The organism is Mycolicibacterium sp. lyk4-40-TYG-92, assembly GCF_030209435.1.
Taxonomy (GTDB): Bacteria; Actinomycetota; Actinomycetes; order Mycobacteriales; family Mycobacteriaceae; genus Mycobacterium.
This window is the reverse complement of record NZ_JARVRX010000007.1, coordinates 113097-168621: the sequence shown is the minus strand read 5'-3', so window position 1 is coordinate 168621 and position 55525 is coordinate 113097. Positions and strand designations below refer to the sequence as shown.

The window sequence follows — 55525 nt, the reverse complement described above, 5'->3', positions numbered from 1 at the left end:
CTGGACGCGCTCACCGGCCTGCCCGAATATCGCAACGGCGGCCTGCTACTCGATACCGGGGCGCTGCGCTTGCACGATCCGTCGATCGCAGCCCGAACGTGGTCGGTGGCCGACGAATTGGTGGTCGAGTGGCGAGCCTTGACCGTCGCGCTCCTGGATGCGCTCGCGCCGCTGGTGCGCACCGGGCTCGGCCTCGACAACTCGGCACTGCCGCTGGCCTGTGTCCTCGAGGGCGGTACCTGGGCAGCCGGGCGCTCCCTGGCGCAGCAGCTGCGGGCCGGGAACCCGCCGCTGTCCATCAGCAGTGACGGCACGGTTTTCTAGGAGGGCGCCATGGGTAACCTGCATCTCGTCGACCATCCGCTGGTTCAGCACAAGCTGACGCTGATGCGGCAGAAAGACGTATCCACCAAGGGTTTTCGTGCACTGCTCAACGAGATTTCGATGCTGATGACCTATGAGGTGCTGCGCGATATCCCCGTGCACGAGATCGAGATCGACACGCCGCTGGAATCCACCACCGGCATGGTCATCGACGGCAAGAAGCTGGTCTTCGCCTCGATCCTGCGAGCGGGCAGCGGCATCCTGGACGGCATGCTCAGTGTCGTTCCCGGCGCGCGCATCGGCCACATCGGTCTGTACCGCGACCCGAAAACCCATGTCGCCGTGGAGTATTACTTCAAGATGCCGAGTGAGCTGCACGAGCGCGACATCGTGGTGTGCGATCCGATGCTCGCCACCGGGAACTCGGCCGTGGCCGCCATCGACCGGCTCAAGGAGTACCAGCCTCGCTCCATCAAGTTCGTCTGTCTGCTGACCTGCCCGGAGGGCGTCGCAGCCATGCAGGCCGCCCACCCCGAGGTCCCGATCTACGCCGCCGCGCTGGACCGCCAGCTCGACGAGCACGGCTACATCGTGCCGGGCCTCGGCGACGCCGGCGACCGCATCTTCGGCACCAAGTAGTCATGCCGAACCCGAACAGGCGGACCGTGCTGCGTGGCGCCGGGTTGGCCCTCGGCGCTTCGGTGGCGACCGTCGGCGTCGCGAGCCCGGCCCATGCCCAGCCCGATCCCAGTCCGCAAGACCTGGCCCACCTCCGGCACACATTCGTGCTGGCCGAGCAGGCGCGCCAGGCGGGCGGCGCCCCCTACGGCGCCCTCGTCGCCGATGTCGCCGGCACCGTGGTGGCCGAGCACGGCAACACATCTTCCGTCGACGGCGGTGATCCCACCGATCACGCGGAGATGGTCACCGTCCGCAGTGCCTGGCGCGCTCTCGGCGATGACGGCATGAGGTCGGCGACGCTGTACGCCAGTACCGAGCCGTGCACGATGTGTGCGGGCGGCGCCTACTGGAGTGGCATCGGCCGAGTGGTGTACGGCATGTCCAACACCCGGCTGCTCCAGTTCACCGGCGGCGATCCGAAGAACGCGGGCTACGCGCTGCCGTGCCGCGACGTCCTGCTGCACGGCTACCGCCCGATCACCGTCGTCGGGCCAATCCTGGAAGACGAAGCAGCACAAGCACATCAGGATTACTGGCATTGACCGCGCGGGAATAGGGAGAGCTCGTCGATTGTGCGCTTTGTAGATAAAAAGGCTTGTGATTGTGCACGATGCCCTGTAGTCGTGGTCTCGGACGGCCTAGTGTGAGATCGATGGATCTACTGTCCGAGGTGACGTGCACGTAACGCCTCCTGGCAACGCAGCCAGATACTGGGAGCCGCCGTCGGAGCGAGTGGCCGAGCTCATTCGCGCCGCGGTAGGCCGGTTGCTCGACAATCCCAAGGACGTCTACGCACGTGTGGACGAGGCAGTCCTGGCTACCGGAAGTCCCCGGTACGGGGCGACGGAGCCGGGATTCGCCGACGCCCTGCGCGCGAGCGTCAGAGCGAATATCAGTCATTGGGCCACAGCCAGTCTGAAGGCGCCGGGTATGCCGGTCACGCCGAACATCGGCTCCGAGAACGTCGATCTGGCGCGAGATGTAGTGCGGCACGGGTTCGATACCGCGATCCTCACGAATTTCCACGCGGGTCAGAACGCGGCCATCCAGACCTGGACGGCGATGGCTTTTGCACTGACCGACGACGTCAGTGAGCTTCGGGAATTCATCGACGTGGTGAGCCGGTCGTTGTTCGCCTATGTCGATGACACGCTCGCCGCGCTGTACGAAATGATCGAAACCGAGCGCGGCCAGATCGCCGATGTCGACCACGCCGCTCGCCTCGAAGCCGTTGGCTTGGTACTCAAAGGTGCCCCGATAACCGTTCGGCGCGCCAGTCAACGACTGCGTTATGAACTGGATAGGCACCACCTGGCGGCCATCGTGTGGGCAGACAGGGATCCCGCCGACGCCGGTGCTCTCGAGCGGGCGGTGACCGCCCTCGGACAGGCTGCTGGCGCAGTGCGGCCGCTGACGATCCTGACGAGCCCGGCCACCATGTGGGTATGGCTGTCGGGAACGGACGTTTTGGACATCGCTGATGTGGCAGCATCGCTGAAAGATCAAGTCGGAGCGCGGATCGCGATAGGTTCGCAGGGGTGGGGGCTCGCGGGTTTCCGCCGCGGTCATCTCGACGCGGTGGTCACGCAACGGCTCATGCGACGGATATCGCCCGACCATCGGGTGGCGATCTACGACGATGTGGAACTTGTCGCGCTGACGACCGGCAACGAAGAACGTGCGGCGGAGTTCGTCGGGCGTACCCTTGGTGATTTCGCGTACGCGGACAGCGAGTTACGCGAAACAGTACGTGTCTACCTTCGCGAAGGGTCCAGCACAACGGCCGCTGCGAAGGCCCTATATGCCCACCGAAACACGGTCGTCAATCGCCTTGACCGGGCCCGTGCGCTGCTGCCGCGTCCGCTCGAACAGCGGACGCTGCAGGTGGCGCTGGCGCTGGAAATCGTCCGGGTCATCGGGGCTCCCGCCCAGGACTGATGAGCAGTGTGCCGCACGCACGGTAGCGGCTAATCATGTTGCGGGATCAAGTATTTCCATCTGGCGGGCCCGGCCTGTCTATGCGATGCCGACTGCACAGCCGGCGGGCGCGGTGGTAGGCAATGTGCCCTTGTCGGGGTCATCGGCGGGCCGCGAGCATGAGGTGTACATCCCGACGCTGAAAGGCCGCATGTGAATCACTACAAGAGCAACGTTCGCGATATCGAGTTCAACCTGTTCGAGGTTCAGGGCCTCGGAGAACTCCTTCATATGGGTAGATACGGTGACCTGGACGTGTCGACCGCGCGCAACATGCTCGTCGAAGTGGCTCGACTTGCCGAAGGGCCGGTCGCCGAGTCGTACGCAGCGGCCGACCGGGAGCCGGTATCGCTCGATATCGAGTCCGCGGAGATCATCGTCCCTGAGCCCCTGCGCAAATCGGTGTTGGCGATCAAGGAGGCCGGGTGGTCGCGGTTGGGCTTACCCGAGGCCATGGGTGGGATCGCTGCTCCCGCGCCCATGCGGTGGGCCGTGACGGAGATGATCCACGTGGCGAACTCGGCTGCGAGCTTCTTCGAGATGGGGCCGCAGATGGCGAGCGTGCTGTATGAGATCGGCAACGAACAGCAGAAGCACTGGGCTATCGAGGGTTTGGAGCGCGGCTGGGCAGCGACCATGGTCCTGACCGAGCCCGACGCCGGTTCCGATGTCGGTGCCGGGCGCACCAAGGCCGTACCGCAGTCCGATGGCACCTGGCACATCGAGGGCGTCAAGCGATTCATCTCCGGCGGTGACGTCGGCGATACGGCGGAGAATTTGTTCCACCTGGTGCTGGCACGGCCGGAGGGCGCAGCGCCGGGTACCAAAGGTCTGAGCCTGTTCTACGTGCCCAAGTTTCTGTTTGATCCGGAGACGCTCGAATTGGGTCGGCGCAATGGAGCGTATGTCACCGGTCTGGAACACAAGATGGGATTGAAGTCCTCGCCGACGTGTGAGGTGTCGTTCGGGCTGACCGAAGTGCCCGCGGTGGGATGGCTGGTCGGCGACGTCCACGACGGCATCGCCCAGATGTTCCGGGTCATCGAAAATGCTCGAATGCTCGTCGGTACCAAGGCGACAGGCACCTTGTCGACGGGCTATCTGAACGCCCTGGGCTACGCGAAAGAGCGCGTGCAGGGCGCGGATTTGACCCGTTCAGCTGATAAGTCCGCACCGCGGGTGACCATCACGCATCACCCCGAAGTGCGGCGCATGTTGTTGCAGCAGAAGGCCTACGCCGAGGGCTTGCGCGCGCTGTACATGTTCGCCGCCGCACACCAGGACGAAAGAGGCGAACTCGCGCAACGGGTCTCGGGCGCTATCGGTGACATGGTTGCCCGGGTGAACGACTTCCTTTTGCCCGTGCTGAAGGGCGTGGGTTCCGAGCGGGCTTACGACACCCTCAAATTGAGTCTGCAAACCCTGGGTGGTTCCGGTTATCTGCAGGATTACCCGATCGAGCAATACGTGCGCGACACGATGATCGACACGCTGTATGAAGGCACTACCGCCATCCAGGCGCAGGATTTCTTCTTCCGCAAGGTGATCCGCGACCGAGGCGGCGCACTCGGCCATGTCATGGCCCTGATCAAGAGCTGTGCCGCTGCGGACGACTTCGATGTGGAGTTGGGCGCGAGTCGAGCCCGGTTGCTTGCGGCGCACAGCGACGTCGAGGCGATGGTCGGGGCGATGACGGTGTATGCCGTCGCATCGCAGGAAGATCCGCACGAGCTCTACAAGGTCGGACAGGGCGCGGTGCCGTTGTTGTACGCCATGGGCGATTTGCTGGTGGGTTGGCGGCTCTTGGAGTCGGCCCGCGTCGCCTTGGCGGCGCTGGCCAACGGCGCCGACGGCAAAGATTGCTCGTTCTATGAGGGCAAAGTTGCTGTCGCGCAGTATTTCGCCGCGCAGGTACTGCCCGGACTCGGAGCTGCTCGTGCGGTCATCAGCTCGCTCGACAACGCGGTCATGGAGATCGATGACTCCGCATTCTGATCGCATACCGACACCGTTGCGAAAAGTCAAGGAGCACAATGTGACCAGGTGGACCTCTGCCGACATTCCCGACCAATCCGGCCGCACCGTCATGGTGACCGGCGCCAACAGCGGCCTCGGCTTTGAGACGAGCCTCGCGCTCGTCCGCAAGGGCGCCCACGTCATCATGACCGCGCGGGACCGCGGCAAAGGCTCTGCCGCCGCAGATCGGATCGTCGCCGAATACCCGGCTGCCAAAGTGGAACTGCGACTGCTCGATCTCGCCGATCTGGACTCCGTGCGCACTTGCGCCGCGCAGATCCAGTCCGACGGGCTGGAAGTGGATGTGCTCGTCAACAATGCCGGGATCATGTGGCCGCCACACACGCTGACGAGGCAAGGATTCGAATTGCAGTTCGCGACAAATCATCTCGGGCCCTTTGCGCTGACCGGGTTGTTGCTTGCTCAGCTTCAGCGTTCGGCGGCGAGGGGCAGCGACTGCCGCGTGGTGACCGTCAGCTCCGTCGAACATCGGGGCGGCAGAGTTCATTTCGACGACCTCGCAGGCGCGAGAAGCTACTCGCCGCGGTCCTACTACTCGCAGTCCAAGCTCGCCAACGTGCTTTTCGGACTGGAACTCGACCGCCGGCTGCGGGCCGCGAATTCGCCCGTCCGGAGTGTGTTGTCGCATCCGGGTTATTCGAGTACCAACCTGCAGTCCGCGGGCCCTACCGGAGTTCTGAAGTTCTTGTTCGGCTTTGTGGGTAATCGGACCATGGCACAGCCGGCCGCGCACGGCGCCTGGAACCAGGAGTACGCCGCCACGGCATCGGCGGTACAAGGTGGTCAATTCATTGGGCCCAACGGCTTCGGTGAATACCGCGGATACCCGACGATCGTGCAACCGGACAAGCCTGGTCTTGATCTGGCTTCCGCACAACGACTTTGGGATGTGTCGGAAGAGCTGACCGGCGTCAGCTATCAGTTGCCTGGGTAGGGTCGAGGCGCCCACGGGATGCTGCCACCTGCCGCAGCATCCCGTCGGCGCCGAACCGTGCCACGGCGATTTCGGCAAGGCGAGGAGCGATCTGGCCCAAGGCCAGCCAGGGCCGCACTGGTGCACCGGTGACCACGACCTCCGGGACATCATGCCGGATCGCCCACACTGTCCGATCCACGATCTTCTCGACGGTTGTCTCTCCGACCAGCGGACTGGAACGGAACCCTTCATCAAGCATTCGCTGGTACATGCCGTCGCCGGCAACGAATCCCGGGCACACCACCGAAAACCCGATCGGCTCCTTTGCATACTCTGCGCGCAGAGACTGATTGAGGCCGACGAGTGCGGCCTTGCTGGCCGCGTAGGGGGCCTGACAGGCCGGACCCAATTTGCCTGCGGCAGAGGACACGAAGACGACGTGGCCGCGACGGCGGTCGAGCATCCCGGGCACCACGCGATGCGTGAGCAGCATGGCTGCGGTCAGGTTCACATCGATCGTCTCCGTGAGTTCAGCCCGGGAGAGGTGTGTGAACGTCGATGCGATCTCGATGCCGGCGTTGTTGACCAACACATCGATCGGCCCGAGCTGGTCTTCAGTGCGGTCGATGAGGCTGTCGATCTCGCCGAGGTCGGACAGGTCGACAGGCACCCCTTCGGCGCGTACTCCCAAACCCCTCAGCTGAGCAACGACTGTGGCGAGCGCGTTCTCGCGGCGGCCGGACACCGCCACATGCATGCCCTCGCGGGCGAGAGCGTGCGCGATGTGCGTCCCGAGCCCGCCCGAAGCGCCGGTGACCAGAGCCGTGCGGCCGTGGAGTTCCTTCATGAGTGTTATCCCTTCAGATAGAGACCGATGATGGTGATGGCGACGACCAGCACCCAGACGGTGAAGAGGCGCGACAAGCCGTCGCCGGCATGCCGCAGTTCCATGAATTGCATGCCGATGAGATGGGCCTTGACGAACGCGACGGCGAGAGCGATGACCGTCCCGGTGCGAACACCGACTGAGGAGGCACCTTCTTCGGCGCCAAGGGCTGCTGAAATCAAGGTCGCGATGACGAGGGCGCCCCACACCGTGAGCAGCCACCGGGTGCTGACCCGGGCGATCATGATGACGCCAGGTAGACGAGAGGAAAGATGACGACCCAGACCAAGTCAACCATGTGCCAATAGCAGCTACCGGCCTCGATGATGAAGCGGCTGTTCTTGTTTGGTAGCCGCATGGACCGGCCGACGAGAATCAGACCCACGCTGCCAACGATCAAATGCAGTAGGTGCAGGCCGGTCAGCCCGAAGTAGTAGACATAGAACGGGTTGCCGGCGGCGTTCGGCTGCTCAGACAGCACATCATGCCATTCGAAGGCCTTGAACGCGACGAACAGCAGGGCGCACAACTCGGCACCGGCGATCATCTGGACTGCGGCCGCGGCCCGCTTGGCGCGAAATGCCTGAGCAGACAACGCAATCAGCGCTGAACTGGTCAACAGCACCAAGGTATTGGCGGTCCCGAACGCGAGACTCAGATGTTCACGAGAGGCGACGAACAGCGATGGATCGTCGCCGCGGGCGACGAGGAATGCGCCGAACAGCAGCGCGAAGATCGTCATGTCTCCGAAGATGAAGACCCACAGGCCTTCCTCTCCGGGTATGCGTCGTGGCGGCGTAGCGGTTTCGACGACGGCCGATGGCGCAACGCTGTTGGTCATGCCGGTGAAGTGATGGTCTTGATGGCACGCAACGCGTGGAACGCGACGATTCCGATCCAGACCAGGAATGTGCCCAGGGCGACATACAGCGAAAGTAGGCCGTGCCACGCGAACGGGCCGGTGGTGAAGGACGGCATGAAGAATTCCGAGAGGAACGTCATGGCGAAGAACATCGACAGATAGCCGAGCCACCGCGGGAACAGCGGAACGGGTCGCTGGTCGTTGATGAGGCAGACGGCGCCGAACGCGACCAATTGCACGATGGTTGCCATCACCGTCACGTCGAAGAAGAACCAGCCAAGGTCGTTCAGCGTCTGGATGATCTCGCCGTCGCGGCCGGCGGACCGGAAACTGGCGGTCAGCCAGAAGGTCGAACACAGCATCGTGATGATCGCCGTGGTGACGCCGCCAAGCAGCTGGATGGGTGCCAGGAATCCGCCGCGACCTTCGATGTGAGTCATGAGTCGCGCCAGTGCGAGGCTGAACAGCGCATAAAACATGTAGACGATCAGCACCAGCTCCATGCCGACGCGCATGCCGATCTCATTGGCTCGGAAGAATTCCGCGATCTGCGGGGCGTTCCAGTTCTCACCTGGTGCGGGAAGGAACCGCGCCAACCCGGCACCGGCGACTCCTACTGCAACGGTGTAGACGACGCCGGCCCACACACATAGCCTCAACAACCGCCGGGTCCGCGTGGAGTCGGCTGCGCGAACCGATTCCTTTGTGGTCGTGGACATCCCGTCATCTCCTTTGATCCGGTAGATGTGGCCATCGTGGACCAGGCCGGGTAACGAGGATAGGTGCCGAGTGACCAGTGTTGAGCCGAGAACTAGGCAGGGTGCACAGGCGGTGCCCAGCGACGGCGCAACGCACAGAACAGAAGCCGATTCTTGGGCATTTTGCCGTTTTCGTGCCTTTGGCCGCGCTGTCATAGTCGCCGTCATGCAGACACCCGACACCGCTGTCGACCTGGCCGAGGTCATGCATCGCATTCCGGCGAAAGTAATGCCGTCGGTCGGTGCCGACGTGGTCAAAAACCTTGTGTACGCAGTCGGTTTCATCCGTGTGGTGGGTGGGCCCGAGGAGGCTGCTCCCGTGGATCGGGCCGGGAAGGGCAAGATTCACCGTAGGGGTACCCGGCGCGCCGTCGACACGGCAGAACCGTTTGCGCACTGGATGCGCGATGGCGCTTCGAGTGCGGCGACTCGGGAATCAGTTGCCCGAGTCGTACGGATGCACGACCACTATGGCAAGGCCTACGCCATGCCAAATGAAGCATTCCTGCACGGAATTGCCTTGTTCACGTTGGGCTTTGACGAGATCTTCCAGATCGTCGGGCTGGACGTCTTCACCGATAGCGAGAAGGCCGCCCAAGTGGCCCACTGGAGGGCGATCGGCGAGCAGATGCGTATTCGGGGCATACCCGATACGTGGACCGGTATGCAGCAGATGCTGCGCGACTACGAACATGACCCGCAGTGGTATGGCTTCTCGGTCGAGGGGCACCGCTGTGCGGAATCGCTCATCAACCAATTCAACGAGCGGTGGTTGCCTCGCGCGCTACATCCCGTCGGCCGTGCCGTCATCTTGTCGCTGGAACCCGATCACGTCCTTGCTGCGGTGGGGGAGCGGAAGCCGCCGACGGCCGTGGTGTGGATGGTCCGTCGACTGGTGCGCGCGGCGCTCCTCATCCAGCTCAAGGCCGTACCGCAACTCAAGACCTGGAAGGAGCGTTGACAATGGAGCATTCAATGACCGTGACTTCTGATTCGCCGGCGCTGGCAGATGGCCGCACACGCCGGCGCGAATACGGTTGGTCGGACCCGCAGATCCTCACCAGGCCAGGTTCTCGATCCGGCCTCGAGACGATTGCCTACTTTCACCAACAGGGCATCGAGTCGCCGATGAATTCGACCCTCGGCATCGAACTGGTCGAAATTGCCGAGGGGCGGATCGTTCTGCAATTCCAGCCGCAGGAGTGGCACTACAACGTCATCGGCATGGTTCACGGCGGCATGGTGTGCACCATCGCCGACACCGCTATGGCCATGGCCGTGCACAGCAGCCTCGAAACGGGCCTGGTGCCCACGACCACTGACAACCAGACCCGCTTCTACCGTGCGATAAAGCAAGACGCCGGCCCGGTCCGCTGCATCGGACAGGTAACCCATTTGGGCAGGCGTACGGCTGCCGCCAAAGCAGACCTCATCGACGACGCGGGCCGTCTCCTCGCGCAGGCATCGACGAGCTGTCTGATCATTTCTCGCTAGCGGCGCAGCATCCTGCCGCCACGGCTCAGGACGACAACGCGTCGAACAGCGCGGACATCTGTGCGGGGCTGACCGACATGCCACCGCACTGACCGCGCAGCGTCGTCAGGGGCCGTGCGATGTTCTTCAGGTCGAAGAATTCGCCGGGGTGAGCGGTGAAGTATGCCCGGACGGCGCCTTCGGCGTCTCCCGACGAGCTCGCGTTGGTCAGGGCGTCGTTGGCGCCCGGATGGGCGTCGAGGTAGGCCCCGGCCTGGGACAGGACTGTCCCCGCGGTGCTGGCGAGCCCGCTCGCGGAACACGGTGCCGCCGAGGCGTTGGGGATGGCGATCGTGATCGAGGCGAACCCGGCGAGCGCGAGCATGGCAGTTAGTTTCATACCGCTGATCCTGCTGGAAACCCCGCGATCCCGGGCGCATTGCGTGGAATTCGGCCCGCGTGTTGGGACCTGACTCAGCGCAGCGCGACCGTCGGCCCGTTCACGTCCAGCGGCGCGCAGCTGTCCTTGCCGACGGTCGTCGAGCACTGCGCTGCGGGGATCACGGGCCGGTATGCCGGCAGCGTCCCACCGTCGCGCGTGATCTGCGTGTACGTCGCCACACCGTCGGTCGGCACCCGCTTCAGTGACGGATCACCAAGGGCGTCAACCGAATACAGGCCGAAGCGGGGCCGGTAGCTGCCCCATTCGTAGTTGTCGACCAGAGACCAGTAGTTGTAGCCGATGATCGGGATGCCGTCGGCCTTGGCGCGCTGCAGCCAGAACACGGTGTCGCTGAGGTACTGCGATCGCGTCACGCCATCGGAACGCGGCTTGCCGTTGTCGGTGACCATGCCGTTCTCGACGACATAGATGGGCAGGCCGGGATACCGCTGGGCGTAATGCCGCGCGACGTAGTAGATGTCCTCGGGTTGCAGTTTGATGTTCCAGCGCTGCGCCATGCTCTGCGCCGACGCCGGATTGTCCTCGGCGGTACCCGTGTAGTAGTCGAACCCGAGGTAGTCGAGGCTGTCCCTGACGCGGTCGAAGAACGAGCCCTCGATGCCCTTGACACCGAATCCGGCGAACTGCGCCAACACTTCCGGCGGAATGTAGGCCTCATTGGTGGTGACCTTGGCCTTGGGATCGGCGTCGTGCGCGGCGCGGTACACGGCGCGGTGGGCGTCGGCGACCCGGTCGAGGAACATGCCGAACTGGTCGGGCTTGATGGCGCCGGTGCGCACTTCCATCGCGCCGAAGGCGAGCGGCTCGTTGATGCTCACCCACAGCGCGCCCTGTCCTGCGTAGCGTTTGGTGATCGCCTTGGCGAAGTCTTCGAACGCCGCGACGTTGTTGAGGAAGCCGCCGCGGTCGGAGATCCAGCCGGGGTAGACCCAGTGCATCAGCGTGATCATCGGCGTCATACCGTTGGCGAGCAGGGTCGCGACCACGTCGTCGTAGTAGGCCAGCTCCTTTTCGTCCCATACGCCGGGCTGCGGCATCACCCGCGACCACTCGACACCGAAGCGAAAAGTGTTGACGCCCATGGCGTGCGCGTTGGCGATGTCTTCCTTGTAGCGGTGCCGGAAGTCGTCGGCCTGCTTGTACGGGTCCACCGGGCCGGCGTTCAACGGGTCGGCGCCGGGTGCGACGGGCTTGCCGGCCGTCCGGTCGACGTATCGGCGCCAATTGCTGTCAGGCGCGTCGCCTTCCACCTGGTAGCCGGCGGTCGCGGTACCCCAGTAGAAGTTGCGGCTCCACGACGAACTGCTGTCCGTCCGTTCCTGCTTCACATCCTGCTTCGCGGCGCAGGCGGAGAGGCCCAGGGAGAAGACAACGGCTGATGCCACGGCGACCCGGTTCCACTTCATACAAAAACCATACACTGCACTGTTTTGAGTCAGGCGAGCAGCGCGCGCCACACCGCGCGCACGTGCGCGCCCATGTCGATCGAGCGATCCGACATCCACTGGATCTGAATCCCGTCGGCGGCGGCGATCAGTGCGGTCGCGGCGAACTCGGCGTCGATGTGGGCAGGGACGGCCCCGGCCGCCTGCTGCCGGCGCACGTACTCGGTGATGGTCGCGCGCATCCCTTCGTATCGCCGGCGCAGGTACTCCGCGGCCGGATGGGACGGATCGACCGCGGCGGCCGCGGCCAGGGACAGATAAACCGTGCCCGAGCCCGGCTTCGCGGCCTTGTCCGCCATTGCCTGTGCCATGACTTCGCCGGGGTCGATGCCGACGCCCGAATTGCGGTACCGCTCTTCGAATTTGGCGTCGCCGTCGCGCTGCAGCTCGGTCAACAGGGCGTCGCGTGTGGGGAAGTAGTGCATCAAGCCCGCCAGGCTGATGTTCGCCTCATTGGCGATCGCCCGCATCGACGCCCCGGCCTCACCGTCGCGTTCCAGCACCGCGAGCGCGACGTCCTTGATCTCCGCGCGCTTCGCCTCGCCCTTGGCGTACCGACCCACAGTTGGCATGACGTGAGGCTAACGACAACTCCGGTTGGAAGTTCGGAGTCGGGGCGTTCCGTGCGTGCGACCCCTTACTGTCGGCCGGCCCTGATCATGTCCGCGCGGGGCACCACTTTGACCCGCTCCCGGCCCTGCTGTGCGCCAAGGGCGATCTCGTGGGCGTCGAGGCGCTTCCATTCCGCCCACGTCGTGTAGTCGATGCCGTTGCCGGTCAGGTGCTCCAGGATGGCATCGGTTTCCCCGATCTCCGGCGCACGGAGCCCGGGCAGGTCCGCGAGCAGGCTGGTGATCGTCTCGGACGCATCGGATTTGGTGTGCCCGATGAGTCCGATGGGCCCGCGTTTGATCCAGCCGGTGACGTATGTCCCTTCGATCAGCTCGCCATCGAGGTCCAGTACCCGGCCGGCGTCGTGCGGCACGACACCGGCGTGGTGGTCGAATGGCAGGTCGGCCAAGTGCGACGCGAGGTAACCGACGGCGCGGTAGACGGCCTGCACCGGCCAATCGGTGAATTCTCCGGTGCCCCGCGCGGTTCCGTCACCGATCAGCTCTGTGCGTTCGGTCCGCAATCCTTCGACCCGGTCGGTGCCGAGCACCGCAACCGGCGACTGGCACAGATGAATATGGATGCGGTGCGGCGCACCGGTGGGCTCGACGTCGAGGTAGCGCATCATGGTGTTGACGACGAGCTTGGTGGACTTGCTGGTGTTGATGGCCTGCTGGCTGGCCTCGTCGATCTCGAAGCCCTCCGGGTGCACGATCACGTCGACGCTGGGGGAGTGCGACAACTCGCGGAATTCCATCGGCGAGAACTTGATCTGGGCCGGGCCGCGCCGCGCGAACACATGCACATCGGTGGCCTGATTCAGGGAAAGGCCTTGGTACACATTGCCGGCGATCTCGGTGCTCAGCTGCTCATCGGCAGGCTTGGCCAGCATCCGGGCGATGTCGAGCGCCACATTGCCCGCGCCAAGGACCGCAACACTCCGGGCCTCCAACGGCCAGGTTCGCGGCACGTCGGGGTGGCCGTCGTACCAGGACACGAAGTCGGCGGCGCCGTAGCTGCCGGGCAGCTCGATGCCGGGGATGTCCAGCGGGCGGTCGGCGCGTGCGCCGGTGGAGAAGACGACCGCGTCGTAGTAGCGGCGGAGATCGGACAGTTTCAGATCGGTGCCGTAATGCACGTTGCCGATGAAGCGGATCTCGTCGCGGGAGAGCACTCGGCGTAGCGCCTTGATGATCTCCTTGATCCGGGGATGGTCGGGTGCCACGCCGTACCGGACCAGCCCGTACGGAGCCGGCAGTCGATCGAACAGATCGACCCTGGCCTGCGGGTATTCATCGACCAGGATGTCGGACGCATAGATTCCGGCCGGACCTGCCCCGATCACTGCAACCCGGATGTCGCGCATCCAGCACCTCCCTCTGAATTAGGTAAGGCAAGCCTAAATTGGTACGTAGGTACCGCAAGGCCTACGTCGGGGCGGTGGCGGAGACGCTCGTCACAGCGCAGCGACTTGTCTCAGGTCCGAAAGTCGTGGCCGGCGGCGCGCCAAGAAATCACCAAGGCGTCGGCCGCAGCCTTGGGAGCGACCGACGTCGAACCGTCGACACCCACCATGAGCACTTTCCGAACAGAGGCAGGCCACGAAGATGATGAAACCGGCGCTGATCGCCACGCAGCTTTCTGCGGTCGTCGCGGCAACGATCGGCCTGGCGGCCACCGCGCACGCCGACGACACCTACGCCTTTCGGTCCCCGTCTGGGAACGTCGGCTGCAAGATGGGTGCGGGCGGTGCCATGTGCGAGATCAAGGACTACACGTGGTTCGTCCCGCGCCCGGCGGACTACACCGTGGGCGGGAAGGGCAACCGGTTCATTCTCGACTGGGGCCACGCGCCCATCGGGGGCGACTGGCACTCGGATCACGAATTTCCCGACGGCGCACCGACTCTCGACTACGGACAAACGAGAACCGTGGGCGCCATCACCTGCGACAGTGAAGTTTCGGGTATGACGTGCACCGATTCCAGCACCGGACACTTCTTCCGAGTGTCACGCGACACCTACCAGTTGGGCTGACTCCGATGAAAACGACGAAAATCGCGACACAACTCGCTGCGGCGATTGCTACCACCATTGCCGTGGCCGCCTGCTCGACGACCGGCGCACCGCCGGCGTCCGCCGACCCGCAGCCGACTCTCGGCGGCGTCTGGAACCCGAGCGTGCGGGGCTACGGAACGGTCCGGCCGGTGCGGGTCTTCAACGGCGGTGACCCGACGGGCGATATCTGGGACATCACCTGGTCGTCCTGGGGCGGCGAACAGGCCATCGGAAGAGGTCTGTCCTACGGGATACCGCCGGGCGCCACCAGTGTCGCGCAGTCGATCAAGCAACCGGCGACGATCGTGGCCTACAACCTCGGCACCTGCAATGGCCAGCTGATGTATCAGGCCGCGAAGTGGTACTTCCCGGGCAACGGCGAGACGTTCGACCCGGCCGGGCACTACAACATCTGCACCGGCGACTACGTCGACGGCATCTGACCAACAACCTTGATCGGCAACAGGTTCCGTCACTTCGCGGAACCATCCCAAGCGAGTCAGACTGATCGAATCGATTGACGGTGCCGGACGCGGACGATTGTGTCGGAGTCATGAAGAGTTTCCTTGCCGGCGACGCATTCGCGGATCGGACGGTCGTCCTCGTCGGCGGCGGGTCCGGAATCGGTTTCGCGGTCGCCAGATTGGTGGTGTCGGCTGGGGGTGCGGTGGTGCTGGGCGGGCGCCGCGCGGGTGCGCTCGAAAAGGCCGCCGCTGACCTGGGCCCGGCGGCGACCTGGCAGGTCGTCGACACCGCCGACGAGCGCACCATAGACGCTCTGTTCGCCCGGCTCGACGCGGTCGATGCCGTATTCACCACCGCGGCCACCTACGTCACCGGATCGATGCGCGAACTCTCATTGGCCGACGCCGCGTCGCCGTTCGACTCGAAGTTCTGGGGCCAGTACCGCGTCGTCAAGGCCGCGCTGCCGGTGCTGACCGCCGATGCGTCCGTCGTCCTGATGGCCGGGGCGGCCAGCGTGCGGCCGGCCGGGGCGGCACCCGCCTACGTCGCAGCCAACGCCGCCATCGAGGGACTGGCCCGCGGCTTGGCCGTTGAACTCGCGCCGGTACGGGTGAACGCCATCTCGCCCGGCACCGTGGACGGCAATTTGTGGAACCAACGGCCCCAGGCCGTCCGGGAAGCGGCGTTCGCCCATTTTGTCGAAGCCTCGACCACCGGGAAATTGGCGCGTGAGGACGAGATCGCGGCCGCCGTCGTTCATCTGTTCCTCAATGGCGCGACGACGGGTTCCACAATCTATCCCGACGGCGGGTACAGCTTGCGTTGAAGTGGTTCGCCACCTCGGCTGACATCGGTGAAAAATGTTCGTGCTGAGTGCAATCGGTGTCTGATACGCGAGATGTGGGCACGGTGGAGCAGTGACCCGACAAATTCGCTTCAACGCCTTCGACATGAACTGTGTCGCACATCAGTCACCCGGGCTGTGGCGGCATCCGGAGGATCAGTCCTGGCGCTACAAGGACCTGGAGTACTGGACCGAACTGGCGAAGCTGTTGGAGCGCGGCAGGTTTGACGGCCTCTTCATCGCCGATGTGCTCGGTACGTACGACGTCTACGGGGCCAGCGACGAGGCCGCCATCCGGCAGGCCGCGCAGATTCCGGTGGGCGACCCGCTGTTGTTGGTATCGGCGATGGCGCTGGTGACCGAGCATCTGGGATTCGGCATCACCACCGGCACGGGGTTCGAGCACCCGTATCCGTTCGCGCGCCGGATATCGACCCTGGATCACCTGACCAAGGGACGGATCGGCTGGAATGTGGTCACCGGTTATCTGCCCGCGGCGGCGCGCAACATGGGGCAGACCGACCAGCCGGCCCACGACGCCCGGTACGACCACGCTGACGAATATCTCGAGGTGCTCTACAAGTTGTGGGAGGGCTCCTGGGAGGACGACGCGGTGGTCCGCGACCGCGAGCGCGGCGTGTTCACCGAACCGGACAAAGTGCACCACATCGGACACTCCGGAACGCATTTCAGCGTGCCGGGAGTGCACCTCGCCGAGCCGTCGCCGCAACGTACCCCGGTGATCTACCAGGCTGGTTCCTCCCCGCGCGGGGTACGCTTCGCCGCCGAGAACGCCGAGGCGATCTTCACCGCGGCGCCAACCAAAGCCATTCTGGCCGAGACGGTTTCGACCATTCGCCGGGAGCTGGAGCTGGCCGGCCGGGATCCGTACTCCGCCAAGATCTTCAATCTGTCGACGGTGATCACCGCGGCCACCGATGCCGAGGCGCACGCCAAGCATCGCGAGTTGCTGTCCTACGGCGACCCGGAAGGCGCGCTGGTGTTCATGTCCGGGTGGATGGGTGTGGATCTGGCCCGGTACGGGTTGGACGAGCCGATCGGCAATGTCGACTCGAATGCGATTCTGTCCGCGGTCAAGGCGTTTCAGTCGGCCGACCCCGATGGCCGGGAGTGGACGGTCCGCGACATCGCCGAGTGGGGCGAGATCGGCGGTATGGGTCCACGGATCGTCGGATCGGGCGCTGCGGTATCCGACACCTTGCAGGAGTGGGTCGCGGAGACCGATGTCGACGGTTTCAACCTCGCTTATGCAATCACCCCCGGCTCCTTCGCCGACGTGATCGAGCACGTGGTTCCCGTGCTCACCGAGCGTGGTGCGTACCAGGCGGACTACCAGCCGGGGTCGTTGCGGCACAAGCTGCTCGGTAATGGCGACCGGCTACCGCAGGAGCACCGTGGTGCGCGATATCGGGTCGGCGGGCCGTCATCGACGATCATCGATCGTCCGTCCACGCTGCCGTCGTCGTCGGCATCGACCGCGGCGCAACCGGCGCGCGGCCGCTGAGCGGTCAGCCGAGGTGAGCTGGCTGAATAGTCACTGCGGCGGCAGCGGCAGTACCGGCGGGCGGGCGATGTTGTTAATCGGGCTTCACTAGCAGCCGGGGCACTTCTACGTGGGCCGGGCTGACACTGGTTGACCGCCGGATTCCGCCTGATGTCGCCGACGCCTACCGCTCCTGGACGGATCTCAACGGCAGCACCGACCATAACCAGCACCCCGACAGCTGGCGATGCCATGACTTTGGAGTGTTCATTATGCAGAGACCACTCGTGGCACGCGACGCTTCGCGACTTCCACATATGCAGCCCTGACGACGACTGCCGCGATGTCGCAGGAGTCTCGTTAGCACCTGAAGCCGGGACCTGGTCTGCACTCGCCTCCACGCGCTGTCCCGACGTCAGTCGGCCGCCGGGGTCAAGGCGTCGGGTTCGACGTAGCGCGCCAGCACACGTCCGACTTCGAGTTCGCCCCTGTAGACGAAGGAGACGTAATTGCCGGATACCTCGATCTTGGATCTCTGATCACCGATCTCGATATATCGCCCTCGATAGATGACTGCCTGCTTGCCGACGATGATTGCCTGGCCACCGAGCGATATCTCTAGGTCTTTGATAAGCAAGAAGTCGGATGTGCGGTGTAGCTGTGGAATGATCTCGGATTCTGGGGTGTGTGTGATGGTGCTCTGACCTGCCGCCGTTCCGGTCGTTGGTTGGCCGGAAAGCAGTTTTGCGGCGTCGAGAATCCCGAGAGCTTCGTCTCGTTCCATCTCCTCCGGCATTCGGAGTTGTACGGTCGTGTGATCTTGAATTAGCGCGAGTGCTTTGCATATCGGTGCCCACATACCACGCTCGTCTGTTAGTTCATTCGGAATTGGACCGAAGATGCTGAAATTTGGCGGCCCGTAGGCGCTACCGAATGCGACGCGATTCGGCGCGTGAAAGCTGGCCAATACATTCAATCCGTCGGCAACTTCGGAAGGTCGTCGCCCGCCTAGTTTGTAGCTGACCCCCAAGCTCAACGTGCATTCGACTGACCCAGAAACTGCGCCGTCCCTGAACAGCATCTCGACGGTGAAGAGGTTCGCCTCGTCAGCCAGTACCGTGCGGTTCCCCACCCGACCCGACGAGAACTCGTTGCGACGCATTCGTGTGCTGGCGAGCACCGCATCCGAGTCGGGCGCGATGATTCCGATGAGCAGTACGTCGTCGTCGGATTGGTCATCTCGCGGCACTGTGATGACCTCCATACTTGCTCGGGCGAAGTCGCCGCCTAAGCCGCCAGGCAGGTCGAGTGAGCCAGTAACGGTTCCGGCCGGCATGGTGATCGGCGCTCCGTAGTCGACGAACTTCTCGAACTGCTCGCGTAGCTCTTCGTCGGCCTCAGGGATCGCGAACTGAAGATTCCACGTGACAGGTCGTTCGGTGTGGGCAGCGAGCATGCGGGCAAATACCTTGACAGTTACCCACACTTCGTCCTGGCACAGCGCGTGTGCAGCTACCAGGTTCTCCTCGCCCATCATTTTCTCGGTCACTGGCGGCTCGTCCGAGACCTGATACCAGTACTTATAGAAGGGGTCACAGGCATTGAGACCCTTGTAGATTGAAGTCAGATCCGAATAGACATCTGCTGCCGCTAATGGCTCGCCGGACCCGCGATTCTTCCGCCCTGAAAGCACATTCGTCAGACTGTCCAAGTGCGCTTGGAGCCGTTCTCTGCCGTCGCGTAGGTAGTAGTCGATGATATTCGGGTATCTGGCGGCGAGCGTGTCGCACAGCAGCAGGCCGTGTGTTTCGCAGGGGAAATCGCGCTCGCCGATGTAGTCGTCCAGCCAGCCGAGGTTCTGTGTTGTCAGGTCAAGCGGCATGATCAGATGCCATTCGGTGACCTGCCAACCTTCTGCTTCGGCGGTATCGACGACGCGTCTGAACGAGCGTTTGATCGCGCGTTTTTCGGTGCTGGACAGGTTCGTGCAATACCGCTTCACCTGCCAAACCTCGCGTTCCTTGCCCCAGCCCGCATCTCCCGGAATGAAGATGTCGATGCCGCCGTCGCCTTGGCTTGGGCGGACGCGAACAGCATTTGGCGATTGAGAACACAACAACATGCCGACCACGGCCTCGACGTCATCCGGCGAGGTGCGAGTCCATTCAACACGCGCCATGCAAACCGCCTCCCTACGGCTACTGCGACCGCAAACGAACTGACTACTTAAGGTGCAGAATAATTGCCGACGCCGCGGCATGTCCGTAGCGAGGCGGCGAGAATTATTGCGTTAGTTGCGATTAAGCGATGGTCTGTGCTCAGTTTTTCGTCATAGCAGATCCTGCCGCGTTTACTCGGTCCCATAGCGTCAGATTCAGCCCAATTCGGTCATCGCGGGGTTCTGTATTCGCCGCCGATTCTGCCAGTGTTACAGGTCTAGTAGTTCGCTCAGCCAGGATCGTTCCCCACGGTGCCATGTACTTTTCCCATAGGTGATCGCGCAGCTTATCGATGTGTTCAAGAAACCGTCGAGTGAGGTCTCCATCGCCGTCGGGACCGATCGCAGTCGAGACCATTATATTTAGATGGTTGACGTCCTGATCATCGAAGAACACCTCCACCACCGAATCCTCGAACTGAGCACCAGTTCGATGAGCTACATGTTCATGGCGCCATAACATGAGCTCCTCATGGAGCTGTTCGGCCGCGCTGCCGCCAATTTCCCGGACGAAGGTGCGAAAGTCGACCTTGCGCTTGTCGCTTGCGCCCATCCGCCCGTAGCTGACGATCGCAGACTCCCACAATGCCCGCAGCATGAATACATTCTGTGGGCTTCTCGACAATTGAGCTCGCTCGTACAAGACTTGCCTTACGTGGGTCAGATCGCTCCATACTGATGCCCATTTACGGAGCCGGTTCGCGTCTGCCGAGGTCAACTCAAGCCGAACGAGATGTCTGTCCATGACTCCAGATGATCACAGGCAGTCGGCATTGCGCACGACAAATATCCGGCGGGGCCAAAACTCCCCAGGCCGTACAGGCAGAATGCCATAGGATCAGAACGCACCTCGTGGGGGACTCCCGCCTCCCCTGCTAGCAGGGGTCAGTGGCCGAGGGCCTGCTCGGTGAATCGGAACATCTGTCCAGGTTTGCGTGCGATGGTGAGGAGCGAGTAGCCGGGATGCTGGTCGCTGTCGGGGCGCCCACTCCGCTTTGAGTAGATGAGTCGTACATGATCATTGACCTCGAGGATCATGTACTGGGAGCCGCCCAGCGTTCGATTGTTGTCAGCGTCGAGCGTGGCCAACTGGCCAGCGATCACAGCGTGGACGTCTTCCTTATCACTCGGACTAAGTTCGCTCATGACTGTCGTCGCCGCAATCGTCCACGCGACCCCTGCCGGTTCCGAGACTTCAATTGCTGCGGCCGCCTGCTCGGCGCCGGCTAGATCCTTGATCTCATCGGAGAAGTCGTCCGATGATTCTGCGCCTGCTTCGCGTGTCATCACCTCGTCATCCTCGGGTATTCAGCCTTGGGGCGCTAGAGGTTCCACGATGCCGGCTGTTCACGTGGTGCGCGCTTTCGACTTGTGCCTTGCGGGCATCGGGAGGCGAGCAGATGGCCTGCGTGTAGTCGGATCGAGTGGTGCGCCGCCGGCCGCGACGTTGAAGATGTGGTCGACGTTCGTTGCGGCTTGGCGTACAGCCTGGGACGGTCGGTGCCCTGGTGCCGATGGTGGGAGGCGGGCCTGGAATGAGTGATCGTCGCGCTTGAGGACGAACCTGCGGAGCCGCTTCCATACGGACGTGTCGGCGATGTCGCCCGATGCTGTGCGCTGATTACGACTCGATCCGGCGATACGATTGGCGCAGCACTTGTTCCCGTCCATGATTATGTTCGGGTATTCGTAGGTGTCGTCGGGGCAACGTATAGGGGTGCGGGGCACCGACGTCTCCTCGATGTGATTCGTCGAGTGGACACTACCCGGCGGATGTGCCGGTTGGCCGAGGAGTCGGTCGCCACGCAGACCGCTGCTCGTCGACTCACCGGGCTGCGGTGCGGTGAGTCCATCGTGTTGACCGTCGCCGACGTCGAGTTTCCTGCGCACCGTATCTAGTTGCACCGCAACGTTGTTCACGTCGGGCAAGAATTCGAGGTCGGGACCACGAAGGGCAAGGAGAAGCGAATGGTGCCGCCCTCAGCTTCGGTGCCATCTCGGCTGGCCGCGAGGCGTGAAGGGAAACGGGCCGGCGACGTATTGTTCCCTGCTCGGGGCGGTGGGTACTTGAAGCGGTCGAACCATGACTCGACAGGTTGGTTCGACCAGGGCGTTGAGCGCGCAGACGGTCACCCGGCGCGAACCGCGCCATACGTGCGCATCGCTGGTGTCGGCACGGCCGCGAATGTACTTGCGGTGTCGCGGACGCTCGGCCAAAGGATCCGGGCATCACATTGAGGATTTACGCCGATCTGTTCGACAGTGACCTCGACGCGGTGGCGGCCAATCTCGACGACGCCAGGATCGCTGACAGTGTCCAAAGGCCCCGTGGACTGATGCCATAGTCGCCAGAAAAATGCGGTATAGCTGCGGCGATACCGCAAACCGTGATGTGTGTGTCCGAGGGGGGACTTGAACCCCCACGCCCGTTAATAGGGCACTAGCACCTCAAGCTAGCGCGTCTGCCATTCCGCCACTCGGACCTGCCCGCCGTCTGGCCGGGCAGCTTAGGCTAACGGATCGAGGTGCCCAGTCCAAAACCGAGGGTGGTACGAATGTGACTGTGACTGCGCCCGAAGACGAAGTCGTCGACCTCGTCAGCTCCCTCATCCGGTTCGATACGTCCAATACCGGCGAGCCGGAGACCACCAAAGGCGAGGAAGACTGCGCCCGCTGGGTGGCCGAGAAACTGCGCGAGGTGGGCTACACCACCGAGTACGTGGAGGCGGGGGCACCCGGGCGTGGCAACGTGTTCGCACGGCTCAAAGGCGCCGACCCCGATCGCGGCGCCCTGCTGATCCACGGCCACCTCGACGTCGTCCCCGCCGAGCCCGCCGACTGGAGCGTGCACCCGTTCTCCGGCGCGGTGAAGGACGGCTACGTGTGGGGCCGCGGCGCGGTCGACATGAAGGACATGTGCGGCATGATGATCGCCGTCGCGCGGCACCTGAAACGCAATGACATCGTCCCGCCCCGGGACCTCGTCTTCGCCTTCGTCTCCGACGAGGAGCACGGCGGCAAGTATGGCTGCCAGTGGCTCGTCGACAATCGGCCCGACCTGTTCGACGGCATCACCGAGGCCATCGGCGAGGTCGGCGGCTTCTCGTTGACCGTGCCGACCAAGGAGGGCGGCGAACGCCGGCTGTACCTCATCGAGACGGCCGAGAAGGGCCTGTCGTGGATGCGGCTGACAGCCCGGGGCCGGGCCGGGCACGGCTCGATGGTGCACGACGACAACGCCGTCACCGAGATCGCCGAAGCCGTCGCCAAACTGGGCCGGCACCAGTTCCCGCTGGTGCTCAGTGAGTCGGTCGAGCAGTTCCTGGCCGCGGTTTCCGAGGAGACCGGCTACGACCTCGACCCCACCTCTCCGGATCTGGAGGGCAGCATCGCCAAGCTGGGTGGCATCGCGCGCATCGTCGGCGCCACCCTGCGGGACACCGCGAACCCGACCATGCTCAAGGCCGGCTACAAGGCCAACGTCATCCCGGCCACGGCTGAGGCCATGGTCGACTGCCGCGTCCTGCCGGGCCGCAAGGAGGCCTTCGAACGCGAACTCGACGCGCTGCTGGGCCCCAACATCACCCGCACCTGGGAGCGGGACCTGCCCAGCGTGGAGACCACCTTCGACGGCGACCTCGTCGACGCGATGAACGCCGCGATCCTGGCCGTCGACCCCGACGCCCGCACAGTGCCCTACATGATGTCCGGCGGCACCGACGCGAAAGCGTTTGTCCGCCTGGGTATCCGGTGCTTCGGCTTCGCGCCGTTGCGGCTGCCGCCCGAGCTGGATTTCGCCGCGCTGTTCCACGGGGTCGACGAACGGGTACCCGTGGACGCACTACAGTTCGGCGCCAAGGTCCTCGAACACTTCCTGACGCACTGCTGATCGCTCTGCCCGCAATCGAAAGGACATCATGACCGCTTCGCCGTATGACAACCTGCCGCAGCTGCCCACCTTCACGCTGACCTCGACGTCGCTGACCGACGGCGGCCCGCTGGCCAACGCTCAGGTCAGTGGCATCTTCGGCGCCGGGGGAGAAGACGTCTCGCCGCAGCTGAGCTGGTCGGGCTTCCCGGCCGAGACCCGCAGCTTCGCCGTCACGGTCTACGACCCCGACGCCCCGACCGCATCGGGCTTCTGGCACTGGGCCGTCGCCAACCTGCCGGCCGACGTGACCGAGCTGGCCGCCGACGCGGGCAACGGCGACCCGCTGCCCGGTGGTGCCATCACCCTGACCAACGACGCCAGCCTGAAGCGCTTCCTGGGTGCCGCCCCGCCGGCCGGTCACGGCCCGCACCGGTACTACATCGCGGTGCACGCGCTGCCGGTCGAGAAGCTCGACATCCCCGAGGACGCCACCCCGGCGTTCCTGGGCTTCAACCTGTTCATGCAGGCCATCGCCCGGGCCGTCATCCACGGCACCTACGAGCAGAAGTAGGCCGCGCGCCGGGGTCGCGGCCACCCATCGCCCGACCTACTATCGGACCGAGGTCGGGGCAGCGACGCTTGCCGAACCTGAAGCGAGGGGGCCATCCGCTTTGTCCACATCCACTTCGGTGAGTAAGCGCTCGGCGCCGACGGATCAGGACCGCCTCGACTACATCGACCAGGCGACGTTCCTGTCCTACCGGGCCAGTGGCCGCGTCCAGGTCGGCATGGCGTTGTGGTTCTACGAGGGCCCGGTCGATCTCGACGGTTTGCGCCGGTTCAACGAGAATTTCGGCAAGGGGTTGGTGGCGCGGTACATCGAGCGATCTCCGGTGCCGTTCGGCCGGCACCGCTGGGTGGCCGCCACGGGCGCTCCCCGTCCGATCGACATCGCCGAAAATGCCTGTCCGCGTTCGGAATTGAGCGAATGGCTGGAGGCGCGGTCCCGCATCCCGATCGATCCGGAGCATGGGCCGGGGTGGCATGTGGGGGTCCAGCACTTCACCGACGGCTCGACGGCGGTCGCGATGGTGCTGTCGCACTGTCTGATCGACGGCACCGGATCGGTCGTCGCGTTCATGGACGCGGTCCTGGGCAACGAGCGCGACCTCGGTTACGGCCCGCCGCGCTCGCGCACCCGCTGGCAGGCGATCCGTTCCGACCTGCGCCAGACGCTGCGGGACCTGCCCGAGGTGCGCCGCACGGTCGCCGTCGCCGCCAAACTGGCCTACCAGCGCCGCGGTGAGATGAAGTCGACGCCGTCGTCGACCGTGGATGCGACGGGCGGCGACGAAATCGTGTACGTGCCGTTCGCCTCCGCCAACGTCGACATCGGCCATTTCGACGCGCGCGCCGCCGAGCTCGGCGGTAACGGTTATTCGCTGGTCACGGCGTTCGCCACGCGTCTGGGCGTCCGGATGGGCCGCCAGCGTGCGCGGGACGGCGCCATCTCGTTGATGGTCGCGATCAATGACCGCACGTCCTTCGAGGACACCAGGGCCAACGCGATGACGTTCACGACGTTCACCGTCGACCCCGCGTTGGCCACGACGGACCTGACTGAGCTGCGCGGCGAGATCCGCACCGCACTGCGCCGTGCCCGGGAGCAGCCGGACGAGTCCTTCCAGCTACTGCCGCTCACGCCGTTCATCCCGCGGCGGGCGGTCCGCCATACCGCGGCCATGGTGCTCGGTGAGCTACCGGTGACCTGCTCGAACGTCGGTGACGTGCCGGATCTGGTCGGCCGCATCGACGGGACGCACCAGGCCGATTTCGTGAACTGCTGGGGTGTCGAGCAGAACGTGAAGAAGGCGGACATCGAGCAGGTCGGTGGCCTGCTGGTGGTGACGGCCCTGCGCCACAACGCCAAGGTCACCCTGGGCATCGTGGGCTATCAGGTCGGCGCCGAGAACACCAAGGCCGTGCTGCGCGAACACGTGCAGCAGACCTTGGCCGAACTCGGTGTCACGCCGCTGGCGGTTTACTAGTCCGAGCTACGCGCCCGAACCCACCGCGTCGGCCAGTGATGTAAAGCCACCGGCCTTCAACTTCGCGGCCACGCCGTCGTGAATGTGCTTGGCCCACAAGCCGCCGCCGTAGATGAAGCCGGTGTAGCCCTGTACCAGTGAGGCACCGGCGAGGATGCGCTCCCAGGCGTCGTCGGCGGTCTCGATGCCGCCGACGCTGATCAGCACCAGCTGATCGCCGACGCGCTTGTGCAGCCGGCGCAGGATCTCGAGCGACCGCGCGGCCACCGGGGCGCCGGACACACCGCCCGCCCCGAGCTCGGCGACGCCGGGCGTCAGCAGGCCGTCGCGGGAAATGGTGGTGTTGGTTGCGACGATGCCCGCGAGCCCCAGTTCGACGGCCAGGTCGGCGATTTCGTCGACGTCGTCGTCGGACAGGTCGGGCGCGATCTTCACCAGCACCGGCTTGGTGGTCTCGGCGCGGACCGCGGCCAGGATCGGCCGGAGCGACGCCACGGCCTGCAGGTCACGCAGCCCGGGCGTGTTCGGCGAGCTGACGTTCACCACCACGAAGTCGGCCAGCGGGCCGCACAGCCGGGCGCTCTCGGCGTAGTCGTCGACGGCGCGCTCGGGCGGGGTGACCTTGGTCTTGCCGATGTTCACCCCGATCGGCACGGTGGACTGGCTGCGGGTCAGCCGGACGGCGAGCTCACCGGCCCCGTGGTTGTTGAAGCCCATGCGGTTCAGCAGCGCGCGATCCGCCGGCAGCCGGAACAGCCGCGGCGCCGGGTTACCCGGCTGCGCCTGCGCGGTGACGGTGCCCACCTCGGCGTAGCCGAAACCCAGTGGGCCCCAGGCATTGATGCCGCTGCCGTTCTTGTCGAAACCGGCCGCCAGCCCGACCGGGCCCGGGAACGTCACACCGAACACCGTCGTCTGCAGCACCGGATCCGACGGGGCGAGCCACTTGCCCAGCAGCCGGCGGCTCACGCTCAAACCGGTCGCGACGCGCAGCAGCGCAAACACCCAGGTATGAATCCGCTCCGGCGGGACCCGGAACATCACCCAGCGCAGGGCGCGATACATCAACGGCTCCTCACATCGACGGCTGCTCGGGCGCCAACCTATCGGGCGCAGCGCCCGTCGCTTCGGCCGCCCTGGGCCCATTTCCCGTCGCTTCGCTCGCCCCGGTCTTGCGGCGGCGCAGCAGCACCCGGCGCGAACCGTCGGTGTAGAGGCGTACCCGGGTCAGTTCCCAGCCGCGATATTCGGCCTCGATCGACAGCCGGATGGAGGCCGACAGCCGGGTCACCTCCGGGGGCAGTCGGAGCGGAATCCATTCGTAGTCGTCGGACAAGTCCTCCGTCCACGCTGCCGGCATCCGCCCCCGCTGCATCAGTGGCCGCCCGACCCCGGCCCGGCGGCGGCGTTCGCGATCACCTGGACCCCGGCGCCCGACCCCGACACCACGAACAAGGTGCCGGTGCGTTCGTCGAAGGAGAGGACGTCGGGCTGCTGCACGGTGCGATATCGGACTTTCTCGACGGGGATGCCAGTCGAAAGATCGTAACCAACCACGCTGTTTGTCGCGGTCTGTGAAACCCAGGCGAGCCTCGACGATCCGACGATGCCGTACGGCGCGCCCCGCACCGGCGCCTGCTGGCGCAGCATGAGCGGCGTCGTCCCGAAGACCAGCAGGCCGTCGCCGCGGGTGTCGGCCACCAGTACCCGGCCGGCCGGATCGGCGGCCAGCGTGGTGGCGCCCTCACCGGCGCGCAGCGCCTGGGCGACGTCGGTGCCGTCGGCGTTCACCTCGGTCACCGAGGTTTGCCCGCGGTCGAGGACCACGACGGTATTGCCTTGCGCGGCAAGACCGTCCACGCGGGCGAAGGCCTTCATCCGGGACTGCACGGCCGTGCCGTCGACGATCAGCACGGCCCCGTCGGCGGTCCCCAGCGCCAGTTTGCCGTCGGCCCGCCGGGCGATCGAGGTGAAATCGGTGCCGGACTGGCCGTCGACCGCGACCGATTGCACCGCGCGCTTGCCGACGTCGAACCGCAGGTAGCCGCCGCGGGTGGACAGGAAGGCCGTGCCCGCGCCGTCGCCCGTCACACCCGTCGCGGCCGCCGGCAGCACCACCGGCGGGGTGCTGGGCACCGTGACCACCGGACGGCCGGTGCCGTCGGTACCGAGCACCACGAGTGACGACGTCGCCGTGTCGAAATGGGCGCCCGTCCCGGGCCCGGGCAGGGTGTGGACGACGCCGTCGGGGGCGGCGGTGACCGCGGGGGACACCGCGGCGTGTGCGGGGGAGATGGTCGGCGGCGCCGTCTCGGCCGGATGCGACGAGCAGGCGGCCAGTGCGCCGATGGCCAGCGCGGCCGTCGCGAATCTTGTTACGCTCACCCGATATTCACGCAGCCGACAATTAATGGGATGGTGATCCATTGACACAGGCTGGCTTTCGGTCGGTGAACGGCGGGCAGACGCTAATTGCCAGTTTAGGCAAATATATTGGCGTCAATTATCTTCGTCCGGCAGGTACGTCACGTACCGGAGGGGTATGGTCGGAGTCATGAGCATTGCCACCGACGGCGATTTGGCCAACGGTAATTTTGCTATCGAAGACCTTTCGACAGGTCTGCGGGCCAGCGGGTTTGGCCAGGTCGGCGACGGCCGGAGTTTTTCATTTCGCCTGGACGACAAGCGCGTGCTGATTGTGGAGGTCTACCGCCCCCGTCTGTCGGGACCGGTGCCGCAGGAAGAGGACGTCGTCGCGGTGTCCTCGCGAAGCCTGGCGCATGTCGACGTGCACGACGAGCGCAGTCTGGCCGCCGCCGTCCGTGACGCCGTCGCCGACGCACAACCGGTGCAGCGCAACCACTAACGCCTGCGTCCGCCGCTCACGGTACGGTCGTCGGCGTGACTGACGTGGCAGCCATGAGCTGGTGGCAGACGATCGTGCTGGCCGTCCTCCAGGGGCTCACCGAATTTCTGCCGGTGTCGTCGTCAGGCCATCTGGCCATCGCCTCCCGGGTTTTCTTCGCCGGTGACGCCGGCGCCTCGTTCACCGCGGTCACCCAGCTGGGAACCGAGGCCGCGGTGCTGATCTATTTCGCCAAGGACATCTGGCGCATCCTCACCGCCTGGTTCGCCGGACTGACCGACGCCGCCCGCCGCACCGCCGACTACTGGCTGGGCTGGTGGGTGACCATCGGCACCATCCCGATCTGCGTCATGGGACTGCTGTTCAAGGACCAGATCCGTTCCGGCGCCCGCAATCTGTGGGTCGTCGCGACCGCGATGGTCGTGTTCTCCGCGGTGATCGCCCTCGCCGAGTACGTCGGCAAGCAGACCCGCGACGTCGAGCAGCTGACGTGGAAGGACAGCGTCATCGTCGGCCTGGCGCAGTGCCTGGCACTGGTGCCGGGGGTGTCGCGCTCGGGCGCGACCATCAGCGCCGGCCTGTTCCTCGGCATGAACCGTGAGCTGGCGGCGCGCTTCGGCTTCCTGCTCGCCATCCCGGCGGTGCTGGCCTCCGGACTGTTCTCGCTGCCCGACGCCTTCAAGCCCGTCACCGAGGGCATGAGCGCCACGGGCGCCCAGTTGGCAGTAGCCATCGCGATCGCGTTCGTGGTCGGCTACGCCGCAGTGTCCTGGTTCCTGAAATTCCTGGTGCGGCACAGCATGTACTGGTTCGTCGGCTACCGCGTCGTGCTCGGCGTGACGGTGCTGGCGCTGCTCGGCACCGGCGTGGTGGCGGCACAGTGACATCGAAGGGAACCCGATGACCGTCATCCTGCTGCGGCACGGGCGCTCGACGTCCAACACCGCCCACACCCTGGCCGGCCGGTCCGAGGGCGTCGACCTCGACGACAAGGGACGCGCGCAGGCCGACGGTGTCGTCGCCAGAATCGGCGAACTACCGGTCAAGGCCATCGTCCGGTCGCCGCTGCTGCGCTGCCAGAACACCGTCGCCCCGCTGGCCGCGGCGCTCGGCCTGCAGCCGCGCGTCGACGACCGGCTGACCGAGGTCGACTACGGCGGCTGGACCGGCCGCAAGATCGCCGAACTGGTCAAGGAGCCCCTGTGGCCCGTCATCCAGCAGCAGCCCAGCGCCGCGGTGTTCCCGGACGGCGAGGGGCTGGCGCAGGTGCAGGCGCGCGCTGTGGCCGCGGTCCGCGAGATCGACCGGGCGCTGGCGCAGGAGCACGACGGCGACACGCTGTGGATCGCCTGCACGCACGGCGACGTCATCAAGGCGGTGCTGGCCGACGCGCTCGGCGTGCACCTCGACGGCTTCCAGCGGATCGTGGCGGACCCCGCCTCGATGAGCGTCATCCGCTACACGCCGCACCGGCCGTTCGTCCTGCACGTCAACCACACCGGCTCGGATCTCAGTTCGTCGCTCCGCCCGCAACCCGCGGAGCCCCCATCCGAGCAGGCCGGCAAGCCCGACGATGCCGTGCCGACACACGACGCCACCGTCGGCGGCTCGACCGATTAGACCGGTAAACCGGTATTTTGAAAGGTGCCATGGCTCGCGCAATTCACGTCTTCCGCTCTCCCGACCGCTTCGTGGCCGGGACCGTTGGGCAGCCTGGTAACCGGACGTTCTACCTGCAGGCCGTGCACGAGCAGCGGGTTGTCTCGGTCATGCTCGAGAAGCAGCAAGTCGCTGTCCTGGCCGAGCGCATCTCTGCGCTGCTGGTCGAGATCAACCGCCGGTTCGGCACGCCGATCCCGCCCGACACCGGCGAGGTGACCGACCTGAACCCGCTCGTCATGCCGGTGGACGCCGAATTCCGGGTCGGCACCATGGGCCTCGGCTGGGACTCCGAAGCGCAGACCGTGGTGGTGGAGCTGCTGGCCGTCACCGACTCGGAATTCGACGCCTCCGTCGTGCTCGACGACGCCGAGGAAGGTCCCGACGCCGTGCGGGTGTTCCTGAGTCCGCAGTCGGCGCGGGACTTCGCGAACCGCTCGAATCGGGTGATCTCCGCCGGCCGGCCGCCGTGCCCGCTGTGCGAGGAGCCGCTCGACCCGGAGGGCCATATCTGCGTGCGCACCAACGGATATCGGCGCGGCGTGCTGGATGCCGACGGTGATGAGCCGGATGACGTCTCCTGACGCCGAGCAGATTCTGCAATGCGGTGAGCTGACGGCGCTCGGGCGCATCAGGTCGGCCAGCAACGCGACGTTCCTGTGCGAAGCCGAGCTGGACGGCGCCCTGCTGCACTGCGTGTACAAGCCGATCTCCGGGGAGGCGCCGCTATGGGATTTCCCCGACGGCACCCTGGCCGGACGGGAGCTGGCGGCCTACCTGGTGTCCGCGGCACTGGGCTGGAACCTGGTGCCGCACACCATTATTCGTAGCGGGCCGGCGGGGCCGGGCATGGTGCAGCGCTGGGTCGACCAACCTGGCGACGCGCTCAGCGAAACTGAACCCGCTGCCGGCCCGGACCTCGTCGACCTCGTCCCGGCCGGTCGCGTGCCGGCGGGATACCTGCCGATCCTGCGCGCCTACGACCACAGAGGCGACGAAGTGGTGCTGGTGCACGCCGACGACGCCCGATTGCACCGGCTGGCGGTGTTCGACGTGCTGATCAACAACGCCGACCGCAAGGGCGGTCACGTGCTGGCCGGGGCCGACGGTCAGGTGTACGGCGTCGACCACGGCGTCAGCCTGCACGCCGAGGACAAGCTCCGCACCGTACTGTGGGGCTGGGCCGGAAAACCGATCGACGACGACGTGCTCGGCGCGGTCGCCGCATTGCGGGACATCCTGGACGACAGCCTCGCCGCGACGCTGGCCCCGCACCTCACCCGGCACGAGATCGCCGCGTTGCAAGCGAGAGTTGTTGAGCTGCTTGACAATCCGATCATGCCGACCCCGGATCGGCACCGGCCGATCCCGTGGCCGGCGTTTTGATCGCAGTTTGCACACAGGTAACCGATTTACGCCGCCCTACCGATCGGTAGTGCTCTAGGCTCGTCGGCATGACCGACCACGACAAGGCCGCCGCCCGCCGCGAGATCACCGATGCCCTCCAGAAAGCACTGGACCGCCGGCACGAGGTGCTCGACGTCATCGTCGAAGCCGACAACAAGGCCGCCGCCGTTGATGCGATCGCCAAGCTGCTGGGCACCTCCCATGCCGGCGGCGAGCAGGTCATGGCGATGTCCTTCGATCTGCTGACCAAGGACGCCCGCAAGCGCATCGCCGACGAGCTCGAAGATCTGAACAGCCAGCTGTCCTTTACGGTGAAGGACCGCCCCGCCAGCTTCGGGGACAACCTGTCGCTGCGCCCGTTCTCCGGTGCCGCCGACCGCGACATCTTCGCCACCCGCACGGCCGACGTCGGTGCTTCCGGTGACGGCTCGGGCCGTGCCGCCGGCGACCTGGACGACGAGATCAAGGCCGCGCTCTCCCGCGTCAATGCCGAGGAGGCGGTGTGGTTCGTCGCTGAGGAAGACGGCGCCAAGGTCGGCATGGTGTTCGGTGAGCTGGACGGCGGCGAGGTCAACGTCCGGATCTGGGTCCACCCCGAGTACCGCCACCGCGGCTACGGCACCGCGGCGCTGCGCCGGTCGCGGTCGGAGATGGCGTCGTACTTCCCGGCTGTGCCCATGGTCGTCCGCGCTCCGGGAGCCACCCCCAAGTAGCCTGTGCCCCAACGCAAAAGGGCTCCGGGAATTCCCGGAGCCCTTTTACGTGCCTGCCGTCAGCTCAGCCCGAGTACGGCTTGGCCTTCACCGGCGGGGAAGCGACGGTGACAGGCTCGACGCTGCTCGGCGTCGTCGGCGTGGCGGTGGCGCCCATGTTGATATCGGCGACGGTCGGCTGGTTGTACACGCCCGACGTCGCGCCGTGTCCCGACGAGGCGACGGGCGCGACGGCCGGTGCCGGCGCGTGCGTCGTGCCGTAGACGCCGAGCGCGACACCCGCCGCGACGCCGACGAATCCCAATGTCTTCGCCACCTTCATGACGTCCTCCTTAATGACTACGGGGTAAATAGTTGTCCAAAATGCTATGAGGCCTATTTCGGCAGGACCTGCCAGCAGCCTGCAACGTGCCTGTGAATAGGCGGTTTCGGCTGTGACGTTGCCCTCGGCGATACTCATGGGCATGGCGGACAGCGGCAGGGCGCACACGGATGTCGCGCTGGCCGCTGAGGTCGCGCAGGAGGCGGGGGAGTTCCTGCTGTCGGTGCGTGACCGGCTCGGCTCCCACGATCCGTACACCCTCGGCGCGGCCGGCGACCGGCACGCCAACACGCTGATCCTCGATCGGCTGCGCACGGCCCGCCCCGACGACGCCATCCTCTCGGAGGAGGCCGCCGACGATCTCGTCCGGTTGCGCTCGGACCGGGTGTGGATCGTCGACCCGGTCGACGGCACCCGCGAGTTCGGGCGGGGCCGGCCGGACTGGGCCGTCCACATCGCGCTGTGGCAGCGCGATGGCAGCCCGTACGGGTCCATCACCGACGCGGCCGTCGCACTACCCGCGCACGGCGAGGTGCACCGCACCGACACCGTGACCGGACCGCCGCCGCGTCGTCCCGGGCCCCTCCGGGTCGCCACCAGTACCTACCGGCCGCCGGCCGTGGTGTGGTGGCTGCGCGAGGTGCTCGACATGGAACTTGTCGGCATCGGCTCGGCCGGCGCCAAGGCCATGGCCGTGGTCCGCGGCGACGTCGACGCCTACGTGCACGCCGGCGGGCAATGGGAATGGGACTCGGCCGCGCCGGCCGGTGTGGTGCAGGCGGCGGGGCTGTTCGCGTCGCGGCTCGACGGTTCGCCGCTGCGCTACAACCGGCCCGATCCGTACCTGCCGGACTTCGTCATGTGCCGCCCGGAGTTCGCCGACTCGTTGCTCGAGGCGGTGCGCCAAGTGTCTCGTGGACCGAGTTGACGCGGTCGATGCGCTGTGCGCCGTCGGGCGTGAGGGCAAGGACGCGGTCGGAGAGAACGGCAACGAGGCTCATCACCGCGGCGTGGCTGTCGAACGCGCCGGGGGAGACGTTCGGGCACTCGAGCCACCAGGTGGCACGTGCCGCGAGCCCGCGGAGTTGGTCATCGGCGAAGAGCGCCAATGGAATTCGCGACTCGCAGGCCCAGTCGACGAGTTCTGTGGCCCACCGGCCGTGGCGCCGGAACGACATTGCGATGACGAGGTCGCGCTCATCGAAGTCCGCGATGTCTTCGGCGACGGACTGACCCGAACTGGGGGCCAGCCAGGTGTCGGGCCGGATCTGGGCGAGGTTCAGCCGCAGCACCGTGGCCGCGGCCAGGCTGCTCCGATAGCCGCAGACGGCGATGCGACGGGAAGCGGCGATCTTCTCTGCGACGGCCTCGACCACCGCTTCGTTCAGCAGCGCGTGCATGGCGTGCAGGTTCGCAATGTCCTGCGAGATGATCGCGCTGACGTCGGGCGTTCTCTCGATGGCGAGGGGCACACCCGATCGGCGCAGGGCGCGCAGGTGCTCACGCATGGCGTCGAAGTTGGTGAATTCCAGGGCGCGCACCAGCCGGGAGAACGTCGCCTTCGAGACATCGGCCATGGTGGCGAGCTCGCTGGCGCGATAGGTACCGGCATCGCCCGCATGCGCGAGCAGCACATCGGCAGCACGGCGTTCCTGCGGGCTCAGTGACGCATAGCAGTTGGCGATTCTCGCCTCCAGCGAGTCCGGCTCGTCCGCGCGCATCAGCTTCCCCTGTAGGTGGTGTATGCGAACGGGCTGAGCAACAACGCGACGTGCGTATGTCCCGCTCCGATCGTGACGTGCACGTCGACGGCGGGGTAGAAGGTCTCCCGGCCGGTGCCGGCGAACCAGGCGCCCGTCGCGAAATGCAGCAGGTAGTCACCGGGATCGAGTGGGACGGCCCAACGAATACGTCCGTCGCCGTCGGTGTGTGCGGCCGCTATCTGTTCATTCGTTCGGCTCAGGACGACCTGGAGATCCGCGGCGGGTTTCCCGCGGGCGGCGTCGAGCACATGGGTGGACAGCGACGTCTGCGCGGCCGGCGATGTCATGGCGTCACCCTTTCCGCCAGGCGAAGCAGTGCGATCTCACGAAGCTGGCCGATGGCGATGGCCGCCTCCTCCTCGCGGCCGAGTGACAGCCGATAGCGCAGGGCGTCATAGATGTCGGCAGCGCTGCGGCCCTTCGCGCGGATGAGGAAGATCCGCCCGAACTTCGCTTCATAGTCGGCGTTGGCTCTGGCCATCGTCGCCGCGAGCTCGTCTGGCATGGCCGGTTGTTCGCCGCGGGAAAGGCCCGACTCGACAGATGTTCCGTCGGCGCGTTCGCCGATGCGGGGGTGCTGTGCCAGCGCTTGGTCCAGGTTGTCGACACTCCAGTCGTCGGCGGCGCGCGCGGCCGTCGACTCGAGGTCGCCGACACTGGCAAAAGGCCGCGCGGCGACCACCGCGCTGAGCCAGGACGCGATATCGGCGCAGGGGCGCAGCACTTCTTCGGCTTCCTCAGGCAACGCAGAGTTGAAGGTCTGAAGATCCATGGTCTGAATCTAGCGTTGCAGCAACGATTCTCCCCGACGAAATCGTTACATTCCGGAAAACTGCAGCTCCAGCCTGGATTGGGGGATTACTCGGGCCGGAAACTCGTCACACGGTTGAAACGAAATGGTGACGCCCCAACAAAATCTGAAACGTACGTTGCAGCGGTAAGCCGTTCATCGCGCGCAAGGGGAAATCGTGGCTGTGGGTGACATCGTCCTCGGATCGAATCAGTACGGCAAGGCGGAGAACCGCCTCGTGCGCATCGTCCGGGACACACCCGTGCATCGCATCATCGATCTGAACGTGACCTCGCAATTGCGGGGCGATTTCAGCGCATGCCACTACGCGGGCGACAACTCACACGTGGTCGCGACCGACACCCAGAAGAACACCGTGTACGCCTACGCGAAAGAAGTGGGCGTGAAGTCACCCGAGGATTTCCTGATCGCGTTGGGCAGGCACTTCGTCGGTGATTTCGAGTGGGTCACCGGAGGCCGTTGGGAGGCAGAGGAATACGCCTGGGAACGGATCGTCGTCGACGGCAAGCCGCACGACCACTCGTTTGTGCGGGCGGGCACGTTCATCCGGACGACGGTCGTCCAGATGGCCGGCGAGACGACCTGGGTGGTCTCCGGCATCAAGGACTGCGTCGTGCTCAAGTCGACCGGATCGGAGTTCCATGGCTTCCCCCGGGACAGATACACCACGCTGGTCGAGACCGACGACCGCATCATGGCCACGTCCATCACCGCATGGTGGCGCTACCTGAGCCCTGACGCCGACGGCACCGACCTCGACTTCAACGCGCTGCACGCGGCCATCACCGAGGTGGTACTCGCCACGTTCGCCGGCGTCCATTCACTTGCGTTGCAGCAGACGCTGTTCGAGATCGGCAAAGCGATCCTCGAGACGTTCGACGTGGTCGCCGAAGTGAAGTTGTCATGTCCCAACAAACACCACTTCGTCGTCGACCTCAGCCCGTTCGGTCTGGAGAACCCGAACGAGGTCTTCTACGCCGCCGATCGGCCGTACGGGTTGATCCAGGCCACCATCACCCGCGAAGGCGCCGCACAGGCGCCGGAGGCGTGGGCCACGATTCCAGGTTTCTGCTGAGCCCATGGACCTGAACACCGTCAGCCGATACCGCTTCGCGCGGGCCCGCGACGACCTGCACCTTGCCGACGGCGAGTCTTTCGTCGCCGGGGGGACGTGGCTGTTCTCCGAACCGCAGGACGAGCTCACCGGCGTCGTCGACCTCACGACCATGGGCTGGCGCCCCATCGAGCGCACCGGCGACGGCCTGCGCATCGCGGCCACGTGCACCATCGCCGAACTCGTGCGCTACCCGCGCCGGACCGACTGGCCGGCCCAGCAGCTCTTCGGTGACTGTGCGAACGCATTACTCGCCTCGTCCAACATCTGGAACGTGGCCACCGTCGGCGGCAACATCTGCCGCTCGTTCGCGGCCGCATCGATGGTGTCGCTCGCCGTTGCGCTCGACGGCGTCGCCGAAATCTGGACTCCCGACGGCCAGACCCGATCGGATGCCGTCGCGGATCTGGTCACCGGCAACGGAACCAACTCGCTGGGCCGCGGCGAGGTGCTGCGGGCCCTGCACCTGCCCGACCGGGCGCTGCGTGCCACGGCGGCACTGCGAACCATCGCGCTGGCCGAGTACGGACGCTCCGGTGCCGTCGTCAGCGGCCGCCGCGACGACGACGGGTCGGCAGTCTTCACCGTCACGGCCGCGACGCTCGCGCCCACGGTCTTCCGCTATCCGGCGATGCCCGGCGCCGAAGCTCTCCGATCCGACGTTCTGGCCGCACCGGGCTATTACACCGACCCGCTCGGGGCCGCTGATTGGCGCCGGGCTGTCAGTGCGGTGCTGGCCTCGGACATTCGCTCAGAAATTCTTTCTCGCCTGGAGGTGGGCCATGCCGATTGAGACCAGTCGAGCCGATGTCGCTCGCAAGCCGGTGCATCCGGTCGACGAAGTGTTGCCGATTCCCAAGCTCGCGGTGTACGGCACACAGCACGTGCTGGCGTTCTACGCCGGTGCGGTGCTGGTTCCGATCATCGTCGCCGGAGCCCTGAAGCTGTCGCCCGAGCAGACCATCCACCTCATCAATGCCGACCTGTTCACGTGTGGCATCGCCACGCTCATCCAGTCCGTCGGCTTCTGGAAAGTGGGCGTCAGACTCCCGCTGATCCAGGGAGTGACCTTCGCGGCCGTCAGCCCGATGATCGCGATCGGCACAGCCGGCGGCCTGTCAGGGGTTCCCGGTCTGCTGTCGGTGTACGGGTCGGTGATCGTCGCCGGACTCTTCACCTTCTTCATGGCGCCGTACTTCTCGAAGCTGCTGCGATTCTTCCCGCCGGTCGTCACCGGATCGGTCATCACGATCATCGGGATCGCGCTCCTGCCCGTCGCGGCGAACGACATTGTCGGTGGCACGACCACCGAGGCGATGAAAAGCGATGTGGCGCTCAAGGATCTCGCGTACGCCGCGGGCACCCTGCTGATCATCGTCGTCATGCAGCGCCTCTTTCGCGGGTTCCTCGCCACGATCGCCGTGCTGGCCGGGCTGGTCATCGGCACTGCGGTCGCCGCGCTGCTCGGGGAGGTCGATTTCAGTGCGGTGGGTACGTCCCACTGGCTCGGCGTGACCACGCCGTTCTACTTCGGCTGGCCCACATTCAGCGCCACCGCGATCATCTCGATGATCGTCGTCATGATCATCACCGCGGTGGAAACCACCGGTGATGTGTTCGCGACGGCCGAGATCGTGGGCAAGCGCGTGGGCGCCAACGACATCGCCAGAGCACTGCGCGCCGACGGTATGGCCACCACAATCGGCGGCGTACTCAATTCATTCCCCTACACATGCTTTGCGGAGAACGTCGGACTCGTGCGCTTGACGCAGATCAAGAGCCGCTGGGTGGTCGCCGCCGCGGGTGTCATCATGATCGTGCTGGGCTATCTGCCCAAGGCCGCGGCTGTCGTGGCCGCCATCCCGCATTCGGTGCTCGGCGGGGCATCGCTGGCGCTGTTCGCCACGGTGGCCGTGGTGGGCATCCAGACCCTTTCGAAGGTCGATTTCAACGACCACCGCAACGCGGTGATCGTCGGCACCGCACTCGGCCTGGGCATGCTCGTCACCGCCCAACCGCTGCTGAAGTTCAGCTTCCCCGCCTGGGCCCAGATCATCTGTGGCTCAGGGATCACGCTGGGCGCGCTTGCCGCGATCGTTCTGAACATCGTGTTCTTCCATATCGGCCCGAACCGCGGCCCGATGGTCGCGGGCACGCCACGGACGGGCGAAGTCGGACTCGATACCGTCAACAAGATGACGCAGGAGGAGTTCGTCAAGACGTTCTCGGTCCTGTATCAGGGCCTCGCCTGGCCAGTTGAACGCGCGTTCGCGCAACGCCCATTCGCCGACACCCGCGCACTGCGTGGCGCCGTCCAGACCGCGCTGCTCGCGGCTACTCCCGCCGAGCAGATGGAGTTGATGCAGGCGTATCCGGCGCTGGGCGAGACTCAGGAACACCACATGTCGAAAGTCGATCTGGCCTACCTGGGCCTCGACGGTCTCACCGAAGAGGAGGCCGAGGAATTCAGCGAGCTGTCGGCTGCCTACGAAGCCAAATTCGGCTTCCCCCTCATCATCTGCCTGCGGGATCTGGAAAGCCGCGAACACATTCTGACCCTCGGCTGGCGGCGACTGGACAATTCCCCGCAGGTCGAGCACATGGCGGCACTCAGCGAGATCTCGCGAATCGCGGCGTGGCGATTCGACGACCTCGTTGCCGACGCGAATCCCATCGCCTCGGCCCGACGCCTGCGAATCGCGCGATGACCACCGGCCGGTCGCAACGCGCAATGGCGTGCGTATGAGATTCGATGTCAACGGCACGACCGTCGAAGCGGATCCGCGTCCGGGGCAGTGCTTGCGCACCCTGCTCCGGGAAACCGGGCACCTCGACGTCAAGAAGGGCTGCGACGCCGGCGACTGCGGAGCGTGTGCGGTCATCCTCGACGGCGCGCCGGTGCATTCCTGCATCTACCCCGCCGGCCGGGTGGGCGGCCGCGTGGTCACCACGGTTGCCGGGCTCGCCGACGGCGACGACCTGCATCCGATGCAGCGTGCGTTCTGTGACAACTTCGCCTTTCAGTGCGGCTTCTGCACCGCCGGAATGATCGTCACCGCGTCCACCCTCGAGCCGGACGACCTTGGTGATCTCGACCGGCGGATGAAGGGCAACCTGTGCCGTTGCACCGGTTACCGGCCGATTCGCGAGGCGATCCATGCGGGGGTCACCGGCAGCGGCGGCAGCGGCGACGGGGTGGCCGCTGCCGGCCCGGCCGTCGGCCAGTCGTTGCGGCCGCCCGCCGGCCGCCGGATCGTCACCGGGTGCGAGCCCTACACATTCGACACCGAAGTGCCTGGGCTGCTTCACATTTCCGTGCTGCGGTCACCGCATGCGCACGCCCGGATTCTGGCGATCGACACCGCGGCCGCCGACCAGGTGCCCGGCGTCGAACTGATCCTCACTCACCTCAATGTCGCGACGCCGCGGTTTTCCACCGCGCGCCACGAAATACGCACGGACGACCCCGACGACACCCTCGTGTTCGACCCCGTCGTCCGCTTCATCGGACAACGCGTCGCCGCAGTGGTCGCCGACACGCTCGCGGCCGCGCAGGACGCCGCACGCCGCATCGTGGTCGAGTACGAGGTGCTGCCTTCGGTATTCGATCCGGAGGACGCGAGGTCGGCGGGCGCGCCGCTGTTGCATCCGGACCGGACGCTCGAAGACGGCGTCGCCGACGCGTCGCGCAACGTGATCGCGGCGATGCACGAGGGCTTCGGCGGCGACATCGACGAGGCGCTGGCGGACTCCGACGTCACGGTCGGCGGTACCTGGCGGACCGCCCGGGTCACGCACGCGCAGCTGGAGACCCACGGCACCATCGGCTGGTTGGACGACGACGGCCGGCTCACCTTGCGTACCAGCTCACAGGTGCCGTTTCTGGTTCGCAAGGAACTGTGCCTCCTGCTCGATCTGCCCGAGGACCGGCTTCGCGTGTACACCGCGCGCGTCGGGGGCGGATTCGGCGGCAAGCAGGAGATGTTCACCGAAGACCTCGTCGCGGTCGCCGTGCTGCGCACCGGGCGGCCCGTCGCGTACGAGATGTCGCGCACCGATGAGCTCACCGCGACCGCCTATCGCCATCCCATGCGTGTCGACGTCACCCTCGGCGCCCGCTCCGACGGCACATTGACCGCGATGAAGTTGGCCGTGCTGAGCGACGGCGGCGCCTACGGGAACCATTCGCCGGGCGTCATGTTCCACGGCTGCGCGGAGTCGGTGTCCGTCTATCGATGCCCCGTCAAGCGGGTCGATGCCGAGGCCGTCTACACCAACAACCCACCGTCGGGCGCGTTCCGCGGGTATGGGCTGGGCCAGGTGATCTTCGCCATCGAGTGCGCACTCGATGAGCTGGCGCTGCAACTGGGCATCGACCCTTTCACGATTCGCCGCACGAACATGGTGCGCGACGGCGATGACCTGTTGATCGCCCATGCCGAACCCGAACCAGATCTGATCTATGGCAGTTACGGACTCGACCAGTGCCTCGACCTGGTCGAACGGGCGTTGACCGGTGCCGATGGCGAGGCCGTCCCGACGGGAGCCCAGTGGCGGACGGGGGAGGGCATCGCATTGTCGGCAATCGCCACGTTGGCTCCGCGCGGCCACTTCTCCGCGGTCAAGGTTCGGCTCACCCCGAGCGGCTGCTACGAGGTGGGAATCGGGACCGTGGAATTCGGCAACGGAACCACGACGGTCCACACCCAGATCGCCGCGACCGCCTTGTCCACCACGCCGGACCGGATCGTGCTGCGCAACGGTGATACCGACGCCGCCGACTACGACACAGGGGCCTTCGCGTCCGCGGGGACCACGGTCGCGGGCAAGGCGTTGTACGCCGCCGCGTCGAGTATGCGCGAACTGATTCTGGACACGGTCTGCCGGCTGACCGGCGAAGTCGGCGTGCTGGGTGAACACGGGGTCGAGACCGCCAGCGGGTTGGTGCCATTCGGCGACGTCATCGCCGCCGCGCCCGTGCAGCATCGGGTGGACGGCGGCATCCAGACGACCGGAGCCGAAACGGGTGAACTGCGGTCGATCGCGTTCAACGTGCAGGGATTTCGGGTCGCGGTCGATACCGAGACGGGGACGGTCAAGATTCTGCAGTCGGTGCACGCCGCCGACGCCGGCACCGTCGTCAATCCGGCCCAGTGCCGGGGGCAGGTGGAAGGCGGCGTCGCCCAGGGCATCGGATCGGCGCTCTACGAAGAGATCATGATCGACGATTCGGGCCGGGTTTCGACGCCCACATTCCGCCTGTACCGGGTGCCCCAGATGGCCGACATTCCGGCGACGGCGGTGCTGTTCGCAGAGACCGCCGACGACCTCGGTCCCTACGGCGCGAAATCGATGAGCGAATCCCCGTACAACCCCGTGGCGCCCGCTCTTGCCAACGCGATTCGTCGCGCCATCGGCGTGCGTCCATTCGAACTCCCCATGTCGAGGGACCGCGTCTGGCGGCTGGTGCAGGAAGGAACACCACGATGAACGCTTCCACGGGCATTGATCCGAAGTGGCTCACCGTCGCGATCGACTTGGCGACGGCCAATGTCGAAGCCGGCGGCGGGCCGTTCGGTGCGGTGGTCGTCGGTGCCGGTGAGCTGGTTTCGACCGGGCAGAACCGGGTGACGCAGAACCTTGATCCGACCGCACACGCCGAGGTGATGGCGATCCGGGCCGCCTGCCAACAGGTCGGCAACTTCAGTCTTGCGGGCCACACGCTCTACTCGTCGTGCGAACCGTGCCCGCTGTGCCTGTCCGCCGCTTTGTGGGCCAGGGTCGATCGGGTCGTGTTCGCGGCGGACCGCGATGACGCGGCTGCCGGCGGATTCGACGACCGGGCATTCTATGAATTGTTCGACAGGCCGCGGGAACACTGGGACGTCCCCGTCCAGCAGCACCGCTTGCACCACTCATTCCTGCCGTTCGAGACCTGGATCGGCAACAGCAACCGGGTTCAGTACTGACCATGGATGTCATCGAGGAGATGTTGGCCCGAACCCGGCTCGGTGAGTCGGTGGCGTTGTGCACGGTCGTCGCTACGAGTGGATCAACGCCGCGCGGACCGGGGACCTCGATGTTGGTGGCCGGCGACGGTCGCGTCGTCGGCTCCATCAGCGGCGGTTGCGTCGAGAGCGCGGTGTACGAGGTGGCGCTGGAGGTGCTGTCCTCGGGCGAGCCGAGGCTGGTCAGCTACGACGCCGGCGACGAGTCGGTGTTCTCTGTCGGCCTGCTGTGCGGCGGAGCCATCGACGTCTACGTCGAGCGCGTCGGCCCGGCGAATATCACCGAATTCGAGTTCGCCGTGAAAGTCGTCGACCGCGGGCAGACCGCGGTCCTCGCGACGCTCGTCAGCGCCGGCGAGCCGGCCCGGCCTGGTGGCGGGCCCGGCGGTCACCTGGTGATCGGCGACCGGTCGGTGAAGGGCAGCCTCGGCGTCGGCGCGCTGGACGACGCCGTGGTGCGCGCCGCGGACTCGATGACCACCAGCCGGACGCTGACCGGCCCCGGCGGCGACGTCGTCTTCGCGCGCGTACTGGCGCCCAGACCGCGGCTGATCGTCTTCGGTGCAACCGACTTCGTCGCCGCGGTTGCGCACGCGGCAGCATTCGTCGGCTATCGCGTGACGGTATGCGACGCGCGACCGGTATTCGCCACGACAGATCGGTTCCCGATGGCCGACGAGGTCGTCGTGGACTGGCCCGATCGGTACCTCAGACAACAGGCCGGTGCCGGGCTGCTCGATGCGCGGACCGCGATCTGTGTGCTGACGCACGATCACCGCTTCGACGTGCCGCTACTGGAGGTGGCCCTGGCGTTGCCCGCGATCGGATTCGTCGGCGCCATGGGCTCGCGCAGAACCCACGACGAACGGGTGGCACGGCTGCGCGAGCGGGGGATCGATGACAGCCAATTGGCCCGGTTGTCCTCTCCCATCGGGCTGGATCTGGGCGGCCGGACTCCCGAGGAGATCGCCATCGCGATCATCGGGGAGATCATCAGCCTGCGTGAAGGCGGAACAGGTCTGCCGCTGCGTGACCGCGACGGCGATGTCCATCAGCAGACAGGTGTGTCGGTGTCTGTACCCGTCGCCAGATCCTCGCAGGGAACATGAAGCACACCAACGCTGTTCAGGTATTCCTGCGCGCCGTGGTCGCCGCGAACGCTGGTACAGACCCGGTCCCAGTGGCTGCGGCCGATCAGGACGGGGTGCCCGGGCGTGCCGGAGTAGGTTGCCCTGGCGAGCCGGTCCGGATTCGCGAGGGCACACAAACGCGAGACGACGTCCGCACCGACGTCCGGCAGATCCACGAGATGAATCAGCGCGGCCTCACCATCGATCGCCGCGAGTCCCGCACGCAGCGCCGCCGCGATGCCTTCCTCCCACCCCGCAACCTCGATGATCGCCGCCGTGTCCGGCACGAGCGCTGCGGCGCGCTCATATTCGGCGCCGAGCGCGACGGCAACAGAGGCACAGCCACCCGAGAACAACACGTCAACGGCGCGCTCAATTGCACCGGGTGCCAAGGCTTTCGGCATGCCGAACCGCCGGCCCGCGCCGGCAGCCAACAACAACCCGGCGACCCGGGGATGATCAGGCGGCCCCATCGTGCGGACGATACCGGCCCGACGTGACCACCGATGAGGAGTATTCACATGGAGCTCGTCTCGCGACTGCTCGACGTGATCGAGTCCGACATTCTTCCGCTGACCGCGCAGGGCGTGGCCGCGGGCAACAAGGTCTTCGGGGCCGCCCTGCTGCGCAAAACGGACCTGTCGTTGGTGGTGGCGGGCACCAACGCGGAAACGCGCAATCCCCTTTTTCACGGCGAGATCAACACGCTCAACCGGTTCTACGAGATCGCCGATCGCCCGGCGACGCATGACCTCCTGTTTCTGAGCACGCACGAGCCCTGCACCCTGTGCATGTCGGCGATCACCTGGGCAGGTTTCGACAATTACTACTACCTGTTCAGCCACGAGGATTCGCGGGACAGCTTCGCGATTCCGCATGATCTCCGAATCCTGAAGGAACTGTTCGGTCTGGATCCGGGCGGATATCGACGAATCAACGCGTTCTGGACCGCTCACGGGATTCGCGACCTTGCCGCTGCCGAACCGGAACCGCGCCGCGGCGAGCTGGACGATCGCATCGCGCGGATCGCTCGGCGGTATCAAGAACTTTCGCAGCAGTATCAGGAGTTGAAGCCGGGCGGCGACATTCCGCTGAGTTGACGACGGCTAAAGTCGATGCCATGCGAGCGTGGCTGGCGCCCAGCGTCCCGAACCTGCCGGGCCGGCCGAAACAGGCCGGCCCCGAACTCCGGCTCTATGACACCGCCGACCGTCAGGTCCGGCCCGTCTCGGCCGGACCGAAGGCCACCATGTACGTCTGTGGGATCACGCCGTACGACGCCACGCACCTCGGGCACGCCGCCACCTACCTGACCTTCGACCTGGTGCACCGGTACTGGCTCGACGCCGGGCACGAGGTCAAGTACGTGCAGAACGTCACCGACGTCGACGACCCGCTGTTCGAGCGGGCCGCGCGCGACGGCATCGACTGGCGCGCTCTCGGCGACCGCGAGACCGAGCTGTTCCGGCAGGACATGGCGGCGCTGCGGGTGCTCCCGCCGCACGACTACGTCGGCGCCATCGAATCCATCACCGAGGTCGTCGAGCTCGTCGAGAAGCTGCTGGCCTCCGGCGCGGCGTACGTCGTCGACGACCCCGAGTACCCCGACGTCTACTTCCGGGCCGACGCCACCACCCAGTTCGGCTACGAGTCCGGCTACGACCGCGACACCATGCTGGCGCTGTTCGGCGAGCGCGGCGGCGACCCGGACCGCGCCGGTAAGGCCAGCCCGCTGGACGCCCTGCTGTGGCGCGTGCAGCGCCCGGGCGAGCCGAGCTGGCCGTCACCGTTCGGCGCGGGCCGGCCGGGCTGGCACATCGAGTGCGCCGCGATCGCGCTGAACCGCCTCGGCGCGGGTTTCGACATCCAGGGCGGCGGTAGCGACCTGACCTTCCCGCACCACGAGTTCTCCGCCGCGCACGCCGAATCGGTAACGGGGGAGCGGCGTTTCGCCCGGCACTACGTGCATGGCGGCATGATCGGCTGGGACGGCCACAAGATGAGCAAGAGCCGCGGCAACCTGGTGCTGGTCTCGCAGCTGCGGGCCGACGGTGTCGACCCGGGCGCCATCCGGCTGGGTCTGATGGCCGGGCACTACCGCGCCGACCGCTTCTGGAGCCCCGAGGTCCTCAGTACCGCCCAGGTGCGGCTGCAGCGGTGGCGGGCGGCTACCGCACTGCCCGCCGGCCCCGATGCCACCGATCTGCTCGCCCGGGTCCGCCGGTACCTGGCCGATGATCTCGATACCCCGAAAGTCCTTGCCGCCCTTGATGGTTGGTCGACGGACGCGCTCGAGTACGGTGGGCATGACGCCGCGGCGCCGCGGTTGGTGGCCGACACGGTCGACGCGCTGCTCGGGGTGACCCTCTAGTCACTTCGTCGTGGGAGTACGTTTCCGACCATGTCTTCTGTCTACGGGAAAGTCGTCTTCATCACCGGTGGCGCTGCGGGAGTCGGGGCCGAAGTGGCCCGCCGGCTGCACCGCAAGGGCGCCAAGCTGGTGCTGACGGACGTCGACGCGGCAGCGCTGGACGCCACCGCTGCCGCCCTCGGTGACGACGTCCTGACCGTGGTCGCCGACGTCCGCGACCTGTCCTCGATGCAGGCCGCCGCCGACGCGGCCGTCGAGCGTTTCGGCGGTATCGACGTGGTGATGGCGAACGCCGGCATCGCCACCTACGGCTCGGTGCTGCAGGTCGACCCCGAAGCCTTCAAGCGCCTGCTGGACATCAACGTGCTCGGGGTGTTCCACACCGTGCGCGCCACGCTGCCGTCGGTCATCGACCGTCGCGGCTACGTGCTGATCGTGTCGTCGCTGGCCGCGTACACCGCCGCTCCGGGCCTGGCGCCCTACAACGCCTCCAAGGCCGCCGTCGAGCACTTCGCCAACGCGCTGCGCCTGGAGGTCGGCTACCGCGGCGTCGACGTCGGCTCGGCGCACATGTCCTGGATCGACACCGCGATGGTCCGCGACACCAAGTCCGACCTATCGACGTTCGCCGAGATGCTCACGAAGCTGCCGTGGCCCATCAGCAAGACCACCTCGGTCGACAAGTGCGGCGAGGCCTTCGTCGCCGGTATCGAGGGACGCAAGACCCGGGTGAACTGCCCCGGCTGGGTCGGGGCGCTCCGCTGGCTGCGGCCGCTGCTGGCCACGCGCATCGGTGAGGTGCCGGTGGCCAAGTTCGTGCCCGATCTGCTGCCCCGGATGGACGCCGAGGTGGCCGCCCTGGGCCGCTCGTCCAGCGCGCACACCGAGCAGCTCGACAAGCACTGACCATGCGGGCCGGCCTATTCGCCCTGGGCGTCGTCGCGATGCTGCTGGCGGTCACCGGGTGTGCGGACGAGAAGTCGTCGAGCCCGTCCGCGTCGTCCCCGCCGACGCCGGAGCAGGTGCGGGCCATCGCGAAATCCGCTTACACGTACGGGTTTCCGATGGTCGACACCTATCGGGTGCAGTACTCGTACTTCGCCGACAAGGCCGGGCCCGAGTACAAGGGCGCCTGGAACCAGATCCACAACACCGCGCGCGTCTTCACTCCGGAGGACAAGGCGATCCAGACGCCCAACTCAGACACCCCGTACTCCTTCCTGGGGGCCGATCTGCGCGCCGAGCCGCTGGTGCTGAGCGTCCCGGAAGTGGAGCCGGGCCGCTACTACTCGCTGCAGTTCATCGACGGCTACACCTACAACATCGCGTACGTCGGCAGCCGCGCCACTGGTAACGGCGCGGGCAAATACCTTCTGGCCGGGCCGGATTGGCACGGCGCGACGCCGCCGGGCATCGAGCGGGTGATCCGCAGTTCCACCGAGCTGGCGTTCGTCTTGTACCGCACCCAGCTGTTCGGGCCGGCCGACATCGAGAACGTCAAGAAAATTCAGGCCGGCTACCAGGTGACGCCGCTGTCAGGCTTCCTGAAGCAGCCGCCTCCGCCGCCGGCCCCGCCCATCGACTTCGTCGCCCCGCTGTCGGCGCAGGACGAGCGCACGTCGCCGAAGTTCTTCGAAATCCTCAACTTCGCAATGAAGTTCGCGCCGGCCCAGCCCGCCGAGGAGGTCATGCGGCAGCGCTTCGCCACCATCGGCATCGGACCCGACGGCACCTTCCGCGCCGACAAGCTGACGCCAGAGAATCGCAAGGCCGTCGAGGACGGGATGGCCGATGCGTGGGCCGCGTTCGACACGTTCAAAAAGGACAAGCTCGACACCGGCGAGGTGACGTCGGCCCAATTATTCGGTACCGCAAGCGATCTCAAGGGCAACTACCTGTACCGAATGGCCGCGGCGGTGCTCGGCATCTATGGCAACACCGCGGCCGAGGCCATCTATCCGATGTTCTCGAACGACAGCACCGGCGCACCGCTCACCGGTGCCAACAACTACACGCTGCGGTTCGCGCCCGGCCAGCTGCCGCCCGTCAACGCCTTCTGGTCGGTGACGATGTACGAGCTGCCGCAGAGTCTCCTGGTCGCGAATCCCATCAACCGGTACCTGATCAACTCGTCGATGCTGCCCACCCTGATCAAAGACCCCGACGGCGGCATCACGCTGAACCTGCAGAACAAGTCGCCGGGACCGGGCCGTGAAGCGAACTGGCTGCCCAGCCCGGCCGGACCGTTCTCGGTCGCGATGCGGTTGTACTGGCCCAAACCCGAAGCGCTCGACGGCACCTGGAAGGCGCCCAAGCCCGTCCGGGCCTAACGGCCTCTGCGCTTCAGGTACCGCTCGAACTCGGCGGCCAGCGCGTCGCCGTCGATCTTGCCGAGCGCCTCGTTCATGTCGACCTCGGCGTCCCCGCGTTCCTCGAGGGACTGCACGTACTCGGCGATCTCCTCGTCGTCGGCCGTCATTTCCGTGACCGACTGTTCCCACTCCTCGGCCTGCGCCGGCAGGTCGCCGAGGGGCACCTCGACGTCCAGAGCGTCTTCGACGCGCCGCAGCAGTGCGACGGTGGCCTTGGGACACGGGGGTTGCGACACGTAGTGCGGTACCGCCGCCCAGAACGTGACGGCCGGGATACCGGCCTGCACGCAGGCGTCCTGGAAGACCCCGGCGATGCCGGTCGGTCCCTCGTAACGGGTCTCTTCGAGCCCGAAGAACTTGGCCGAGTCGGCCGAGTACGCCGCGCCCGACACCGGCACCGGGCGGGTGTGCGGGGTGTCGGCGAGCAGCGCGCCCAGGATGACGACGGTCTGCACGTTGAGTTTGTCCAGGATCGCCAGCAGCTCGGCGCAGAAGGTGCGCCAGCGCATGTTCGGTTCGACGCCGTGCATCAACACCACATCGCGGTCCGAGCCCGGTGGGCGGCAGTGGGAGATGCTCATCGACGGCCACACCAGCTCGCGGGTGACGCCGTCGACCTGGCGGATCACGGGGCGATTCACCTGGTAGTCGTAGTAGCTCTCGTCGTCGATCTCGACGAGGTTCCGCGCTTCCCACATGGCATCGAGGTGTTCGAGGGCGTCACTGGCGGCGTCTCCGGCGTCATTCCACCCCTCGAACGCCGCGACGACGACGGCATCGTGCAGTTCGGGCAGGTCAAGTCCCTGGGGCAGGGGCCGGTCGGACGGGCTCACAACGCCAGCGTAAGCCCTTACCGGCACCCGCGAGTGCTACCCCGGGGGGCGGGTCGGGCCGGCAAACCGGTTTGGCGGCCGCGCTTACCATGGTGATGTGACTGCACTGGACAGACGACTGTCCAACGTGGGCGTCCGAACGTCTGTCAGCTGACGACGTAGACTCTTTGGCGTCGAGAGGCGTTGCAACGGATCCGGGTTCTCCGGTGTCCGCCACGCTCGGCAGAGTTAAGGACGCCTTCCGCAATGGAAGGAACGCATGTGACTGCCGCCCCGGTGAAAACCTTCGTGCTGAACATCCGCCCGGATTGCACTGCCGAACTCACGGCTGCGCTGGGTCAGCGGATCATGGTCATCGACGGCGCGATGGGCACGGCGATCCAGCGCGACCGCCCCGATGAGGCCGGCTACCGCGGCGAGCGGTTCAAGGACTGGCCGAGCGATCTGGTCGGCAACAACGACCTGCTCACCCTGACGCAGCCGCAGATCATCGAGGGCATCCACCGTGAGTACCTCGAGGCGGGTGCCGACATCCTCGAGACCAACACGTTCAACGCGAACGCGGTCTCGCTCGCCGACTACGGCATGGCGGAGTTCGCCTACGAGCTGAACTACGCCGGCGCCGCCCTGGCCCGTCAGGCCGCCGACGAGTTCAGCACCCCGGAGAAGCCCCGCTACGTCGCCGGCGCCCTGGGGCCGACGACGCGGACCGCGTCGATCTCGCCCGACGTCAACGACCCAGGGGCCCGCAACGTCTCCTACGACCAGCTGGTCGCCGCGTACCTCGAAGCGGCGGGCGGCCTCGTCGACGGTGGCGCAGACATCCTGATCATCGAGACGATCTTCGACTCGCTGAACGCCAAGGCCGCGGTGTTCGCCATCGAGACGCTGTTCGAGGAGCGCGGCCGCCGCTGGCCGTTGATCATCTCGGGCACCATCACCGACGCGTCGGGCCGGACGTTGTCCGGTCAGGTCACCGAGGCGTTCTGGAATGCGGTCCGGCACGCCAAGCCGCTCGCGGTCGGCCTCAACTGCGCCCTCGGCGCGCCCGAGATGCGGCCGTACATCGCCGAGGTGGCGCGCATCGCCGACACGTTCGTCTCCTGCTACCCGAATGCGGGTCTGCCCAACGCTTTTGGCGAGTATGACGAGTCCCCGGAGCGCCAGGCCGGCTACATCCAGGAGTTCGCCGAGGCCGGCCTGGTCAACCTGGTGGGCGGCTGCTGCGGCACCGCGCCGCCGCACATCGCCGAGATCGCCAAGGTCGTCGAGGGCAAGGCGCCGCGCGAGCTGCCGGAAATCCCCGTCGCGACCCGGCTGTCGGGGCTGGAGCCGCTCAACATCACCGAAGACTCGCTGTTCGTGAACATCGGTGAGCGCACCAACATCACGGGTTCCGCGCGGTTCCGCAACCTGATCAAGGCCGAGGACTACGACACCGCGCTGTCGGTCGCGCTGCAGCAGGTCGAGGTCGGTGCGCAGGTCATCGACATCAACATGGACGAGGGCATGATCGACGGCGTCGCCGCGATGGATCGCTTCACCAAGCTGATCGCGGCCGAGCCCGACATCAGCCGTGTCCCGGTCATGATCGACTCCTCCAAGTGGGAGGTCATCGAGGCGGGCCTGAAGAACGTGCAGGGCAAGCCGATCGTCAACTCGATCTCCATGAAGGAGGGCGAGGAGAAGTTCATCCGCGAGGCGCGGCTGTGCCGTAAGTACGGCGCCGCCGTTGTCGTGATGGCCTTCGACGAGCAGGGCCAGGCCGACAACCTGGAGCGCCGCAAGGAGATTTGCGGGCGGGCCTACCGCATCCTGACCGAGGAGGTCGGATTCCCGGCCGAGGACATCATCTTCGACCCGAACTGCTTCGCGCTGGCGACCGGTATCGAGGAGCACGCGACCTACGGCATCGACTTCATCGAGGCCTGCGCGTGGATCAAGGAGAACCTGCCCGGGGTGCACATCTCCGGCGGTATCTCGAACGTGTCCTTCTCGTTCCGGGGCAACAATCCCGTCCGCGAAGCGATCCACGCGGTGTTCCTGTTCCACGCCATCAAGGCGGGCCTGGACATGGGCATCGTCAACGCCGGCGCGCTGGTTCCGTACGACGAGATCGATCCCGAGCTGCGGGACCGCATCGAGGACGTCGTGCTGAACCGGCGCGAGGACGCGGCAGAGCGGCTGCTGGAGATCGCCGAACGGTTCAACACCAAGGGCAAGGAAGAGGATCCGGTTGCGGCGCAGTGGCGCAGCCTCCCGGTCCGCGAGCGCATCACGCACGCCCTCGTGAAGGGCATCGACGCGCACGTCGACGCCGATACCGAGGAACTGCGCGCCGAGATCGCCGCCGCCGGCGGGCGGCCCATCGAGGTGATCGAGGGACCGCTGATGGACGGCATGAACGTCGTCGGCGACCTGTTCGGCGCGGGCAAGATGTTCCTGCCGCAGGTCGTGAAGTCGGCCCGCGTGATGAAGAAGGCCGTCGCCTACCTGCTGCCGTTCATCGAGGCGGAGAAGGAACAGAACGGTACGGCCGCGGCCAAGGACACCAACGGCACCATCGTGATGGCGACCGTCAAAGGCGACGTCCACGACATCGGCAAGAACATCGTCGGCGTTGTCCTGCAGTGCAACAACTTCGAAGTGATCGACCTCGGTGTGATGGTGCCCGCCCAGAAGATCCTGGACGCCGCCAAGGAGCACAACGCCGACATCATCGGACTTTCCGGCCTGATCACCCCGTCGCTCGACGAGATGGTGAACTTCGCCGTCGAGATGGAACGTGAAGGCCTCGAGATTCCGCTGCTGATCGGTGGCGCGACGACCTCGCGCGCCCACACCGCGGTGAAGATTTCGCCGCGCCGCAGCGGTCCGGTGGTCTGGGTCAAGGACGCGTCCCGGTCGGTGCCGGTGGCGGCCGCGCTGCTCGACGACAAGCAGCGTCCGGCGCTGATGGAGGCCACCGAGAAGGACTATGCGGCCCTTCGCGAACGGCACGCCCAGAAGCACGAGCGGCCGATGCTGACGCTCGAGAAGGCGCGCGCCAACCGCACGCCGATCGAGTGGGACGGTTACACGCCGCCGGTGCCCGCGCAGGGCGTCGGCGTCCGGGAGTTCCTCGACTACGACCTGGCCGAGCTCCGCGAGTACATCGACTGGCAGCCGTTCTTCAACGCCTGGGAGATGAAGGGCAAGTTCCCCGACATCCTCAACAACCCGGCGTCGGGTGAAGCGGCTCGCAAGTTGTACGACGACGCCCAGGAGATGCTCGACACCCTGATCAAGGAGAAGTGGCTGCGCGCCAACGGCGTGATCGGCTTCTTCCCGGCCAACGCCGTCGGTGACGACATCGAGGTCTACACCGACGAGACCCGCACCGAGGTGCTCACCACGCTGCACAACCTGCGTCAGCAGGGTGAGCACCGCGACGGCATCCCGAACAAGTCGCTGGGCGACTTCGTCGCGCCCAAGGACACTGGTCTGGCCGACTACGTCGGCGCGTTCGCCGTCACGGCGGGACTCGGCAGCCAGGACAAGATCGCGGAGTTCAAGGCCGCCCTCGACGACTACAGCGCCATCCTGCTGGAGTCGATAGCCGACCGGCTCGCGGAGGCGTTCGCCGAGCGGATGCACCAGCGGGTCCGCGAGGAGTTCTGGGGATACCGGCCCGACGAGCAACTCGACAACGAGGCGCTCATCGGCGAGAAGTACGTCGGCATCCGCCCAGCGCCCGGCTACCCGGCCTGCCCCGAGCACACCGAGAAGACGACGCTGTTCTCGCTGCTCGACGTCACCGAGCGGACCGGCATCGAGCTCACCGAGTCGATGGCGATGTGGCCCGGCGCCGCCGTCAGCGGCTGGTACTTCTCGCACCCGCAGTCGCAGTACTTCGTGGTCGGCCGCCTGGCCCAGGACCAGGTCGCCGACTACGCGCGGCGCAAGGGCTGGACCTTGAAGGAAGCCGAGCGCTGGCTCGCCCCCAACCTCGGCTACAACCCGGAGGACTGAAGTAGATGTTCAAAGCTGTCCTGTTCGACATGGACGGCACGCTCGTCGACTCCGAAAAGCTCTGGGACGTCGCGATGCACGCCTTCTATGCCCAGAAGGGCGGGGTGCTGACCGACGCCGTGCGGGAGACGACGGTCGGCGGCTCGGCGGAGAACGTCATGCGGATCGTCTACGACGACCTCGGCCTGGACCCGACGCCGGAGTCCATGGCCGAGTCCGCGGACTGGCTGCACGACTACACCGGTGAGCTCTTCGAGCAGGGGTTGCCCTGGCGCCCCGGTGCGCAGGAGTTGCTGGAAACCCTGGCCGCGAGCGAGATTCCGCTGGCGCTGGTGACCAACACTCGGCGCACCTTGACCGAGCAGGCGCTCAAAACCATTGGCAGCCATTACTTCACGGTCACGGTCTGCGGTGACGAGGTGCCCGACGGGAAGCCCCATCCGGCTCCGTACCTGCGGGCCGCCGAACTGCTCGGCGTCGCTGCGGAGGACTGCCTGGCGATCGAGGATTCGGTGACCGGTGCGCAATCCGCGGACGCCGCGGGCTGCGTCGTGCTGGTGGTTCCCAACGATGTCGCGGTGCCCGACGGACCGCGCCGCCGGCATATCGAATCGCTCGCCGGGCTCGGGGTCGCCGACCTTCGCGACATCTACACCGAAATGTGTTCGTAGCCGCCGGTTCTGGCCCTGCAGCGCGCCCTGCTGTGCAATTGTTGACGCACCCCACGCAGCGTTGCGGAAAGGACGTCCGATGTCCCATGGCCCGATCGGTGACGACACAACGGCGATCTTTGACGACGAGGAGTTCGACTCCGGTCGCAGTGCGGTGCGCATCGCGTCGGTAGCCGCGCTCGGCGGCCTGCTGTTCGGCTACGACAGCGCCGTCATCAACGGCGCGGTGAAGTCCATCCAGTTGCACTTCGCAGTCGACGACAAGTCGCTGGGGATTGCGGTGGCCTCGGCGCTGCTCGGTGCGGCCGTTGGTGCCATGACGGCCGGGCGGCTGGCCGACCGGGTCGGACGGCTCACCGTGATGAAGCTGGCCGCCCTGCTGTTCCTGATCAGCGCCATCGGGGCCGGGCTGGCGTGGAACATCTGGGTGCTCGTTGCGTTCCGCGTCGTCGGGGGTCTCGGAGTGGGCATCGCATCGGTGATCGCTCCGGCCTACATCGCCGAAACCTCGCCGGCAAGCATCCGCGGCCGCCTCGGCTCTCTGCAGCAGTTGGCCATCGTCAGCGGCATCTTCCTCTCGTTGGCGGTCGATGCGCTGCTGGCGCATTTGGCCGGCGGGGCGAGCAGCATGTTGTGGCTGGGCCTGGAGGCCTGGCGCTGGATGTTCATCCTGATGGCCATCCCCGCCGTGGTGTACGGCCTGCTTGCCTTCACCATTCCCGAGTCGCCACGCTATCTCGTTGCCACGCACCGGATTCCCGAAGCGCGCAAGGTTCTCACGACGTTGCTGGGGGAGAAGAACCTGGAGATCACGATCGGTCGCATCCAGCAGACGCTCGAGTCCGAACACAAGCCCACCTGGCGCGACATGTGCAAGCCCGGCGGCGGACCCCTGAGTCTCTACGGCATTGTCTGGGTCGGTCTGGCGCTCTCGGTGTTCCAGCAGTTCGTCGGTATCAACGTGATCTTCTACTACTCCAACGTGCTGTGGGAGGCCGTCGGTTTCGACGAGAGCTCGTCGTTCCTGATCACCGTCATCACCTCGGTGGTGAACATCCTGACGACGGTGATCGCGATCATGCTGATCGACAAGATCGGCCGCAAGCCGCTGCTGCTCATCGGCTCGGCCGGCATGACACTGACGCTGGCCACCATGGCGGTCATCTTCGGGACCGCCCCGCAGGTGAACGGCGTGCCGCAACTCAGCGGCGTGGAGGGGCCCGTCGCCCTCGTCGCCGCCAATCTGTTCGTGGTCGCGTTCGGCATGTCGTGGGGGCCGGTGGTGTGGGTGCTGCTGGGGGAGATGTTCCCCAACCGCATCCGCGCCGCGGCGCTGGGGCTGGCCGCCGCCGGTCAATGGGTCGCCAACTGGGCGATCACCGTGACCTTCCCCGAACTGCGCAGCATGCTCGGCGTCGCGTACGGCTTCTATGCGCTGTGCGCGTTCCTGTCGCTGGTGTTCGTCGCCAAATGGGTTCGCGAGACCAAAGGTGTTGCGCTGGAGGATATGCACGCCGAGCTGCTGGCAAAGTGAGTTTCCGGCCGTCCCGGGCATCTGCGCAGTGACAGGCTGAATTCGGCCCCGGGCGCCCTCAATCTCCACCAGATGGCTGATGCCGTGCACTATTGACGTGCGAGATAATTATCGGCGGTGAGCGTTGGTGCTGCCGTGGTTCTGACGCTCCTTCATGGAAGGGGTGCGCAATGGTCAACGCTCGCTCTCGTTGTGTGGCTCGTCTGAACGTCGCTGGCGCGGTCACCACCGCCGGCGTCGTGGTATTCGGTTTCGTCGGCGCGGCCCCTCTGGCGCGTGTTTCCAATGTCGACGTCAGTGCTGTCCGAGTAGCGGCTATCAATACGTCGAATACGTCGATGGCGGCGCAATGGGCCGCGCTCGACCAGTTCATCGCAGCGGCCGCGCAATTCGGGGCTGCCGCGGCAACGCCGACCGCTGGGACTTCCGCGGGCCGACCACCCGCCACGCCGATACCGCTCGCCTCGACATACGGCGCTCCGACTAGCGGACCAGCCGG

Annotated in this window: 57 protein-coding genes and 1 tRNA gene (2 of these 58 only partly in view); 37 read left to right on the top strand and 21 right to left on the bottom strand. The window is 66.2% G+C overall.

All coding sequences use genetic code 11. From position 1 onward, the window contains the following. From QRN63_RS13110 to QRN63_RS13085, 6 genes are all read left to right on the top strand, one after another. A protein-coding gene (locus tag QRN63_RS13110) for a URC4/urg3 family protein (protein ID WP_285031186.1) crosses the window boundary here: on the top strand, positions 1 to 324 show its 3' portion. It extends 930 nt beyond the left edge of the window; 324 of the gene's 1254 nt are visible here — the last part of the coding sequence; its start codon lies off the left edge, out of view; it ends in the stop codon at positions 322 to 324. A gap of 9 nt (positions 325 to 333) precedes the next feature. Beyond that, positions 334 to 963, top strand: a complete 630-nt coding sequence (gene upp / locus QRN63_RS13105; protein ID WP_267316747.1) for a uracil phosphoribosyltransferase — start codon at positions 334 to 336, stop codon at positions 961 to 963. A 2-nt stretch (positions 964 to 965) separates the two neighbouring features. Continuing rightward, complete coding sequence (locus QRN63_RS13100) at positions 966 to 1547, top strand: nucleoside deaminase (RefSeq protein WP_285031185.1); 582 nt, start codon at positions 966 to 968, stop codon at positions 1545 to 1547. Positions 1548 to 1737: 190 nt separating this feature from the next. Beyond that, entirely contained in the window at positions 1738 to 2943 is a 1206-nt protein-coding gene (locus QRN63_RS13095; protein ID WP_285031183.1) for a helix-turn-helix domain-containing protein, read from the top strand. Between the two features lie 192 nt (positions 2944 to 3135). Beyond that, positions 3136 to 4977, top strand: a complete 1842-nt coding sequence (locus tag QRN63_RS13090) for an acyl-CoA dehydrogenase (protein ID WP_285031181.1) — start codon at positions 3136 to 3138, stop codon at positions 4975 to 4977. Between the two features lie 91 nt (positions 4978 to 5068). Then, entirely contained in the window at positions 5069 to 5953 is an 885-nt protein-coding gene (locus QRN63_RS13085; protein ID WP_285031367.1) for an oxidoreductase, read from the top strand. Here the strand turns inward: QRN63_RS13085 and QRN63_RS13080 are convergent. Genes QRN63_RS13080 through QRN63_RS13065 form a run of 4 tightly spaced genes read right to left on the bottom strand, consistent with a single transcriptional unit; the run spans position 5931 to position 8402 of the window. Beyond that, a complete protein-coding gene (locus QRN63_RS13080; protein ID WP_285031179.1) occupies positions 5931 to 6782 on the bottom strand; it encodes an SDR family NAD(P)-dependent oxidoreductase in 852 nt (283 codons plus the stop codon). The two genes, QRN63_RS13085 and QRN63_RS13080, sit on opposite strands and share 23 nt — an antisense overlap. Before the next feature lie 5 nt (positions 6783 to 6787). After that, positions 6788 to 7066, bottom strand: a complete 279-nt coding sequence (locus QRN63_RS13075) for a cytochrome C oxidase subunit IV family protein (RefSeq protein WP_285031177.1) — start codon at positions 7064 to 7066, stop codon at positions 6788 to 6790. Next, a complete protein-coding gene (locus QRN63_RS13070) occupies positions 7063 to 7662 on the bottom strand; it encodes a cytochrome c oxidase subunit 3 (RefSeq protein WP_285031175.1) in 600 nt (199 codons plus the stop codon). The genes QRN63_RS13075 and QRN63_RS13070 overlap by 4 nt, the downstream gene beginning before the upstream one ends. Then, positions 7659 to 8402, bottom strand: coding sequence for a hypothetical protein (locus QRN63_RS13065; RefSeq protein ID WP_285031173.1), 744 nt, complete (start codon positions 8400 to 8402; stop codon positions 7659 to 7661). The genes QRN63_RS13070 and QRN63_RS13065 overlap by 4 nt, the downstream gene beginning before the upstream one ends. 112 nt (positions 8403 to 8514) lie before the next feature. Here QRN63_RS13065 and QRN63_RS13060 point away from each other — a divergent pair, with 112 nt between their 5' ends. Both QRN63_RS13060 and QRN63_RS13055 read left to right on the top strand, forming a co-directional pair. Beyond that, positions 8515 to 9402 (top strand): hypothetical protein, encoded by an 888-nt coding sequence (locus QRN63_RS13060; protein ID WP_285031171.1) that lies wholly within the window; start codon positions 8515 to 8517, stop codon positions 9400 to 9402. Positions 9403 to 9416: 14 nt separating this feature from the next. Then, positions 9417 to 9935 carry a PaaI family thioesterase gene (locus tag QRN63_RS13055; protein WP_285031169.1) on the top strand — a complete coding sequence of 173 codons (519 nt, stop codon included), beginning with the start codon at positions 9417 to 9419 and terminating at the stop codon, positions 9933 to 9935. Between the two features lie 25 nt (positions 9936 to 9960). Here QRN63_RS13055 and QRN63_RS13050 read toward each other — a convergent pair whose 3' ends face one another. From QRN63_RS13050 to QRN63_RS13035, 4 genes are all read right to left on the bottom strand, one after another. Next, the gene (locus QRN63_RS13050) at positions 9961 to 10314 is read right to left on the bottom strand and encodes a heme-binding protein (protein WP_285031168.1); all 354 of its coding nucleotides are present in this window, start codon (positions 10312 to 10314) and stop codon (positions 9961 to 9963) included. Between the two features lie 74 nt (positions 10315 to 10388). Next, on the bottom strand, positions 10389 to 11783 hold the full coding sequence (locus QRN63_RS13045) for a glycoside hydrolase family 1 protein (protein ID WP_285031166.1): 1395 nt from the start codon (positions 11781 to 11783) through the stop codon (positions 10389 to 10391). A gap of 29 nt (positions 11784 to 11812) precedes the next feature. Next, positions 11813 to 12394, bottom strand: coding sequence for a TetR/AcrR family transcriptional regulator (locus QRN63_RS13040; RefSeq protein ID WP_285031164.1), 582 nt, complete (start codon positions 12392 to 12394; stop codon positions 11813 to 11815). 65 nt (positions 12395 to 12459) lie between these two features. Then, positions 12460 to 13800 carry an FAD-dependent oxidoreductase gene (locus QRN63_RS13035; protein WP_285031162.1) on the bottom strand — a complete coding sequence of 447 codons (1341 nt, stop codon included), beginning with the start codon at positions 13798 to 13800 and terminating at the stop codon, positions 12460 to 12462. Between the two features lie 241 nt (positions 13801 to 14041). On the opposite strand from QRN63_RS13035, the gene QRN63_RS13030 reads away from it, so the two are divergent. The 4 genes from QRN63_RS13030 (at position 14042) to QRN63_RS13015 (ending at position 17325) form a co-directional block, all read left to right on the top strand. Beyond that, positions 14042 to 14470: a DUF6636 domain-containing protein gene (locus QRN63_RS13030; protein ID WP_285031160.1), complete on the top strand. Its 429-nt coding sequence runs from the start codon at positions 14042 to 14044 to the stop codon at positions 14468 to 14470. Between the two features lie 5 nt (positions 14471 to 14475). Continuing rightward, positions 14476 to 14934, top strand: coding sequence for a hypothetical protein (locus tag QRN63_RS13025; RefSeq protein ID WP_267316755.1), 459 nt, complete (start codon positions 14476 to 14478; stop codon positions 14932 to 14934). A gap of 110 nt (positions 14935 to 15044) precedes the next feature. After that, positions 15045 to 15782 (top strand): SDR family oxidoreductase, encoded by a 738-nt coding sequence (locus QRN63_RS13020; RefSeq protein ID WP_267316756.1) that lies wholly within the window; start codon positions 15045 to 15047, stop codon positions 15780 to 15782. Between the two features lie 91 nt (positions 15783 to 15873). Beyond that, entirely contained in the window at positions 15874 to 17325 is a 1452-nt protein-coding gene (locus QRN63_RS13015; RefSeq protein WP_285031157.1) for an LLM class flavin-dependent oxidoreductase, read from the top strand. Positions 17326 to 17719: 394 nt separating this feature from the next. On the opposite strand, the gene QRN63_RS13010 is transcribed toward QRN63_RS13015, so the two are convergent. The 3 genes from QRN63_RS13010 to QRN63_RS13000 all read right to left on the bottom strand — a co-directional run bounded on the left by QRN63_RS13010 (position 17720) and on the right by QRN63_RS13000 (position 20809). Continuing rightward, positions 17720 to 19483 carry a restriction endonuclease gene (locus QRN63_RS13010; RefSeq protein ID WP_267316758.1) on the bottom strand — a complete coding sequence of 588 codons (1764 nt, stop codon included), beginning with the start codon at positions 19481 to 19483 and terminating at the stop codon, positions 17720 to 17722. Positions 19484 to 19622: 139 nt separating this feature from the next. Continuing rightward, positions 19623 to 20120, bottom strand: coding sequence for a hypothetical protein (locus tag QRN63_RS13005; RefSeq protein WP_267316759.1), 498 nt, complete (start codon positions 20118 to 20120; stop codon positions 19623 to 19625). Between the two features lie 287 nt (positions 20121 to 20407). Next, on the bottom strand, positions 20408 to 20809 hold the full coding sequence (locus QRN63_RS13000) for a hypothetical protein (protein WP_267316760.1): 402 nt from the start codon (positions 20807 to 20809) through the stop codon (positions 20408 to 20410). Positions 20810 to 21277: 468 nt separating this feature from the next. On the opposite strand from QRN63_RS13000, the gene QRN63_RS12995 reads away from it, so the two are divergent. After that, entirely contained in the window at positions 21278 to 21421 is a 144-nt protein-coding gene (locus QRN63_RS12995; RefSeq protein WP_285031154.1) for a hypothetical protein, read from the top strand. A 498-nt stretch (positions 21422 to 21919) separates the two neighbouring features. Here QRN63_RS12995 and QRN63_RS12990 read toward each other — a convergent pair. Then, positions 21920 to 22005, bottom strand: a tRNA-Leu gene (locus QRN63_RS12990). A 74-nt stretch (positions 22006 to 22079) separates the two neighbouring features. Between QRN63_RS12990 and QRN63_RS12985 the strand changes: the two genes are divergently transcribed. The 3 genes from QRN63_RS12985 to QRN63_RS12975 all read left to right on the top strand — a co-directional run bounded on the left by QRN63_RS12985 (position 22080) and on the right by QRN63_RS12975 (position 25441). After that, a complete protein-coding gene (locus QRN63_RS12985; RefSeq protein WP_285031152.1) occupies positions 22080 to 23411 on the top strand; it encodes a M20/M25/M40 family metallo-hydrolase in 1332 nt (443 codons plus the stop codon). Between the two features lie 28 nt (positions 23412 to 23439). Then, positions 23440 to 23964 carry a YbhB/YbcL family Raf kinase inhibitor-like protein gene (locus tag QRN63_RS12980; protein ID WP_285031150.1) on the top strand — a complete coding sequence of 175 codons (525 nt, stop codon included), beginning with the start codon at positions 23440 to 23442 and terminating at the stop codon, positions 23962 to 23964. Positions 23965 to 24082: 118 nt separating this feature from the next. Continuing rightward, positions 24083 to 25441, top strand: coding sequence for a hypothetical protein (locus tag QRN63_RS12975; RefSeq protein WP_285031148.1), 1359 nt, complete (start codon positions 24083 to 24085; stop codon positions 25439 to 25441). 6 nt (positions 25442 to 25447) lie between these two features. Here QRN63_RS12975 and QRN63_RS12970 read toward each other — a convergent pair whose 3' ends face one another. The 3 genes from QRN63_RS12970 to QRN63_RS12960 are packed head-to-tail and all read right to left on the bottom strand — an operon-like array spanning position 25448 to position 27868. After that, on the bottom strand, positions 25448 to 26506 hold the full coding sequence (locus QRN63_RS12970; RefSeq protein WP_267316771.1) for a quinone-dependent dihydroorotate dehydrogenase: 1059 nt from the start codon (positions 26504 to 26506) through the stop codon (positions 25448 to 25450). Between the two features lie 10 nt (positions 26507 to 26516). Beyond that, positions 26517 to 26816, bottom strand: a complete 300-nt coding sequence (locus QRN63_RS12965) for a DUF5703 family protein (protein WP_285031146.1) — start codon at positions 26814 to 26816, stop codon at positions 26517 to 26519. Continuing rightward, on the bottom strand, positions 26816 to 27868 hold the full coding sequence (locus QRN63_RS12960; protein WP_285031144.1) for an NHL repeat-containing protein: 1053 nt from the start codon (positions 27866 to 27868) through the stop codon (positions 26816 to 26818). Before QRN63_RS12960 ends, QRN63_RS12965 begins: the two co-directional genes overlap by 1 nt. Positions 27869 to 27995: 127 nt before the next feature. On the opposite strand from QRN63_RS12960, the gene QRN63_RS12955 reads away from it, so the two are divergent. The 6 genes from QRN63_RS12955 (at position 27996) to QRN63_RS12930 (ending at position 32086) form a co-directional block, all read left to right on the top strand. Then, positions 27996 to 28307 carry a hypothetical protein gene (locus QRN63_RS12955; protein ID WP_061006446.1) on the top strand — a complete coding sequence of 104 codons (312 nt, stop codon included), beginning with the start codon at positions 27996 to 27998 and terminating at the stop codon, positions 28305 to 28307. Positions 28308 to 28342: 35 nt separating this feature from the next. Further along, positions 28343 to 29191, top strand: coding sequence for an undecaprenyl-diphosphate phosphatase (locus tag QRN63_RS12950; protein ID WP_285031140.1), 849 nt, complete (start codon positions 28343 to 28345; stop codon positions 29189 to 29191). 16 nt (positions 29192 to 29207) lie between these two features. Then, positions 29208 to 29927, top strand: a complete 720-nt coding sequence (locus QRN63_RS12945; protein WP_285031137.1) for a histidine phosphatase family protein — start codon at positions 29208 to 29210, stop codon at positions 29925 to 29927. Positions 29928 to 29956: 29 nt separating this feature from the next. Then, positions 29957 to 30550: an Rv2134c family protein gene (locus QRN63_RS12940; protein WP_212812028.1), complete on the top strand. Its 594-nt coding sequence runs from the start codon at positions 29957 to 29959 to the stop codon at positions 30548 to 30550. After that, positions 30537 to 31352 (top strand): Rv2133c family protein, encoded by an 816-nt coding sequence (locus QRN63_RS12935; protein WP_285031133.1) that lies wholly within the window; start codon positions 30537 to 30539, stop codon positions 31350 to 31352. Before QRN63_RS12940 ends, QRN63_RS12935 begins: the two co-directional genes overlap by 14 nt. A gap of 68 nt (positions 31353 to 31420) precedes the next feature. Beyond that, complete coding sequence (locus QRN63_RS12930) at positions 31421 to 32086, top strand: GNAT family N-acetyltransferase (RefSeq protein ID WP_267316777.1); 666 nt, start codon at positions 31421 to 31423, stop codon at positions 32084 to 32086. A gap of 64 nt (positions 32087 to 32150) precedes the next feature. Here the strand turns inward: QRN63_RS12930 and QRN63_RS12925 are convergent, their stop codons facing one another. After that, positions 32151 to 32408: a hypothetical protein gene (locus QRN63_RS12925; protein ID WP_267316778.1), complete on the bottom strand. Its 258-nt coding sequence runs from the start codon at positions 32406 to 32408 to the stop codon at positions 32151 to 32153. A 136-nt stretch (positions 32409 to 32544) separates the two neighbouring features. Here QRN63_RS12925 and QRN63_RS12920 point away from each other — a divergent pair, with 136 nt between their 5' ends. Beyond that, a complete protein-coding gene (locus tag QRN63_RS12920) occupies positions 32545 to 33336 on the top strand; it encodes a 3'(2'),5'-bisphosphate nucleotidase CysQ (RefSeq protein ID WP_285031366.1) in 792 nt (263 codons plus the stop codon). On the opposite strand, the gene QRN63_RS12915 is transcribed toward QRN63_RS12920, so the two are convergent. From QRN63_RS12915 to uraD, 3 genes are read right to left on the bottom strand one after another with little or no spacing between them, the layout of a single operon-like run. Beyond that, a complete protein-coding gene (locus QRN63_RS12915) occupies positions 33266 to 34129 on the bottom strand; it encodes a MurR/RpiR family transcriptional regulator (protein ID WP_285031130.1) in 864 nt (287 codons plus the stop codon). The genes QRN63_RS12920 and QRN63_RS12915 overlap by 71 nt on opposite strands. After that, positions 34129 to 34458 carry a hydroxyisourate hydrolase gene (uraH, locus tag QRN63_RS12910; protein ID WP_267316780.1) on the bottom strand — a complete coding sequence of 110 codons (330 nt, stop codon included), beginning with the start codon at positions 34456 to 34458 and terminating at the stop codon, positions 34129 to 34131. The genes QRN63_RS12915 and uraH overlap by 1 nt, the downstream gene beginning before the upstream one ends. Beyond that, positions 34455 to 34943 (bottom strand): 2-oxo-4-hydroxy-4-carboxy-5-ureidoimidazoline decarboxylase, encoded by a 489-nt coding sequence (uraD, locus tag QRN63_RS12905; protein ID WP_285031128.1) that lies wholly within the window; start codon positions 34941 to 34943, stop codon positions 34455 to 34457. The genes uraH and uraD overlap by 4 nt, the downstream gene beginning before the upstream one ends. Before the next feature lie 202 nt (positions 34944 to 35145). Here uraD and pucL point away from each other — a divergent pair, with 202 nt between their 5' ends. The 6 genes from pucL to QRN63_RS12875 are packed head-to-tail and all read left to right on the top strand — an operon-like array spanning position 35146 to position 43213. Next, complete coding sequence (pucL, locus tag QRN63_RS12900; RefSeq protein WP_285031365.1) at positions 35146 to 36057, top strand: factor-independent urate hydroxylase; 912 nt, start codon at positions 35146 to 35148, stop codon at positions 36055 to 36057. Between the two features lie 4 nt (positions 36058 to 36061). After that, positions 36062 to 36889 (top strand): FAD binding domain-containing protein, encoded by an 828-nt coding sequence (locus QRN63_RS12895; protein ID WP_267316782.1) that lies wholly within the window; start codon positions 36062 to 36064, stop codon positions 36887 to 36889. Then, complete coding sequence (locus QRN63_RS12890) at positions 36879 to 38804, top strand: PbuX/PucJ/PucK family nucleobase permease (protein WP_285031094.1); 1926 nt, start codon at positions 36879 to 36881, stop codon at positions 38802 to 38804. The genes QRN63_RS12895 and QRN63_RS12890 overlap by 11 nt, the downstream gene beginning before the upstream one ends. Positions 38805 to 38838: 34 nt before the next feature. Further along, positions 38839 to 41586 (top strand): molybdopterin-dependent oxidoreductase, encoded by a 2748-nt coding sequence (locus tag QRN63_RS12885; RefSeq protein ID WP_285031092.1) that lies wholly within the window; start codon positions 38839 to 38841, stop codon positions 41584 to 41586. Continuing rightward, entirely contained in the window at positions 41583 to 42065 is a 483-nt protein-coding gene (locus tag QRN63_RS12880; RefSeq protein ID WP_267316785.1) for a nucleoside deaminase, read from the top strand. The genes QRN63_RS12885 and QRN63_RS12880 overlap by 4 nt, the downstream gene beginning before the upstream one ends. 2 nt (positions 42066 to 42067) lie before the next feature. After that, a complete protein-coding gene (locus tag QRN63_RS12875; protein WP_267316786.1) occupies positions 42068 to 43213 on the top strand; it encodes an XdhC family protein in 1146 nt (381 codons plus the stop codon). Here QRN63_RS12875 and QRN63_RS12870 read toward each other — a convergent pair. Beyond that, complete coding sequence (locus QRN63_RS12870; RefSeq protein WP_267316787.1) at positions 43156 to 43707, bottom strand: nucleotidyltransferase family protein; 552 nt, start codon at positions 43705 to 43707, stop codon at positions 43156 to 43158. The genes QRN63_RS12875 and QRN63_RS12870 overlap by 58 nt on opposite strands. 48 nt (positions 43708 to 43755) lie before the next feature. On the opposite strand from QRN63_RS12870, the gene QRN63_RS12865 reads away from it, so the two are divergent. From QRN63_RS12865 to QRN63_RS12850, 4 genes are read left to right on the top strand one after another with little or no spacing between them, the layout of a single operon-like run. Continuing rightward, the gene (locus QRN63_RS12865) at positions 43756 to 44334 is read left to right on the top strand and encodes a tRNA-specific adenosine deaminase (protein ID WP_267316788.1); all 579 of its coding nucleotides are present in this window, start codon (positions 43756 to 43758) and stop codon (positions 44332 to 44334) included. Between the two features lie 20 nt (positions 44335 to 44354). Continuing rightward, complete coding sequence (mshC, locus tag QRN63_RS12860) at positions 44355 to 45605, top strand: cysteine--1-D-myo-inosityl 2-amino-2-deoxy-alpha-D-glucopyranoside ligase (protein WP_285031087.1); 1251 nt, start codon at positions 44355 to 44357, stop codon at positions 45603 to 45605. 30 nt (positions 45606 to 45635) lie between these two features. After that, on the top strand, positions 45636 to 46511 hold the full coding sequence (locus QRN63_RS12855; protein WP_285031085.1) for an SDR family oxidoreductase: 876 nt from the start codon (positions 45636 to 45638) through the stop codon (positions 46509 to 46511). Positions 46512 to 46513: 2 nt separating this feature from the next. Continuing rightward, positions 46514 to 47935 (top strand): DUF1254 domain-containing protein, encoded by a 1422-nt coding sequence (locus QRN63_RS12850; protein ID WP_285031083.1) that lies wholly within the window; start codon positions 46514 to 46516, stop codon positions 47933 to 47935. Here QRN63_RS12850 and QRN63_RS12845 read toward each other — a convergent pair. Next, positions 47932 to 48810, bottom strand: a complete 879-nt coding sequence (locus QRN63_RS12845; RefSeq protein ID WP_064857742.1) for a PAC2 family protein — start codon at positions 48808 to 48810, stop codon at positions 47932 to 47934. The genes QRN63_RS12850 and QRN63_RS12845 overlap by 4 nt on opposite strands. A gap of 246 nt (positions 48811 to 49056) precedes the next feature. Between QRN63_RS12845 and metH the strand changes: the two genes are divergently transcribed. The 4 genes from metH to QRN63_RS12825 form a co-directional block, all read left to right on the top strand. Next, entirely contained in the window at positions 49057 to 52821 is a 3765-nt protein-coding gene (gene metH / locus QRN63_RS12840) for a methionine synthase (protein WP_285031080.1), read from the top strand. A 5-nt stretch (positions 52822 to 52826) separates the two neighbouring features. Then, positions 52827 to 53492, top strand: a complete 666-nt coding sequence (locus QRN63_RS12835; protein ID WP_267316793.1) for an HAD family hydrolase — start codon at positions 52827 to 52829, stop codon at positions 53490 to 53492. A 79-nt stretch (positions 53493 to 53571) separates the two neighbouring features. Further along, complete coding sequence (locus QRN63_RS12830; RefSeq protein ID WP_267316794.1) at positions 53572 to 55026, top strand: sugar porter family MFS transporter; 1455 nt, start codon at positions 53572 to 53574, stop codon at positions 55024 to 55026. A gap of 194 nt (positions 55027 to 55220) precedes the next feature. Then, a protein-coding gene (locus QRN63_RS12825; protein WP_285031078.1) for a hypothetical protein crosses the window boundary here: on the top strand, positions 55221 to 55525 show its 5' portion. It continues 661 nt past the right edge of the window; only the first 305 of its 966 coding nucleotides appear in the window; its start codon is at positions 55221 to 55223; the stop codon falls past the right edge of the window.

Bases quoted from the DNA above. Each gene is read 5' to 3' on its own strand.
- upp (WP_267316747.1), top strand. From the start codon at position 334: ATGGGTAACCTGCATCTCGTCGACCATCCGCTGGTTCAGCACAAGCTG.
- QRN63_RS13100 (WP_285031185.1), top strand. From the start codon at position 966: ATGCCGAACCCGAACAGGCGGACCGTGCTGCGTGGCGCCGGGTTGGCC.
- QRN63_RS13085 (WP_285031367.1), top strand. From the start codon at position 5,069: ATGGTGACCGGCGCCAACAGCGGCCTCGGCTTTGAGACGAGCCTCGCG.
- QRN63_RS13080 (WP_285031179.1), bottom strand. From the start codon at position 6,782: ATGAAGGAACTCCACGGCCGCACGGCTCTGGTCACCGGCGCTTCGGGC.
- QRN63_RS13075 (WP_285031177.1), bottom strand. From the start codon at position 7,066: ATGATCGCCCGGGTCAGCACCCGGTGGCTGCTCACGGTGTGGGGCGCC.
- QRN63_RS13070 (WP_285031175.1), bottom strand. From the start codon at position 7,662: ATGACCAACAGCGTTGCGCCATCGGCCGTCGTCGAAACCGCTACGCCG.
- QRN63_RS13065 (WP_285031173.1), bottom strand. From the start codon at position 8,402: ATGTCCACGACCACAAAGGAATCGGTTCGCGCAGCCGACTCCACGCGG.
- QRN63_RS13055 (WP_285031169.1), top strand. From the start codon at position 9,417: ATGACCGTGACTTCTGATTCGCCGGCGCTGGCAGATGGCCGCACACGC.
- QRN63_RS13050 (WP_285031168.1), bottom strand. From the start codon at position 10,314: ATGAAACTAACTGCCATGCTCGCGCTCGCCGGGTTCGCCTCGATCACG.
- QRN63_RS13045 (WP_285031166.1), bottom strand. From the start codon at position 11,783: ATGAAGTGGAACCGGGTCGCCGTGGCATCAGCCGTTGTCTTCTCCCTG.
- QRN63_RS13040 (WP_285031164.1), bottom strand. From the start codon at position 12,394: ATGCCAACTGTGGGTCGGTACGCCAAGGGCGAGGCGAAGCGCGCGGAG.
- QRN63_RS13035 (WP_285031162.1), bottom strand. From the start codon at position 13,800: ATGCGCGACATCCGGGTTGCAGTGATCGGGGCAGGTCCGGCCGGAATC.
- QRN63_RS13030 (WP_285031160.1), top strand. From the start codon at position 14,042: ATGATGAAACCGGCGCTGATCGCCACGCAGCTTTCTGCGGTCGTCGCG.
- QRN63_RS13025 (WP_267316755.1), top strand. From the start codon at position 14,476: ATGAAAACGACGAAAATCGCGACACAACTCGCTGCGGCGATTGCTACC.
- QRN63_RS13020 (WP_267316756.1), top strand. From the start codon at position 15,045: ATGAAGAGTTTCCTTGCCGGCGACGCATTCGCGGATCGGACGGTCGTC.
- QRN63_RS13010 (WP_267316758.1), bottom strand. From the start codon at position 19,483: ATGGCGCGTGTTGAATGGACTCGCACCTCGCCGGATGACGTCGAGGCC.
- QRN63_RS13005 (WP_267316759.1), bottom strand. From the start codon at position 20,120: ATGCTGCGGGCATTGTGGGAGTCTGCGATCGTCAGCTACGGGCGGATG.
- QRN63_RS13000 (WP_267316760.1), bottom strand. From the start codon at position 20,809: ATGACACGCGAAGCAGGCGCAGAATCATCGGACGACTTCTCCGATGAG.
- QRN63_RS12980 (WP_285031150.1), top strand. From the start codon at position 23,440: ATGACCGCTTCGCCGTATGACAACCTGCCGCAGCTGCCCACCTTCACG.
- QRN63_RS12970 (WP_267316771.1), bottom strand. From the start codon at position 26,506: ATGTATCGCGCCCTGCGCTGGGTGATGTTCCGGGTCCCGCCGGAGCGG.
- QRN63_RS12965 (WP_285031146.1), bottom strand. From the start codon at position 26,816: ATGCAGCGGGGGCGGATGCCGGCAGCGTGGACGGAGGACTTGTCCGAC.
- QRN63_RS12960 (WP_285031144.1), bottom strand. From the start codon at position 27,868: ATGGATCACCATCCCATTAATTGTCGGCTGCGTGAATATCGGGTGAGC.
- QRN63_RS12955 (WP_061006446.1), top strand. From the start codon at position 27,996: ATGAGCATTGCCACCGACGGCGATTTGGCCAACGGTAATTTTGCTATC.
- QRN63_RS12945 (WP_285031137.1), top strand. From the start codon at position 29,208: ATGACCGTCATCCTGCTGCGGCACGGGCGCTCGACGTCCAACACCGCC.
- QRN63_RS12940 (WP_212812028.1), top strand. From the start codon at position 29,957: ATGGCTCGCGCAATTCACGTCTTCCGCTCTCCCGACCGCTTCGTGGCC.
- QRN63_RS12935 (WP_285031133.1), top strand. From the start codon at position 30,537: ATGACGTCTCCTGACGCCGAGCAGATTCTGCAATGCGGTGAGCTGACG.
- QRN63_RS12930 (WP_267316777.1), top strand. From the start codon at position 31,421: ATGACCGACCACGACAAGGCCGCCGCCCGCCGCGAGATCACCGATGCC.
- QRN63_RS12925 (WP_267316778.1), bottom strand. From the start codon at position 32,408: ATGAAGGTGGCGAAGACATTGGGATTCGTCGGCGTCGCGGCGGGTGTC.
- QRN63_RS12920 (WP_285031366.1), top strand. From the start codon at position 32,545: ATGGGCATGGCGGACAGCGGCAGGGCGCACACGGATGTCGCGCTGGCC.
- QRN63_RS12915 (WP_285031130.1), bottom strand. From the start codon at position 34,129: ATGCGCGCGGACGAGCCGGACTCGCTGGAGGCGAGAATCGCCAACTGC.
- uraH (WP_267316780.1), bottom strand. From the start codon at position 34,458: ATGACATCGCCGGCCGCGCAGACGTCGCTGTCCACCCATGTGCTCGAC.
- uraD (WP_285031128.1), bottom strand. From the start codon at position 34,943: ATGGATCTTCAGACCTTCAACTCTGCGTTGCCTGAGGAAGCCGAAGAA.
- QRN63_RS12895 (WP_267316782.1), top strand. From the start codon at position 36,062: ATGGACCTGAACACCGTCAGCCGATACCGCTTCGCGCGGGCCCGCGAC.
- QRN63_RS12890 (WP_285031094.1), top strand. From the start codon at position 36,879: ATGCCGATTGAGACCAGTCGAGCCGATGTCGCTCGCAAGCCGGTGCAT.
- QRN63_RS12885 (WP_285031092.1), top strand. From the start codon at position 38,839: ATGAGATTCGATGTCAACGGCACGACCGTCGAAGCGGATCCGCGTCCG.
- QRN63_RS12880 (WP_267316785.1), top strand. From the start codon at position 41,583: ATGAACGCTTCCACGGGCATTGATCCGAAGTGGCTCACCGTCGCGATC.
- QRN63_RS12875 (WP_267316786.1), top strand. From the start codon at position 42,068: ATGGATGTCATCGAGGAGATGTTGGCCCGAACCCGGCTCGGTGAGTCG.
- QRN63_RS12870 (WP_267316787.1), bottom strand. From the start codon at position 43,707: ATGGGGCCGCCTGATCATCCCCGGGTCGCCGGGTTGTTGTTGGCTGCC.
- QRN63_RS12865 (WP_267316788.1), top strand. From the start codon at position 43,756: ATGGAGCTCGTCTCGCGACTGCTCGACGTGATCGAGTCCGACATTCTT.
- mshC (WP_285031087.1), top strand. From the start codon at position 44,355: ATGCGAGCGTGGCTGGCGCCCAGCGTCCCGAACCTGCCGGGCCGGCCG.
- QRN63_RS12855 (WP_285031085.1), top strand. From the start codon at position 45,636: ATGTCTTCTGTCTACGGGAAAGTCGTCTTCATCACCGGTGGCGCTGCG.
- QRN63_RS12850 (WP_285031083.1), top strand. From the start codon at position 46,514: ATGCGGGCCGGCCTATTCGCCCTGGGCGTCGTCGCGATGCTGCTGGCG.
- metH (WP_285031080.1), top strand. From the start codon at position 49,057: ATGGAAGGAACGCATGTGACTGCCGCCCCGGTGAAAACCTTCGTGCTG.
- QRN63_RS12835 (WP_267316793.1), top strand. From the start codon at position 52,827: ATGTTCAAAGCTGTCCTGTTCGACATGGACGGCACGCTCGTCGACTCC.
- QRN63_RS12830 (WP_267316794.1), top strand. From the start codon at position 53,572: ATGTCCCATGGCCCGATCGGTGACGACACAACGGCGATCTTTGACGAC.